This is a genomic window from Streptomyces sp. NBC_00568 (genome assembly GCF_026341855.1).
Classification (GTDB): domain Bacteria; phylum Actinomycetota; class Actinomycetes; order Streptomycetales; family Streptomycetaceae; genus Streptomyces.
Genome location: NZ_JAPENW010000001.1, coordinates 5,234,817 through 5,292,487 on the forward strand (window position 1 = coordinate 5,234,817; position 57,671 = coordinate 5,292,487).

The following is a 57,671-nucleotide window of genomic DNA, read 5'->3' on the forward strand; positions in this document are numbered from 1 at the left end:
ATCGTCGTCATCGCCCGGCTCGCCCGCAAGCTCTACAGCGTGCCGTGGGCCATCGCCCTGGGCCTGCTGCTGGGTGGTGCGCTCGGCAACCTGACCGACCGGATCTTCCGCTCGCCCGGCGTCTTCGAGGGCGCGGTCGTGGACTTCATCGCGCCCAAGCACTTCGCCGTCTTCAACCTCGCCGACTCGGCGATCGTCTGCGGCGGCATCCTGATCGTGCTGCTGTCCTTCCGGGGCCTCGACCCGGACGGCACGGTCCACAAGGACTGACGTACGGGCCGCCCGGCCGGGCGGTCACGGCAGCGCAGGGGGCCGCCGGGCGGCCTCCACGGGCACTGGCGTTCGGGCTGTGGTCCGGCGGTGTCCGAGCCGTCCGGCATACTCGACGGGTGAGTACCGTTCCCGAGATCCGCACCCTGCCCGTGCCCGACGGCCTGGAGGGCGAGCGCGTCGACGCCGCCATCTCCCGCATGTTGGGCTTCTCCCGTACCAAGGCCGCAGAGCTCGCCGCGGCGGGGAAGGTCACGGTCGACGGCTCGGTGGTGGGCAAGTCCGAGCGGGTGCACGGCGGCTCCTGGCTCGAAGTGGAGATGCCGCAGGCCCCCGCGCCCGTGCAGATCGTCGCCGAGCCCGTCGAGGGCATGGAGATCGTGTACGACGACGACGACGTGGTCGTGATCATCAAGCCCGTCGGCGTGGCGGCGCACCCCAGCCCGGGCTGGTCCGGCCAGACCGTCATCGGCGGTCTCGCGGCCGCCGGCTACCGGATCTCGACCTCCGGCGCCGCCGAGCGCCAGGGCATCGTGCACCGCCTCGACGTGGGCACCTCGGGCCTGATGGCCGTCGCCAAGTCGGAGCGCGCGTACACGTCGCTCAAGCGCCAGTTCAAGGAGCGCACGGTCGACAAGCGCTACCACGCGCTCGTTCAGGGCCACCCGGACCCGACCAGCGGCACCATCGACGCGCCCATCGGACGCCACCCGAACCACGACTACAAGTGGGCGGTCACGGCCGAGGGCAAGCCCTCCGTCACGCACTACGACCTCATCGAGGCGTTCCGCGCCGCCTCCCTGCTCGACATCAAGCTGGAGACCGGGCGCACCCACCAGATCCGCGTCCACATGGCGGCCCACCGGCACCCGTGCGTCGGCGACCTGACCTACGGCGCGGACCCCACACTCGCCAAGCGCCTCGGCCTCACCCGCCAGTGGCTGCACGCCGTGCGGCTCGGCTTCGAGCACCCCGCGGACGGACGGTGGGTGGAGCTCGAGAGCGACTACCCCGAGGACCTTCAGGCCGCACTCGACAAGGTCCGTGAGGAGAGCTACGCGTGAGCGGTGGCTCGGACGGGGCGGCGGGCGCCTCCCCAGCGGTGCGGGACGGCGCGTACGAGGTGCGGGTGGCCGAGGACGCCGCCGACCGTGAGGCCTGTTTCTCCGTGCGCAAGGACGTCTTCGTCGGTGAGCAGGGTGTCCCGGAGGACATCGAGTACGACGCGTACGACCCCGGCGCCCTGCACGTGCTGGCGGTCCGCGACGACGGCCTGCCGCTCGGCACCGGGCGCCTCCTCGAGGGGGAGGCGGCCGCGGCGAAGGTCGGCGGGGATCCGGCCGTCGGCTCGCTCGGACGGCTCGCCGTGACGCGCGAGGCACGCGGGCTCGGCGTCGGCGCCGCGCTCGTCGGAGCCATCGAGGACGCGGCACGCGCGCGCGGCCTGGCCGCCGTGGACCTGCACGCGCAGACCCACGCGCTGGGGTTCTACGAGCGGCTCGGGTACGTGGCGTACGGACCGGAGTTCCCGGACGCCGGAATGCCGCACCGCGCGATGCGCAAGGCTCTGTGAACGGGGATTGCCGTAAGGGCGTGGCACGCTTGAGGTCTGGTTCGCCTGTGATCGTCTAGACCCGCCGGAGCGCTGACCGTGGATCAGTTGGCCCTGCTGTTCGTGCTGTTGCTCGGGGCCGTGATCAGTGTCCCGGTGGGAGAGCGGTTCGGGCTTCCCGCGCCGGTCCTGATGACCTTGCTCGGCATAGTGCTGGCCGTGCTGGAGTTCGTCCCGAACGTGGACATCCCGCCGGATCTGATCCTGCCCGCGCTGCTGCCGCCGCTGTTGTACGCGGCGGTGCGGCGCACCTCCTGGAGACAGTTCGCGGCCAACCGGCGCCCGATCTTCCTGCTCGCCGTCGCGCTCGTGTTCGTCACCACGCTCGCCGTGGCGGCCGTCGCCCACGCGATCGTGCCCGGCCTGCCGGTCGCCGCCGCGGTGGCGCTCGGCGCGCTGGTGGCGCCCCCCGACCCCGTCGCGGCCACCGCCGTCGCGGGACAACTCGGGCTGCCGCGCCGGCTGGTGTCGATCCTGGAGGGGGAGGGGCTCTTCAACGACGTGACGGCCATCGTGCTGTACCACGTCGCGATCGCCGCCGCGGTCAGCGGGAGCTTCTCGCCGTGGCGGGCCGGGCTCGACCTCGTGCTCTCCGCCGTCGTCGCCGTCGTCATCGGATTCGCCCTCGGATGGGCGGCGAACAGACTGATGTCCCTGCTCGGCGACGCGACCCTCCAGATCGGGCTGACCTTGCTGGTGCCGTACGCCTCGTACGTGCTGGCCGAGGAGCTGCACGGTTCCGGGGTGCTCGCCGTGCTCACCACCGCCCTGTTCCTCGCGGAGTACGCCACCGACGCCGACGACGTCATGACCCGGCTCGCCGGGTCGACCGTCTGGGACGTGGTGGACACGCTCGTGACCGGCGTCGCCTTCGGGCTCATCGGGCTGGAGCTCCACAACGCGCTCCGTACGGCCTCGGGGCGGTGGGGCGAGATGCTCGGCTGGGCCGCCACCATCGTGGTCGTGGTCGTGCTCGTACGCCTGGCGTGGCTGCTGCCCGCGACCTGGCTGACCAAGCGGCTGCACGCCAAGCGGGACTACGACGAGGAGATCCCGACGTCGTGGCGGGAGACCGTCGTGATGTGGTGGGCGGGGATGCGCGGGGTCGCCTCCGTGGCCCTGGCGCTCGCGATCCCGCTGGAGATGGACGACGGGTCGCCGTTCCCCGACCGGGACGAGATCGTGTTCATCGCCTTCGGAGTGATCATGGCGACCCTGGTGATCCAGGGACTCACCCTGCCGTGGCTGGTCAGAAGGCTCGGGGTCCGGGCCGACGAGGACATCGGGAAGGCCTTCGAGAAGGAGCTCGCGGTGCGGGCCGCGAAGGCCGCGAAGCGGCGGCTGCGGGAGATCGAGGAGGTGGAGGAGCTGCCGGAGGAGGTCTCCGAGCAGCTGCTGCGCCGGGCCTTCGACATCGGGGTGCGGATCAGCCCCGACATGGGGGACGAGGAGCGGCGCGAGGCGCACGAGCAGCGGGTGCGGCGGCTCAAGCGGATGCGACGCATCCAGTCCGAGATGATGAGCGCGGCACGGCACGAGGTGCTGTCCGCGCGGAGCGAGCCCGGGGCCGATCCGGAGATCGTGGACCGGGTCCTGAGACACCTCGACGTACGCAGCCTGCGCTGATCCGCCGCCCGCCCGGCTCCCGGCCCGTCCGCACACGCGGTGGCGCGGACGATCGTGACCGACGGGGCCGGGGACGAAGAAGCCGGGGCGAGAAACCTGCCCTGGAGTCTGGAGTCTGAGGTCTGAGGTCCGAGGTCCGAGGTCCGAGGTCCGAGGTCCGAGGTCTGAGGTCTGAGGCTGGGGCCTGAGGCCGAGAAGGCGGCGCCGGGTTCGCGGGCGACGAGCCGATCCTCGGGTCACTGGGCGCCGGAGCTGGCCATGGGGCCCGGCCCCGGGGGGGTGACCCCGGGGCCGGGGACGAAGGGCGGCCCCGGGCCCGGGGGACGAAGGGCGGACCTGGGGTCTCGGGTGTCGGGGAGTCAGCCCCGTCCGGGGCCCGTCCGGGGTGGCTCGTGGATGTGGCGGCCGTGGTTCGCGCGGGCCGCCACACCGTCCGCGCCGTCCGGCTCCGCGTGCCCCGGGCGCCGCGTCTGGCCCGGGGGCAGCATCGCCTCGGCGGTGTTGACGCGGGGGAGCGCGTACGGGTGCTGTTCGGTCAGCCAGCGGATCAACTGCTCGCGGACCGTGACCCGTACCGTCCAGATGTCGTCCGCGTCCTTCGCGGTGACCAGGGCGCGGACCTGCATGGTGTTGGGCGTCGAGTCGGTGACCGCGAGGGCGTAGTCGCGGCCGTCCCAGGCCGGGCACTCGCGCAGGATGTCGCGCAGCTTCGCGCGCATCGCCTCCACCGGGGCGGAGTGGTCGACGTGCAGGAAGACGATGCCGGTCATCTGGGGGGTGCCGCGCGACCAGTTCTCGAACGGCTTGGACGTGAAGTACGAGACCGGCATGGTGATCCGGCGCTCGTCCCAGGTCCGGACCGTCAGGAAGGTCAGCGTGATCTCCTCGACGGTGCCCCACTCGCCGTCGACCACCACCGTGTCGCCGAGCCGCACCATGTCGCCGAAGGCGATCTGCAGGCCCGCGAAGAGGTTCGCGAGGGTGGACTGGGCGGCGACACCGGCGACGATGCCGAGGATTCCGGCCGAGGCCAGCAGCGAGGCACCGGCCGCGCGCATCGCCGGGAAGGTGAGCAGCATCGCGGCGATCGCGACCACGCCGACGACCGCGGAGACCACCCGCTGGATCAGTGTGACCTGGGTGCGGACCCGCCGGACCCGCGCCGGATCGCGGTGCGCGTTCGCGTAGCGGGTGTACGAGGTCTCGACGATCGCCGTCGCGATGCTCACCACCAGCCAGGCGGCGGCGCCGATGAGGATCAGGGTCAGGGTCCGGCCGATGCCGATCCGATGCTCCACCAGCAGCTTCGCCTGGTCGTACGAGGCTCTGAGCAGAGCCGCGAACAGGACCAGCTGGAAGGGGACACGGCCGCGGCGGAGCAGACCCCACAGGGAGGTCTCGCTGTGCCGGTCGTCCACCCGACGCAACAGGCGGTCCACGGACCACCCGATGAGCAGCGTGAGCACGACCGAGCCACCGACGACGATCACCGGGCGCAGTACGTTCTCCATGCCTGAGAACGTAACCGGCCTCGGGCGGTCATGAACATGTGTTCTCCGGGCGGAACGGGGTATCCCCTTCGCCCGGGACGACGGAGTACCCCCTCCGCCCGGCACGGAGCAGCCGCTCCCTCCGTCGGCGCGGAGCGGCCCCCTTCGCGGGTCCGGGGGAGGGCGCCCGGCGCTGTCGGTCCCGGCTGGCACCATGGGACCCATGAACATCATGCTCTTTCACTCGACCTACGGTCTTCGGCCGGCGGTGCGCGCGGCGGCCGACCGGCTGCGGGCCGCGGGACACGAGGTGTGGACGCCCGACCTCTTCGACGGGCACACCTTCGAGACCGTCGAGGAGGGCATGGCCTTCAGCGACGAGACCGGCAAGGACGAGCTGCTCAAGCGCGCGGTCCTGGCCGCCGCGCCCTATTCCGGGCGCGGCCTGGTCTACGCGGGCTTCTCCCTCGGCGCCTCCGTCGCGCAGACCCTGGCCCTCGGCGACGAGAAGGCCGTCGGCCTGCTCCTGCTGCACGGCACATCGGACATCGCCGAGAACGCGTCGGTGGACGAACTGCCGGTCCAGCTGCATGTCGCCGAGCCCGACCAGTTCGAGACGGACGACTGGCTGAGCGCCTGGTATCTCCAGATGCAGAGAACCGGAGCCGACGTGGAGATCTACCGGTACGCGGGCGCGGGGCACATCTACACCGACCCCGACCTGCCCGACTACGACGCCGAGGCGGCCGAGGCCACCTGGAAGGTGGCACTCGGCTTCCTCGACAGCTTGTAGCCCGGCAGCCGCGTACGTCGGCCGGCGCGTACGTCGGCGGGCCGGTCAGACCGGGTCGTACGTCCGCTCGACCTTCTGCGTGCCGCTGGGCGTGCGGTACGAACGGGCCCAGGACGAGGTCGCGTTCGGGTTCGTGCGGTCGGAGAGCACGTAGTAGTCCATCTGCGCGCGGGTGGCGGTGATGTCCAGGACGCCGTAGCCGTGGCGGTCGGTGTCGACCCAGTGGACATGGCGGTTGGCCGCGCGGATGACCGGGGAGGCGATGGCCGAGACGGCACCCTCGGGAACCTTGACGATGTCGTCCAGGTTGTCGGAGGTGATCGAGGTGACCACGAACTCCGTGGCGGCGGACGCGGACAGCGGGTACGTTCCGGCGTCCACCGGCACGTCGTTGGCCCAGGCCATGTGGATGTCGCCGGTCAGGAAGACCGTGTTGCGGATGGCGTTGGAGCGCAGGTGCGCGAGCAGTTCGCGGCGGTCGTCCGTGTAGCCGTCCCACTGGTCGGTGTTGAGGGCGATGCCCTCCTGCGGGAGGCCGAGCAGTTTGGCGAGCGGCTTGAGCAGGTCGGCGGAGAGGGAGCCCACGGCGAACGGCGAGATCATCACCGAGTTGCCGACCAGTCGCCAGGTGGTGTCCGAGGACTTGAGCCCGGACTTCAGCCAGTCGAGCTGGGCGCGTCCGGTGAGCGTCCGGTCCGGGTCGTCGACCGAGCCGCTTGCCGTGGACGCCTGCTGCGACCTGAAGGAGCGCAGGTCGAGCAGCGAGAGGTCGGCGAGCTTGCCGAAGCGCAGCCTGCGGTAGGTGGTGCCGGCGATCGCCGGACGGACCGGCATCCACTCGAAGTAGGCCTGCTTCGCGGCGGACTGACGGGCCGACCAGGCGCCCTCGGCGCCCTCGGTGTGGTTGACCGCGCCGCCCGACCAGGAGTTGTCGGCGAACTCGTGGTCGTCCCAGATCGCGACGACCGGCGCCTTGTGGTGCAGGGCCTGAAGGTCCGGGTCGGTCTTGTAACGGCCGTGCCGGGTGCGGTAGTCGGCGAGGGTGAGGATCTCGTTGGCGGGGGCGTGCGGCCGTACGACCGTGCCGCGGGTCCCGTACTCGCCGGACTTGTACTCGTAGATGTAGTCGCCGAGGTGCAGCCAGGCGTCCAGGTCGTTCCGGGCCGCGAGGTGGCGGTACGCCGAGAAGTAGCCGGCCTCCCAGTTGGCGCAGGAGACCACGCCGAAGCGCAGGCCCGGCACGGCCGCGTCCGCCGCCGGCGCGGTGCGGGTGCGCGCCGGGGGCGAGTCGGTGCCGCCCGCCGAGAAGCGGAACCAGTAGTCGGTGGCCGGAGCGAGGCCGCGGATGTCGGCCTTGACCGTGTGGTCGGAGGCGGCCGTCGCGAGGGTGGAACCCGTGGCCACGATCGTGGTGAACGCCTTGTCCTTGGCGACGGTCCAGCTGACCTGGGTGTCCGGGCCGAGTCCGGAGCCCGGTATCGCCTGGGAGTCGGGTGTCACCCGGGTCCACAGCAGGATGCCGTCGGGGAGCGGGTCGCCGGAGGCGACCCCGTGCAGGAAGGCCGGCGCCTCGGCGGCGCGGGCGGGCAGGGCGGCCGCGAGCGGGGCGGCGAGGACGGCGGTGGCGGCCGCGGCCTTGACGACCGTACGGCGGCGCGGAGCGCGGGAGTTGAGGCTGCCCGCGGAGTCGGTTGATCTCTGTCGACTGGTCACGGGCGATGAGGTTACCGAGCAGTACAAGCCAAGAGCGGGCGAACTGGAAAAGTTCGCCCGCTCTTTGGCTTTTCGCCGCTCAGGTCACTCGGACCACTGGGGTCACATGGGTGGCCTCGACGCCGGTCAGGCCTTGAGGGCCGCGTCGATCGCCGTGGTGAAGTCGGCGACCGTCATCGGCGCGTTCTTGCCGTCCGAGCCGGTGAGCGTCTTGCCGTCCATCACCAGGCTCGGGGTGCCGCCCACGCCGTCCTTGTTGTCGTCGAAGGTCTTGGACATGGCCATCGCCCAGGCGTCGTAGGTGCCCTTCTTGACCGCGTTCTGGAACTTCGTGTTGTCCTTCAGCGCGGAGACGGTGTTCGCGACCTTGATGAGGTAGGCGTCGTCCTTGAACTTGTCCGTCGACTCCTCCGGGTGCCACTTCGCCGAGTACAGCGCGGTCTTGTACTCGGTGAACGCTTCGGGGCTGACGTTCAGCGCGGCGCCCAGGGCGCTCAGCGCGTTCTTGGAGCCCTCGCCGTTGTCGCTGTTGTCGATGAACGTGGCGCCGATGTACTGGATCTTGAACTTGCCGTCGTCCAGGTCCTTCTCGACCGTCGAGCCGACGGTCTGCTCGAAGCTGGCGCACACGGGGCAGCGCGGGTCCTCGTAGAGCTTGAGGGTCTTCTTGGCGGTGTCCTTGCCGATGACGACCGTGGTGCCCTTGGTGCCCGTGGTGTTGGCCGGGGCGACGACCTTGGCGTCCTTCATGCCCTCCCAGTAGGTGGGCTTGTTGTTCTGCACGACCGCGTAGCCGATGCCGCCCGCTATCGCGAGGACCGCGACGAGGGAACCGGCCACGATCGCCTGGCGCTTGACCTTGTCGCGCTTGGCCTGGCGCTCGCGCTCGATGCGCAGCTTCTCGCGTGCCGCCGTCTTCGACGCCTGGCTGTTCCGCTTGCTCATGGTGGTGATCTCCATCAGGGACGCGCACTGTCGTACGCGGAATACGTATGGGGGACTGCTGGCGCTCAGGGCTGTGCCCGGGAGCGGTCGCTCAGGCGAAAGCGACCGGGCGGGGCGGTCCGCGGCGTCCCAGGGAGTGCACGAACAGGCGGGTGCGGGCGGCGGTTGACCGGCGCGCGGTGCGCGGCAGCGGCCGGGCCGGGGCGAGCCGTACGGTCACCGCGGCGACGGCGAGCAGCAGTGGCCGGAACGTCGTCGCGGCCACGGCACGCAGGAGCTGGTCCAGGGCGCGTTCGCCGCGGCGCAGCCAGCCGGCGGCGAGCAGGCCGACGGCGACATGCGCGCCGAGCAGCAGCCAGGAGGCGGCCGGGTCGGCCTGGGCGAGCAGGGCGGCGGCACGGTCGGGGGCGCCGCCGGTCACCCGGGCGAGCGGGGCGCCCACGCTGCCGCCGCACAGCACGTCGAAGCCGACCGAGCGCAGCGGACCGGCGACCGGGCCGCCCGCTCTGCCGTAACAGACGTGCTGGCCCGTGGTGAACACGGTGTCGGCGGCCAGTTCCAGCGGGATCAGCAGGGCCGCGATCCGGCCGAAGCCCCGCTCACGGCCCGCCAGCGCGAAGGCGAGGGCGAAGACGGCGGCGGCGATCACGGCCACGGTGGACAGTGGCAGCGGCATGTGGGACAGCAGCACGTGCGACGCGGCGGAGAGCGTCACGACGACGGCCGTGAACACTGCCGCGCGAACGGCTCTGAGCTGGGTCCCGGATATGTCCATAGCGGAGGTGAGTCTCCCACGCGCTCCCGTAAGCGTCCCCTAAAGGGTTCCTGTGCGTTACGGGAGCGCTGTGAGGAGTAGCGCCGCGGCGCGTGCCCTACAGGCCCGGGATCCGTCCGTTGCGGAACAGGTCCACGAAGATCTGGTGGTCGCGGCGGGCGCGGGTGCCGTAGTCGTGCGCGAAGTCCACCAGCAGGCCGGCGAAGCCGTCCTCGTCGGCCGCGATGGCCGCGTCGATGGCCCGCTCCGTGGAGAACGGCACCAGCTCCGAGTGACCGCTCTCGTCGTCCGCCGCCGCGTGCATCGTGGCGGTGGCCCGGCCGAGGTCGGCGACGACCGAGGCGATCTCCTCGGGGTCGTCGATGTCACTCCAGTCCAGGTCCACCGCGTACGGCGAGACCTCGGCGACCAGCTGGCCCGCGCCGTCCAGCTCGGTCCAGCCGAGCCACGGGTCGGCGTGCGCCTGCAGGGCGCGCTGGGAGATCACCGTGCGGTGACCCTCGTGCTGGAAGTACTCGCGGATCGAGGAGTCCTTGACGTGCCGGGAGACGGCCGGGGTCTGGGCCTGCTTGATGTAGATCACGACATCGTTCTCCAGGGCGTCGCTGTTGCCCTCCAGAAGGATGTTGTACGACGGCAGTCCGGCCGAGCCGATGCCGATGCCGCGGCGGCCCACGACGTCCTTCACGCGGTACGAGTCCGGGCGGGTCAGCGAGGACTCCGGAAGCGTCTCCAGGTAGCCGTCGAAGGCCGCGAGGACCTTGTAGCGGGTGGCGGCGTCCAGCTCGATGGAGCCGCCGCCCGGCGCGAACCGGCGCTCGAAGTCGCGGATCTCGGTCATCGAGTCGAGCAGCCCGAAGCGGGTCAGCGAGCGGGCGTCGCGCAGCGCGTCCAGGAGCGGGCCCTCGGCGGTCTCCAGCGTGAAGGGCGGCACCTCGTCGCTCTTGGCGCCGGTGGCGAGGGCGCGGATGCGCTCGCGGTAGGCGGCCGCGTAGACCCGCACCAGCTCGGTGATCTGCTCGTCACTGAGCGCCTTCGCGTAGCCGATGAGGGCGACGGAGGCCGCGAAGCGCTTGAGGTCCCAGGTGAAGGGGCCGACGTAGGCCTCGTCGAAGTCGTTCACGTTGAAGATCAGGCGGCCCTGGGCGTCCATGTACGTGCCGAAGTTCTCGGCGTGCAGGTCGCCGTGGATCCACACCCGCGAGGTCCGCTCGTCCAGGTACGGGCCGCCCCGCCGGTCCTGGTCGAGATCGTGGTAGAAGAGCCCCGCGGTGCCGCGGTAGAAGGCGAACGCGGAGGCCGCCATCTTGCGGAACTTCACACGGAACGCGGCCGGGTCGGCGGCCAGGAGCTCGCCGAAGGCGGTGTCGAAGACGGCGAGGATCTGCTCGCCGCGTTGCTCGGCGCTGAGCTGCGGGACCGACATCGCTGGGTGCCTCCTGGTGCAGGTGGTGCGTGGCTGACAGGGCGGGCGCGCCGCCCCGGGGACAAGGGGTCCGTCCACTTCCAACGGACGAAGATACGCGGGAGTGCCCGGGTTCCGGCGGCGGACGTACGCCCGGGATCCCGGCCCCCGCATGAAGGTACGGGTGATCCTCCGCCGAGTGTCAGTCGCGCGTCATAGACTTCGACGCTGACCCCCCAGACTGTCCGCAGCCTGTCACCAATGGTTCTTCCTGGAGGCCGAAACCGTGTCGAAGCCGCCGTTCACGCACCTGCACGTCCACACCCAGTACTCGCTGCTGGACGGTGCCGCGCGGCTCAAGGACATGTTCGACGCGTGCAACGAGATGGGCATGTCCCACATCGCGATGAGCGACCACGGCAACCTCCACGGGGCCTATGACTTCTTCCACACGGCGAAGAAGGCGGGCGTCACGCCGATCATCGGCATCGAGGCGTACGTCGCCCCGGAGTCCCGGCGCAACAAGCGCAAGATCCAGTGGGGCCAGCCGCACCAGAAGCGCGACGACGTGTCCGGTTCGGGTGGTTATACGCACAAGACGATCTGGGCGGCGAACCGGACGGGCCTGCACAACCTCTTCAAGCTCTCCTCGGACGCGTACGCCGAGGGCTGGCTCCAGAAGTGGCCCCGGATGGACAAGGAGACGATCTCCCAGTGGTCGGAGGGGCTCATCGCCTCCACCGGCTGCCCCTCCGGCGAGCTCCAGACCCGGCTGCGCCTCGGCCAGTTCGACGAGGCGCTGAAGGCGGCCGCCGAGTACCAGGACATCTTCGGCAAGGACCGCTACTTCCTGGAGCTGATGGACCACGGCATCGAGATCGAGCGCCGGGTCCGCGACGGACTCCTGGAGATCGGCAAGAAGCTCGGCATCCCGCCCCTGGTGACGAACGACTCGCACTACACGTACGCGCACGAGGCGACCGCCCACGACGCCCTGCTGTGCATCCAGACCGGCAAGAACCTCTCCGACCCGGACCGCTTCCGCTTCGACGGCACCGGCTACTACCTGAAGTCGACGGACGAGATGTACGCGGTCGACTCCTCGGACGCCTGGCAGGAGGGCTGCGCGAACACCCTCCTGGTGGCCGAGCAGATCGACACGACCGGCATGTTCGAGGCGAAGAACCTCATGCCGAAGTTCGACATCCCCGACGGCTTCACCGAGGTCACCTGGTTCAAGGAGGAAGTCCGGCTCGGCATGGAGCGCCGCTTCCCCGGCGGCGTCCCCGACGACCGCCAGAAGCAGGTCGAGTACGAGATGGACGTCATCATCCAGATGGGGTTCCCGGGATACTTCCTTGTGGTCGCCGACTTCATCATGTGGGCCAAGAACCAGGGCATCGCGGTCGGCCCCGGCCGTGGTTCCGCGGCCGGCTCGATCGTGGCGTACGCCATGGGCATCACCGACCTCGACCCGATCCCGCACGGTCTGATCTTCGAGCGGTTCCTCAACCCCGAGCGCGTCTCCATGCCCGACGTCGACATCGACTTCGACGAGCGCAGGCGCGTCGAGGTGATCAGGTACGTGACCGAGAAGTACGGCGCCGACAAGGTCGCCATGATCGGCACGTACGGCAAGATCAAGGCGAAGAACGCCATCAAGGACTCCGCGCGCGTGCTGGGCTACCCGTACGCGATGGGCGACCGGCTCACCAAGGCGATGCCCGCCGACGTCCTCGGCAAGGGCATCGACCTGAACGGCATCACCGACCCCTCGCACCCCCGCTACGGCGAGGCCGGCGAGATCCGCGCGATGTACGAGAACGAGCCGGACGTGAAGAAGGTCATCGACACCGCCAAGGGCGTCGAGGGCCTGGTCCGGCAGATGGGCGTCCACGCCGCCGGCGTGATCATGTCCAGCGAGCCCATCGTCGACCACGCCCCCATCTGGGTGCGGCACACCGACGGCGTGACGATCACCCAGTGGGACTACCCCCAGTGCGAGTCGCTGGGCCTGCTCAAGATGGACTTCCTGGGCCTGCGCAACCTCACGATCATGGACGACGCCATCAAGATGGTGAAGGCCAACAAGGGCGTCGACCTGGAGATGCTCGCCCTCCCGCTGGACGACCCCAAGACCTTCGAACTGCTCTGCCGCGGCGACACCCTCGGCGTCTTCCAGTTCGACGGCGGCCCGATGCGCTCGCTGCTCCGCCAGATGCAGCCCGACAACTTCGAGGACATCTCCGCCGTCTCGGCCCTCTACCGGCCGGGCCCGATGGGCATGAACTCGCACATCAACTACGCGGAGCGCAAGAACAAGCGCCAGGAGATCACCCCGATCCACCCGGAGCTGGAGAAGCCGCTCGAAGAGGTCCTGGCCGTCACCTACGGCCTGATCGTCTACCAGGAGCAGGTCCAGAAGGCCGCCCAGATCATCGCCGGGTACTCGCTCGGCGAGGCCGACATCCTGCGCCGCGTGATGGGCAAGAAGAAGCCCGACGAGCTGGCGAAGAACTTCGTCCTCTTCCAGGAGGGCGCCCGCAAGAACAACTACAGCGACGAGGCGATCCAGGGCCTGTGGGACGTGCTGGTCCCGTTCGCCGGCTACGCCTTCAACAAGGCCCACTCCGCCGCGTACGGACTCGTCTCGTACTGGACCGGCTACCTGAAGGCGAACTACCCGGCCGAGTACATGGCCGCGCTGCTCACCTCGGTCAAGGACGACAAGGACAAGTCGGCCGTCTACCTGAACGAGTGCCGGCGCATGGGCATCAAGGTGCTGCCGCCCAACGTGAACGAGTCCGAGCAGAACTTCGCCGCCCAGGGCGACGACGTGATCCTCTTCGGCCTCTCGGCCGTCCGCAACGTCGGCACGAACGTCGTGGAGTCGATCATCCGCAGCCGCAAGGCCAAGGGGAAGTACGCCTCCTTCCCCGACTACCTCGACAAGGTCGAGGCGGTCGCCTGCAACAAGCGCACCACGGAATCGCTGATCAAGGCCGGCGCGTTCGACACGATGGGGCACACCCGCAAGGGCCTTACCGCGCAGTTCGAGCCGATGATCGACAACGTGGTGGCGGTCAAGCGCAAGGAGGCCGAGGGGCAGTTCGACCTCTTCGGCGGCATGGGGGACGAGGACACCAGCGAGCCCGGCTTCGGACTCGACGTGGAGTTCACGACCGACGAGTGGGACAAGGCCTATCTGCTCGCCCAGGAGCGGGAGATGCTCGGGCTGTACGTCTCCGACCACCCGCTCTTCGGCCTCGAGCACGTGCTGTCCGACAAGGCGGACGCGGGTATCTCCCAGCTGACCGGAGGCGAGCACGGGGACGGCGCGGTCGTGACGATCGGCGGCATCATCTCGGGTCTGCAGCGCAAGATGACCAAGCAGGGCAACGCCTGGGCGATCGCCACCGTGGAGGACCTCGCGGGCTCCATGGAGTGCATGTTCTTCCCGGCGACGTACCAGCTGGTGTCGACCCAACTCGTCGAGGACGCGGTCGTCTTCGTCAAGGGACGCCTCGACAAGCGTGAGGACGTGCCGCGCCTGGTCGCGATGGAGCTCCAGGTCCCGGACCTGTCGAACGCGGGCACCAACGCGCCCGTGATCCTCACCATCCCGGCGCTGAAGGTCACTCCGCCCATGGTCAGCCGCCTCGGCGAGATCCTCAGCCACCACAAGGGCGAGAGCGAGGTCCGCATCAGGCTCCAGGGCCCGCGCAAGACCACCGTGCTGCGGCTCGACCGGCACCGGGTGAAGCCGGACCCGGCGCTCTTCGGCGACCTGAAGGTGCTGCTCGGCCCGTCCTGCCTGGCCGGCTGACGTGACGAGCACCGAGGGGCGCATCCGGTACCGGATGCGCCCCTCGGTGCGTGCCTGGGCCTCAATGGCCCGCGCGGCGGCCTCAGTTGTGGCCGAAGCGCTTCTGATGCTTACGGGCAACATCAGCGGGGCTGCCCTGAGCCTGCGACATCGGCGACTGCTGTGCCTCCGCCGACGACCGCTGTGCCTGCTCCTGCGCACGCTCAGCCTGCGAGGAGCGGTCGGCGTGGCCGCCCTGCTTGCGGTTCTTGTTCTTGGCCATGGTGATCTGCCTCCTGAAGGGGATCTAGGGGCCAGGGCCGCGACCAGACTCACATAGGCTGAGAAGTGGCGCATTTCGTAGAATTACCGTGCGTAATAAGACCTGTCGGTAGGTGTTCTCGCGATCCGCCACGCCGAAGATCGAGTTCCGGCCGTTAACCTCCGCACGGTCGGGCAGACTCCAAGGAAGCCCGAAGCAAACCTCCCGGAAAGAGGGTGGATCGCGTGGACCGCTGCATCGTCCTGGTGGATGCCGGGTATCTGCTCGGGGCTGCTGCCAGTCTCCTCGCCGGGGAGCCTTCGCGATCCCGGATCACCGTCGACCACACCGCCCTCATCCAGGGCCTGCGCGAGCGCGCCGAGTCCGACACGGAGCGGCCCCTGCTGCGCATCTACTGGTTCGACGGCGCCCCCGACCGGGTGCCGCAGCCCGAGCACCGCAGGCTGCGCGTGATGCCCCGGGTGACGGTGCGCCTGGGGGCGCTGACCCGCAGCGACGGGCGGTGGGCGCAGAAGGGCGTGGACGCCGCCATGCACGCCGAGCTGACCGAGCTGGCGCGCAACCGCGCCTGCTCCGACGTGGTCCTCGTGACCGGCGACGGGGACCTGCTGCCGGGCATGATGGCCGCCAAGGAGCACGGCGTCGCCGTACACCTGTGGGCCGTGCAGGCCGCGGACGGCGACTACAACCAGTCCGAGGACCTGGTGGCCGAGGCCGACGAGCGGCGGGTGCTCGACCGGGCCTGGATCACCAAGGCGGTCCGTGCCAAGGACCTCGGCGGGATCTGCGCGCCGCCGCCGGTGCCGCGCCCGGAGATCGCCGCCATCCTCTCCGCGCCGCTGCCCGAGTCGGCGCTCGCGGCGGCGGCCGAGCGCTCCGCCCAGGAGGCCGAGCACCACCAGGCGGCCGAATCGCAGAACGGCACCCAGGAGCGGGCGTCCGCCCCCAAGGGTGTCCCCACACCGAAGGACCTGGCCGCGCTGCGCGGACCGGGCACCCAGGCCGCCCAGCACCCCACGAACGCGACGCTGCGCTGGTCCTCGGACAAGGGCTGGGTCGACCGGCCCGGCGGCGCCACGGAGTCCCCGGAGGCCGCCGCGCTGCCCACGCTCGCCCAGCTCACCTCCGCGGAGCAGCGGTGGGCGGACCGCGAGGAGGACATCACCACGGTGGGCGGTGATCCCTTCGAGGTCGGGCAGGTCTTCGCACGCCGCTGGATGGGGCGCCTCACCGACCCGAGTCATCTGCAGAAGCTGTCGGCGATGTACCCGCGGGTGCCGCACCGGGTGGACGGCGAACTGCTGCGCTACGCGGCCCGTTTCGGCCTGCTCGCGCACAAGGACGACCAGATCGACGAGCACGACCGCTATGCGATCCGGGCCGGATTCTGGCGGGAGATCGATGTGCGCACCGCGGCGGAACACGCCCCCGTCGGGGAGTGATCCGAAGCCGTCGGCGAGGGGGCGCGGAGGCCTTCGCCGAGGGCCCGCCACGGCCCCGAGCGCATAACGGGGCATCGGACCACGTACTCTCGTCCTTCGTGAGTACGCGCACGGCACAGGCAGTCCGGAACGGACACAGGGGCGATGTCGTGTGCGCCGTGCGAGGTCTCACCAAGACCTATCCGGCGGTCCGCGGCCGCCGCGGCACCCCGGCGACACCCGAGGTCAGGGCCACCGACGGGGTGCGTCTGGACATCCACCGGGGCGAGATCTTCGGGCTCCTCGGGCCGAACGGTGCCGGCAAGTCCACCCTCGTACGCCAGCTGACCGGGCTGATGCGGCCCGACAGCGGCAGTGTCGAGATCCTCGGACACGACATCGTGCGTCACCCCGAGCGGGCCGCACGCATCCTCGCCTACCTGGGGCAGGAGTCCACCGCCCTCGACGAGCTGACCGTGTCCCTCGCCGCCGAGACGACCGGGCGCCTGCGCGGACTCGACCTGCGCGCGGCGCGGGCCGAGCGTGACGCGGTCCTCGACGAACTGGGTCTGACCGCGCTCGCCTCCCGCCCCCTGAAGAAGCTGTCGGGCGGTCAGCGCAGGCTCGCCTGCCTCGCCGCCGCGCTCGTCGGGCGGCGCCCGCTGCTGGTCCTCGACGAGCCCACCACCGGCATGGACCCGGTCGCCCGGCGCGCGGTCTGGGCCGCCGTCGACCGGCGCCGGGTGGAACAGGGCGCCACGGTCCTGCTGGTCACCCACAACGTCATCGAGGCCGAGACCGTCCTCGACCGGGTCGCGGTCATGGACGAGGGGCGGGTCATCGCCTGCGACACCCCGGCCGGGCTCAAGGAACGGGTCGCGGGCGAGGTCCGGGTCGAACTCGTCTGGCGTACCAGCGCCCCGCTCCATGTCCCCGAGGTCGCCGCGCTGCGCGACCGCGCCGTGGAGTCGGGCCGCCGCTGGACGCTGCGGCTCGCGCCCGAGGAGGCCCGCGCGGCCGTGGCCACGGTCACCGGTGGAGCCGCCTTCGCCGCGCTCGACGACTTCACGCTGGCCACGCCCAGCCTGGAGGACGTCTACCTGGCGCTGGGCGGCCACGCGACACAGGGACTGGTGAAGGCGTGAGTGTCCGGGGCGTGGAATCCGTACGGGAGAGGGGCGTCGTACGTGTGCGGAACAGGACGGCTGCCGGAGCGAAGGGGAGCAGTTCGACGTGAGTGTCGTACCCGCTGAAGTGCTGCCGGGCAGCGTGCTGCCCGTGGCCGAGGACGCCGACGGCGCCGCGGAGCTGGGGCCGCGTGCGCGGCTGTGGCCTTCGCTGGCCGCCGTGTACCGGGCGCAGCTCTCACGGGCCCGTGTCGCGCGGATCCCGCTGCTGTTCGTGGCCACCTTCCAGTCCATCGGCATCATGATCATGATGCGTGGGGTGGTGGACGGCGGCGACGAGGCGCGCGCCGTGGTGGCCGGGTCGACCGTCCTGGTCGTGGCCTTCGTCGCGCTCAACCTGCTCGCGCAGTACTTCGGGCAGCTGCGGGCGAGCGGCGGGCTCGACCACTACGCGACGCTGCCGGTGCCGCCGGCGGCCGTGGTGCTCGGCGCCGCGGCCGCGTACGCGTCCTTCACCGTGCCCGGCACCGTCGTCACCGCCGTCTTCGGGTGTCTGCTCTTCGGGCTGCCGCTGGCCCATCTGTGGGTGCTCGCCGCGGTCGTCCCGCTCGCGGGCGCCGCGCTCGCCGGGCTCGGGGCCGCCTTCGGGCTGCTCGCGCCGCGGCCCGAGCTCGCCACGCTGCTCGGCCAGCTGGGCATGTCCGCGGCCCTGCTGCTGGGCGTTCTCCCGGCGGACCGGATGCCGACCGTGGTGCAGTACGCCCGGGACCTGCTGCCCTCGACGTACGGTGTCGAAGCCTTCGCACGCACCTTCGGGGCGCACCCCGACTGGGCCGTCGTCCTCGGCGATCTGGCCGTCTGCGCCGGAGTCGGGGTGGCCTCGCTGGCCCTCGCCGCCTGGGCCTATCGCCGGGCAGCCGTCCGGTGACGCGGCCGACGGCGGGGCCTGGCACGATGTCAGGGTGACCGCTCCGCTGACTCCACCTCCGCCGCCGCATGAACAGTCCCCCGAGGGCCGGCAGCAACCGCATCCTGCCTGGCAGGCTCCGCCCGCTTCCGGCCCCGCGGGCTACCCCGTGTATCCGGCCGCGTACGAGGTCTCCTACGGACAGGACGGACCCGGGATGAAGACCGAACTGCGGGAGGCCGCCGTGATCACGGTCGCGGTCGCGCTCGCGGGGGCGCTGCTCGGGGTGCTCTGGTGGTGGCTGGCCCCGCACGTGCCGCTGATCGCGGACGACACCGCGGTGTACCTCAAGGACACCGAGGGGGAGCAGGCCATCGGCGTCGATGGAACGTTCACCCTGCTCGCGCTGGGCTTCGGAGCACTGAGCGCCCTCGTCGTGTTCCTCGTCCGGCGGCGCGGCGGTGTGCCCCTGGTGATCGGGCTCGCCGTCGGTGGCCTGCTCGGATCGCTCCTCGCCTGGCGGATCGGGATCTGGCTCGGGCCCACACAGAACGTGGTCGCGCACGCCAAGGCCGTCGGCAAGGGCGTCACGTTCTCCGCGCCGCTGAAGCTCGGGGCCAAGGGCGCGCTGCTCGCGTGGTCCCTGAGCGCCCTGGTGGTCCACCTCGGCCTCATGGCCCTGTTCGGCCCCCGGGACCCCGACCCGTACCAGCAGAGCCCCTACCCGGCCACGCCGCCGGGGCCTCCCACCGCGTAGGCCCGGTCCGGTCGAAGGACCGGCGGGCGGACCGGGTGGACCGGGCAGGACCGGCCGGGCGCCGGAAGAGGTGCCGCCCGGCCGGCCCCGGGTGCGGAGCGTGGGTCACGCCGGACGGCGGCCGTGGTTCGAGCGGCCCTTCCTGATGCGCCACTTGCGTTTTCGCGTCTTCTTCGACATGTCCCTCGTGCTTAACCGAGGACGGGACATCCGTCGAGGGGTCACGCACGCCCGACGGGCGCGGACACCGCTTCCGTGAGCGTCGCCAGATCCGCGGGGGAGAGCTCGACCTCCAGACCGCGGCGGCCCGCCGAGACGCAGATCGTGGTGTGGCCGGCCGCCGAGGAGTCCAGCACGGTGCGGAGCTTCCTGCGCTGGCCGAGCGGCGAGATGCCGCCGCGGACGTACCCCGTCGTGCGCTCGGCCGCCGCCGGGTCGGCCATCGCCGCCCGCTTGCCGCCCACCGCCGTGGCGAGCGCCTTGAGGTCCAGGGAACCCGCCACCGGCACGACCGCGACCACGAGCGCGCCGTCCACGTCCGCCACCAGGGTCTTGAAGACCCGGTCCGGCGAGACGCCCATCGCCTCGGCCGCCTCCTCGCCGTAGGACGGGTGCGAGGGGTCGTGCTCGTAGGCGTGGACGGTGTACGCGACGCCCGCCTCCGTCAGCGCCACCGTCGCCGGGGTGCCGCCGGACTGCTGCTTCTTGGACTTCTTGGCCATCGACCTTCTCGCATGCGTCAGTTCAGGCTCGTCGGGCCGCGCGTCAGGTCCGACGCCGGCAACGACGGCAGATTACGGATGATCGCGGTCTCCGCGCGCAGCAGTTTCAGCTCCTCGCGCAGCCGGGACGCCGTGTCGGAGGCCTGCAGCAGCCGCTGCCTGGCCGGGACGTCCAGCATCACGGCGGCGGCGACGAGATAGGAGACCACCGCCGGTTCGTCCGGCAGGTCCGCGCCGGTCGACAGCGAGCGCTCCCGCGCTCCGGCCAGCCGCTTCTGGTACTGGCGGAAGGCGCGCAGGACGCCCTCGGCGAGCGCGCCGGCCTCGTCGCCCGGGTCCTCGGGCAGTTCCTCCAGTTCGGCCGTCAGGAACGCGCCGGAGGCGTCCACGGACAGCAGACGGACCCGTGTCGTGCCCGTCGCCAGCACCTCGAAGCTGCCGTCGGCGCGCTCGCGGACGGTCGCCGCGTCAGCGATGCAGCCCACCTCGTGGAAGGCCTTGAGCGGATCGTCACCGAAGCCGGCGGCGGGCCCGCGCTCGGGCACGGCGGTCTGGTCCGGCATGCCGGGCGCGGTGGGCGACACCTCGTGGCCGTCGCGGATGGCGACGACGGCGAAGCGGCGCGGTTCGTCCTCGGGGGTCTTGAGCAGATCGCGCATCATCGCGCGATAGCGCTCCTCGAACACGTTCAGAGGAAGCACGAGCCCGGGGAACAACACCGAGTTCAGGGGGAAGAGCGGGAGCCGGACGGTGGTCACGACGCGAAAGCCTAATGGTCGCCGGAGCGTGCGCGTCCGCCGTGCCCGCTCCCGAGCTGCGGATCGGGGTCCGGATCCCGCAGCGGAAGCCCCGAGGCGACCTCCAGACGGACACCGTCGCGCAGCTCCAGGAACTGCCCGAGCGGGTCGTCGGAGACCCGGTCCCAGGGGAACGAGGTCGCGTACGGGCCGATGAGACGCAGCTGCTCCAGGGCGTCCTGCCAGCGCTCCAGCCGGACCAGGACGTACGTCAGCAGATTGCGCACCTCGGCGGGCCACGGGTCGGCGGCGGCGTAGGACGCGGAGACCGCGATCGCGAGGTCGGCCGCGGCGTCCAGGCGTTCGCGGGGGACCTCGGGGCCGCCGCCCTCGGTCAGATAGGCGAAGGCCGCGCGCACCGGCAGCGCCTGGACCAGGGAGCCCGGCAGCGCGTCCTGCGCGGCCGGCTCGGCGAAGTCGAAGCACTCCCGGTGCGAGCCGTACCAGGCGGCCGAGAGGTACTGGAGAGCGGCGACGTGACAGCCGTAGTGGTGCGGGGAGCGCCGGACGGCCTGGGCCCACAGCTGCTCGAACTCGGTGTGCCCGGTGTTGGTGCCGCGGGCGTGGTCGAGCGCTATCCGCCACGGAACCGGGTCGTGCGGGTCGCCCTCGGCGGCGGACATGATCAGCGGGCCGACCTCGCGCAGCAGTTCGACCCGCGCCGGCGACTCCCAGCCGCGGCGGACCGCCAGCTCGGCCCGGACGAGCAGGACGTCCGGATCGTGCGGGTCGGCGGCCTGCCACTCCGTGAGCCACGTGTCGCGGGAGCGCGCGAAGGTGGCGAGGCGCATGGCGTACCGGTCGCGGTTCTCCCACTCGGCGGACTCGCGGGTGGTGGCCAGCAGCTTGGCCGCGGGGGCGTACTCGCCCCGGGCCGCCGCGACGAGTGCGGGGCCCAGACGTTCGTCGGGCGCGTCGAGCAGTACCTCGTCGTCGGCGGGCAGTCCGGAGGCGAGGCGTGAGGTGTTCCGTGCCATCCGGGCCGTACGGAGGAGAGCGCGCAGCAGTGCCATGGTGTCGACCATTGAAAGCCGCAGGTCGGAGCTGTACCAGAGGTGTGCGGTGACGCTTTCGTAACCACCGTTTGGTTGTGCGACACATGGTCAAGGGCAGCTAAAAGGTTGATGGAGATCCGGTGTGCGGCGCCGGCCTTCCGCAAGCCGAGCGGGTCCGGTCCGCCGCGCGGCCCGGCGCCCCTCGCGCCGGCGCCCCCGTGTCAGCCCCGGCGCAGTAGCCGCGTGGCACCCGCGGCCACCGTCGTCGCCAGGATCCAGCCGAAGAGGATCACCACCGCCGCCAGCCACTGCCAGCCGCCGCGCAGCTGCCAGACGCCGGCCTGGCCCAGGTCGATGACCGGCAGCAGCAGGTCCAGGGCGAAGAGCGAGGCGTTCCACGGAGGATGCCCGTCACCGTTGGCCGGGGTGTGGCCGGCGTGCGAGAACGCGACCGACGTCGCCGCCCACAGCACCGCCATCCACAGGGCGGCCCGGCCGGGCCGGTACCCGTAGGCGACCGTCCAGTCCTGCGCGTACCCCCAGAGCTTCGCGGCCAGCGGCAGGGTCTCGCGGCGGCGCCGCTGCTTGGCGAGCAGCACCTCGCGGGCGTCCTCGTCCTCACCGGAGTTGCGCAGCACGGTGGCCAGACGCTCGTACGGCTCCGGGTTGTACTCGGCGGTCGCCGCCGCCACCCACTCCAGGCGCCGGGTCAGCGGGAAGGCGCCCTGCGGGACCAGGCTCTCGTACGTGAAACCGCCCATGTGGAGGTTGCCCGGCGTCGGCCAGCTGGACGCCCGGTCGACCAGGTTGACGATCCGCGCCCCGGACAGCACGACCTTGCCGCGCTCGGGCCGCTCGCCGAGGAAGCGCAGCTCGGGCGTCTGGACCCGGAGCAGTGACAGCTCCTGGTCGTCGTCGAAGGTGAAGCGGGCCCGCTCGAGGTCGAGCGCGTCACCGAACCGCCCGTCGTCCAGCCGGACCCCGCCCTGGCACTCGAACCGCTGCACCAGCGTGCCGCGCGCGGGTGTGGTGCCGCTGGTCATCACCGGATTGCCGAGGCCCGCGGGGGTCATGTACAGCGTGCGGTTGACGGTCAGCTGGGGGGCGTTGAGGGCGAGCCGCGTGTACGGGTTGCTCAGTCTGCTGCCACGCAGGCTCAGCGACACGCCGACGGTGGCGCCGCGCAGGCTCAGCTCGCCGTGCGACTCCAGCATCTCGGCCTGGAGATCCTGCCCGATGGTCATGCCGTCGCCGGTGATGGAACGCCCGCGCCGGTCCCGGTAGACCACGGCCTGGTTGAGCAGCAGGTCCGTGCCGATGTGCGCGTCCGTCAGCCGTACCCCGTTGTGGAAGCGGCAGCGCGGCAGATGAAGATCGCCCTCGGTGTGCAGCCGGGCCGCCTCCAGGCGCGGCACCGCGCAGTCCACCAGCCGTACGGTCGTGAACCGGGCCTCCGGCAGCAGGACCTCCTTCTCGAACCGGCACCCCTTCAGCTCCACGTACGGCACCACCGTGCCGCCCGCGAGATCGAGCACATCGGTGATCCGCACGCCGGTCAGCTTCAGGGACGCGACCCGGCCCTGGAGGGCGGGCGGCCCGTCGAGCAGCAGCCAGGCGACTATCCGGGCCCGGACACTGCGCTCGGGCCCCCACGGATGGCCGCCGTGCGGATCGTCGACGACGGTGTCGCCGGCGCGCAGGTCGTACACGCTGCCGTTGCGGAAGGCCTGCCACATCCCGGCTTCGGCGGCGGTCAGTTCGTCCGGCAGGTCCCCGGTGCGGATGCCGGCACCCTCGGTCACGGCACGTCCCTTCCTCCCCAGCTACTCGCGGGTTTCGTACATTCGTGCAATGCCCGCTCAGTGACGGCCCGAACGCTACTGGTGACGGGGATCTTCCGCGGAACCGAAGGTGGCTTGTATCAGCCATTGATACAGGCGTCCGGCGCCTCGGTGCTGTCTGAGAGAATTGTCCCCGTGATCACTCGAATCGATCTGCGCGGTGACGCCCTCCCCGAGGGTTCCGCCCTGCGCGACCTGCTGCCCCGAGCCGACTTCGACGTCTCGGCCGCCCTGGAGAAGGTGCGACCGATCTGCGAGGCCGTGCATCATCGGGGCGACGCGGCGCTGATCGACTACGCGGAGAAGTTCGACGGAGTACGGCTGGAGTCCGTGCGCGTCCCGGCCGAGGCCCTCGCCGACGCCCTGGACCGGCTCGACCCCGCCGTGCGCGCGGCCCTGGAGGAGTCCATCCGCCGCGCCCGCCTCGTCCACCGCGAACAGCGCCGGACGACGCACACCACCCAGGTCGTGCCCGGAGGCTCGGTCACCGAGAAGTGGGTTCCCGTCGACCGGGTGGGGCTGTACGTGCCCGGCGGCCGGTCGGTGTACCCGTCGTCCGTGATCATGAACGCCGTCCCGGCACAGGAGGCCGGCGTCCCGTCCATGGCGCTGGCGTCCCCGCCGCAGAAGGAGTTCGGCGGCCTCCCGCACCCCACGATCCTCGCCGCCTGCGCACTGCTCGGCATCGACGAGGTGTACGCGGTCGGAGGCGCCCAGGCCGTCGCGATGTTCGCGTACGGCACCGAGTCCTGCGCCTCGGCCCCCATGGTCACGGGCCCCGGCAACATCTGGGTCGCCGCCGCCAAGCGCTACTTCACCGGCCGCATCGGCATCGACGCCGAGGCCGGCCCGACCGAGATCGCGGTCCTCGCGGACGACACCGCCGACCCGGTGCACGTCGCCGCCGACCTGATCAGCCAGGCCGAGCACGACCCGCTCGCCGCCGCCGTCCTGGTCACCGACTCGGCGGCTCTCGCGGACGCCGTGGAGAAGGAGCTGGAGCCGCAGGTCGCGGCCACCAAGCACATCGAGGACCGGATCGTCCCGGCCCTGGGCGGCAGGCAGTCCGCGATCGTCCTCGTCGACGGCGTCGACGAGGGCCTGCGGGTCGTCGACGCGTACGGCGCCGAGCACCTGGAGATCCAGACGGCGGACGCGGCCGCGGTCGCCGACCGGGTCAGGAACGCCGGAGCGATCTTCGTCGGCCCCTGGGCCCCGGTCTCGCTCGGGGACTACGCGGCGGGTTCCAACCACGTCCTGCCGACCGGCGGTTGCGCCTGCCACTCCTCGGGCCTGTCCGTCCAGTCCTTCCTGCGCGGTATCCACATCGTCGACTACACGAAGGACGCGCTCGCCGAGGTAGCGCGTCACGTGGTGACGCTGGCGGAGGCGGAGGACCTGCCCGCGCACGGCGCGGCGATCAAGGCAAGGTTCGGTTGGAAGGTACCCGAGGGCAAGTGACTGGCATCGACGATCTCCCCGTACGGGACGAGTTGCGCGGCAAGACCCCCTACGGCGCCCCCCAACTCGACGTCCCCGTACGCCTGAACACCAACGAGAACCCCTACCCGCTGCCCGCGGCGCTCGTCGAGCGGATCGCCGAGCGGGTCCGCGAGGCCGCCCGCGGACTCAACCGCTACCCCGACCGGGACGCGGTGGAGCTGCGCACCGAGCTGGCCGCCTATCTGACGAAGACCGGCAAGTACCCGGTCGGCACCGAGAACGTCTGGGCGGCCAACGGCTCCAACGAGGTCATCCAGCAACTGCTGCAGACCTTCGGTGGACCCGGCCGCACCGCGATCGGCTTCGAGCCCTCGTACTCGATGCACGCGCTCATCGCGCGCGGCACGGGCACGGCCTGGATCTCGGGGCCCCGCAACGACGACTTCACCATCGGCCTCGCCGCCGCCGAGCGCGCGATCGCCGAGAACCGGCCGGACGTCGTCTTCATCACCACCCCCAACAACCCCACGGGCAACGCGGTTCCGCCCGAGACGGTCCTCGCGCTCTACGAGGCCGCGCAGGCGGCGAAGCCGTCGATGGTCGTGATCGACGAGGCGTACATCGAGTTCAGCCACGGCGACTCGCTGCTGCCGCTGCTGGAAGGTCGGCCGAATCTCGTCGTCTCCCGGACGATGTCGAAGGCCTTCGGCGCCGCCGGACTGCGCCTCGGGTATCTCGCCGCGCACCCGGCGGTGGTGGACGCCGTCCAGCTCGTACGACTGCCGTACCACCTCTCGGCCGTCACCCAGGCGACCGCGCTGGCCGCCCTGGAACACACCGACACCCTGCTCGGATACGTCGAGCAGCTGAAGGCCGAGCGGGACCGGCTGGTCGTCGAACTGCGCGCGGCCGGCTACGAGGTGACCGAGTCGGACGCGAACTTCGTGCAGTTCGGGCGGTTCGCCGACGCCCACGCCGCCTGGCGGAAGATCCTCGACCGGGGCGTCCTGGTCCGGGACAACGGCGTACCGGGGTGGCTGCGGGTCTCCGCCGGAACCCCGGAGGAAAACGACGCGTTCCTCGACGCGGTACGTGAAATGAAGAAGGAGCAGAGCGCATGAACCGCGTAGGACGCGTGGAGCGGGTGACGAAGGAGACGTCGGTCCTCGTCGAGATCGATCTCGACGGCTCCGGCAAGGTCGACGTGGCCACCGGCGTCGGCTTCTACGACCACATGCTCGACCAGCTCGGCCGGCACGGCCTGTTCGACCTGACGGTGAAGACCGAGGGCGACCTGCACATCGACTCCCACCACACCATCGAGGACACCGCCCTCGCGCTGGGTGCCGCCTTCAAGCAGGCACTCGGCGACAAGGTGGGGATCTACCGCTTCGGCAACTGCACGGTCCCGCTGGACGAGTCGCTCGCCCAGGTGACCGTCGACCTGTCCGGCCGCCCCTACCTCGTGCACACCGAGCCCGAGAAGATGGCGCCGATGATCGGCGAGTACGACACGACGATGACCCGGCACATCCTGGAGTCCTTCGTCGCCCAGGCCCAGATCGCGCTGCACGTGCACGTGCCCTACGGGCGCAACGCGCACCACATCGTGGAGTGCCAGTTCAAGGCGCTGGCCCGTGCGCTGCGTTACGCCTCCGAGCGCGACCCGCGCGCCGCCGGCATCCTCCCCTCCACGAAGGGCGCGCTGTGACAGGCCTTTCCAGCATCCTGATCGTCGTCGGCCTCTTCCTCCTCGGCGGGATCTACTCCTTCGTCAAGCAGGACATGCCCCGGAGCCTGATCGTGCTGCTCTCCATCGGCGCCGCGATGTGTCTCGTCGCCGGTGTCATGAGGCTGGAGGTGTGGAGTTGAGCGCACCCAAGAAGGTCGTCGTCTTCGACTACGGCTTCGGAAACGTACGGTCCGCCGAGCGGGCCCTCGCGCGCGCCGGCGCCGAGGTCGAGATAACGCGTGACTTCGACACCGCGATGAACGCCGACGGTCTGCTGGTGCCCGGCGTCGGCGCCTTCGCGGCCTGCATGCAGGGCCTCAAGGAGGCGCGCGGCGACTGGATCATCGGCCGCCGGCTGTCCGGCGGCCGTCCCGTCATGGGCATCTGCGTCGGCATGCAGATCCTCTTCTCGCGCGGCATCGAGCACGGCGTGGAGACCGAGGGCCTGGACGAGTGGCCGGGCACGGTCGGGCCGCTGGAGGCCGACGTCGTGCCCCACATGGGCTGGAACACCGTCGACACCCCGGCCGGCTCGCAGGCCTTCGCCGGCCTCGACGCCGACGCGCGGTTCTACTTCGTCCACTCCTACGCCGTCCACGACTGGTCGCTGGAAGTCGGCAACCCGCTGCTGCGCGCACCCCTGGTGACCTGGTCCACGCACGGCAAGCCCTTCGTGGCGGCCGTCGAGAACGGCGCCCTGTGGGCCACCCAGTTCCACCCCGAGAAGTCCGGCGACGCCGGAGCCCAGCTCCTCACCAACTGGATCGGAACACTGTGAGCAAGCTCGAACTCCTCCCCGCCGTCGACGTCCGCGACGGCCAGGCCGTCCGTCTCGTGCACGGCGAGTCCGGGACCGAGACCTCGTACGGCTCCCCCCTGGAGGCCGCCCTGGCCTGGCAGAGCGCCGGCGCCGAGTGGCTGCACCTCGTCGACCTGGACGCCGCGTTCGGCACCGGCGACAACCGGGACCTGATCTCCGAGGTCACCAAGGCGATGGACATCAAGGTCGAGCTCTCCGGAGGCATCCGGGACGACGCCTCCCTGGCGGCCGCCCTCGCGACCGGCTGCACCCGGGTGAACCTCGGCACCGCCGCCCTGGAGACCCCCGAGTGGGTCGCCAAGATCATCGCCGAGCACGGCGACAAGATCGCGGTCGGCCTCGACGTCCGCGGCACGACCCTGCGCGGCCGCGGCTGGACCCGCGACGGCGGAGACCTCTACGAGACGCTGGAGCGCCTCAACTCCGAGGGCTGCGCGCGCTATGTGGTGACGGACATCGCCAAGGACGGCACGCTCCAGGGCCCGAACCTGGAGCTGCTGCGCACCGTGTGCGCCGCGACCGACCGCCCGGTGGTCGCCTCCGGCGGGGTGTCGTCGCTGGACGACCTGCGCGCCATCGCCGAGCTCGTGCCGCTCGGCGTCGAGGGCTCCATCGTCGGCAAGGCCCTGTACGCCAAGGCGTTCACCCTCGAAGAGGCCCTGGCGGCGGTAGCCCGGTGAGCGCCGTACGCCGCGTCTCGACCGGCGCGCCCTGGGAGGACACCTTCGGGTACTCCCGCGCGGTGGAACTGCCGAACGGCCTGGTGCTGGTGTCCGGCTGCACCTCCGTGATCGACGGCCAGATCGCCGAAGGCGACCCGTACGAGCAGGCGCTCAACTCCTTCCGCGTCGCGTTCGAGGCGCTGGAGCAGCTCGGTCTCGGCCGCGACGACGTCGTCCGTACGCGGATGTACATCACCCATGCCCGGGACGTGGAGGCCGTCGGCCGCGCCCACAAGCTGCTTTTCGACGTCGTCCGCCCCGCCGCGTCCATGATCATCGTCGCGGGTCTGGTGGACTCGCGCCTGGTGGTCGAGGTCGAGGTGGAGGCGTTCCGTGCCGCCGAGGACCCCGCGAAACGGTCCGGCGAAGACCCCACAGAACAGGGAGAAGAGCGGTCATGACCCTGGCGGTCCGAGTGATTCCCTGCCTGGACGTGGACAACGGCCGGGTCGTCAAGGGCGTCAACTTCCAGAACCTGCGCGACGCGGGCGACCCCGTCGAGATGGCCAAGGTGTACGACGCCGAGGGCGCCGACGAGCTCACGTTCCTGGACATCACCGCGTCCTCGGGCAACCGTGAGACCACGTACGACGTGGTGCGGCGTACGGCCGAGCAGGTCTTCATCCCGCTGACGGTCGGCGGCGGTGTCCGCACCGCCGAGGACGTCGACAAGCTGCTGCGGGCCGGCGCCGACAAGGTCGGCGTCAACACGGCCGCCATCGCCCGGCCCGACCTCATCCGGGAGATCGCAGAGCGGTTCGGGCGGCAGGTGCTCGTGCTGTCGGTGGACGCGCGCAGGACCGAGGGCGGTTCCTTCGAGGTGACCACCCACGGCGGCCGTCAGGGCACCGGCATCGACGCCGTCGAGTGGGCCCACCGGGCCGCCGACCTGGGCGCGGGCGAGATCCTGCTCAACTCGATGGACGCGGACGGCACGAAGGACGGCTACGACATCGAGATGATCGAGGCCGTACGCAAGCACGTCACCGTTCCGCTGATCGCCAGCGGCGGTGCCGGCCGGCTCGGCCACTTCGCGCCGGCCATCGAGGCGGGCGCCGACGCGGTGCTGGCCGCGTCCGTCTTCCACTTCGGGGACCTGCGGATCGGCGAGGTCAAGGAGACCCTGCGCGAGGCGGGACATCCGGTCCGCTGACGATCCCGCGCCACCGCACCACCGTTCACGGCCCGCACCCGGGCAGCCTCCGCTGCCGGGTGCGGGCCGTGTTCCTTGTCGCTCCTTGCCCGCGTGCCCGCGTGCCCGCGTGCCCGCGTGCCGTGTGCCGTGTGCCCGTGTGCCCGTGTGCCCGCGTGCCCGCGTGCCGTGGCGATGGGGACGCGCGCCGTGGACCTTGATGCGCGGGTTCCGCGGTGTGTCGGATGCGGGGGGGCGACGGGCCAAGACCGGTGATTCTGCCGATGTACGGGCCGCGTTCGGGGCGGACAGTTGCCACCGCAACCACCGAGACGGACCCCCGCCGTCATCGCAGCGTGCGCCTTCCGACCCATGCCAGGGCGGCGCTCCGGCCGCGGCGCGGGTCCGTCCTCCCTCACCGAGAGGATGCACCCACCGTGCAGCAGCCGAACCGCCCCTTCCCCGCCGCACCCGTCGGCCCCGATCCGTCCCCCAGCCGCCCGCACCGGCTCACGAGCCGCCTGGCGCGGGCCGGCCTCGCGGTGCTCCTGGCCGCGGGCGGCCTCGTCGCCGCCCAGGCCACCGGAGCGCAGGCCGTCGGAGCACCGGTCGTCTCGGCGCAGGCCGCCGCGAACCCGTACGAGCGTGGCCCCGCCCCCTCGAACGCCAGTATCGAAGCGGCCCGTGGGTCGTACGCCGTCTCCCAGACCAGCGTCTCCTCGCTGTCCGTGAGCGGCTTCGGCGGCGGCACCGTCTACTACCCGACCTCGACCAGCGACGGCACCTTCGGCGCGGTCGTCATCTCGCCCGGGTACACGGCCTACCAGTCGTCCATCTCCTGGCTCGGGCCCCGGCTCGCCTCCCAGGGCTTCGTGGTGTTCACCATCGACACCAACACCACCCTCGACCAGCCCGACAGCCGCGGCCGGCAGCTGCTGGCCGCGCTCGACTACCTGACCCAGAGCAGTTCCGTGCGGACCAGGATCGACAGCAGCCGGCTCGGAGTCATGGGCCACTCGATGGGCGGCGGCGGCACCCTGGAAGCCGCGAAGAGCCGTCCCTCGCTCCAGGCGGCGATCCCGCTCACCGGCTGGAACCTGGACACCACCTGGCCGGAGATCAAGACGCCGACCCTGATCGTGGGCGCCGACGGCGACACGATCGCACCGGTGGCCACGCACTCCCAGCCCTTCTACACCAGTCTGCCGAGCACGCTCGACAAGGCGTATCTGGAACTCAGGGGCGCCACCCACTTCACGCCCAACAGCTCGAACACGACGATCGCGAAGTACAGCATCTCGTGGCTGAAGCGGTTCATCGACAATGACACCCGCTACGAGCAGTTCCTCTGCCCGCTGCCGCAGGCCTCGCTGACGATCGCCGAGTACCGGGGCAACTGCCCGCACACCTCCTGACCGCCCGGCACGGTCCGACCCGTGCACAGGTGACGGCCGCCGTTCCGGTGGCCGTCACCCGCGTACGGGGGTGGCCCCGAGCCGGACCGCGGTCCTTGTGCGGGCGCACAAGGCTTGCGTGCCGAGCCTGGGAGCACGCCCAGCCGACGCCCTACGAAGGCCCTGTCCGCCCAGGTCAGGTGGGCTGTCCCCGCCCGCGGGGACAAGTGAACGCGGGACTTCCGCCTTCGTTTACGCGGAAGTAACGTGGCGGTCGTGACGGGAAACGCGACTGCGCGAAGTCCACTCCGGACGGCGGGCCGGAGACCATTACCGCCGCCCGCTCGGGGTGCGTCGGACGAGCCGGGACCGGGCTGCGACCCCGGTCGGCCCACCGCTCCCGGGCGGGAGCCGGAATCCCTCCCGGCGCCGGGTTTCACGGCGCCGGGGCCCACCGAACCCGGCCCGGCGGCACTCCTCCGTCCAGCCGGTCCCGGCGACGGCAGCACGGGCCGGCGGCCGGAGCCCCGGCCCGGCGGCGCCGGCACGTGCGCCGGTCCCGGCGACGCACCCGCGGTATACGACCCGCCTCCGACCGACACCCCGTCACCGGGTTCCGGAGAAGAGGCCGGTCCCGGTACATCGCTCGCCACCCGGCGCGGTGCGTCGGCGGGTACATCGCCTGGCGTCCGGTCCGGTGCGTCGGCGGGCACGCCGCCTGCCGCCCGCCCCGTGGCATCGCCCGGCACCCGGCCCGGCGCCTCGCCCGGAACGGAGCGGGGGTCGGCCCGTGAGTCGTCGGGGCTTCAATCCTCCGGTTCCGCCGGGCTGTTCGCCGTCGAGGCCGTCGAGCTCGTCGGCCCCGCCGCATCCGCCGCCCTGGACGGCGTCGAGTGCCCGGACGCCCTGCGCGAGGCCTTGGCGGGCCTGCTGCTGGTGGTGGAGGCCGAGCGGGCGTGGGACATGAGGGCCGCCGGGGTGGACGCCGCGGTGGTTCTCGGGGCGGCCGGGGCGGGCGCCGCGGAGGCCCTCGACGCCGCCGAGGCCGCGGGAGTCCTCCGGCTCACCGGAGGCCGCGTCCGGGTCCTCGATCCGGGCCCGGCCCACACCGTCTACGCGACCGTCCCGCCCGCCCGCCGGCGCGCGGCCCACCGTCTGCTGGCCGCAGCCCACACCGGGGGCCCGCAAGCCCTGCCCGTCCTCTTCCACCGGGCCTCGGCGGCCACCGCTCCCGCACCCCGCCTCGGCGACGCGCTCGCCGCGGCGGCGGCGCTGCCGGGCGGCGGACCGACGCACGCGGAGCGTTCGGCGGCCTGGGCGCGGTCGGCCGAGCTGGCCGTCGACGAGGGCCTGCGCGCCGTCCGCCTGATCCACGCCGCCGATCAGGCCCGGCTGGCGGGACTGCCGCACCGCGCGCGGGAGTTGCTTGCGCAGGCCGGGTGCGAGGGGCCGCACGACGCCGTGCGCGGCTCGGCCCAACTGGTGAGCGGACAGCTCGCCCTGCAGGACGGCCCGGTCGCCGACGCCCGTGAAGCCCTGCTGCTGGCCGCCGAGTCACTGGCTTCCACCGACCCGCACCGCGCCCTGGCCGCCCGGCTCGCCGCCGTGGAGGCGTCCTGGGCCATGGGTGACGCGGCGGCCTGCCGGGAAGCCCTGGACCTCACCCCGGCGCGGCCGGAACCCGACCGGCGGCTCGCGGCGTACCGGGCGGGCATGTCCGCCGTGATGCACGGCCGTCTGGACACCGGACGGCAGCCGTTGCGGGAGGTGGTGGCCGGAGCGGGAGCGGCCGGAATCCTCGACAGCCCGGAGGTCCTTCTGCGGGCCGGGGGCGCCGCCCTCGTCGTCGGTGACCTCCCCGCCGCCTGCCGCGCCAACTCCCGTGCGCTGGCCGTCGCCAGGGCCCGGGGCCCGAACATCCTGATCGCCCAGGCGCTGGAACGCCTGGCCTACGGAGAGTTGCGCGCCGGCCGGCACGCCCGTGCCCGCGCCCACGCCGAGGACGGCCTGCGCACGGCCCTCGGGGCCGGTCAGGACAACCTCGCGGCGCATCACCACGCGATCCTCGCGCTGGTGGCGTCGGTCGAGGGGTCCTCGGAGGCCGTGGCGGAGCATGCCGCCGCCGCCGAACGCGTGGCCGCGCCCCACGGTCTCGCGCAGGCGGCCACACTGGCGCAATGGGCGCGGGCCCGCGCCGATCTGGCGGGCGGCCGGCTCGCCGAGGCCGCCGCGCGGCTCGGCCCCCTGGTCGGCGCCGGCCCGCGCCGCGGTCACTTCGCGGTACGGATGCTCGCGGTCCCCTGCTTCGTGGAGGCCGCGACCGGCACCGGCCAGGCGGAAGCCGCCCGGTCCGCGACGGCCGAGTTCGCCCACTGGGCCGCGCAGGGCGCCGATCCCCAGGCCCCGGCCCAGCTGGCCCGCTGCCGTGCGCTGCTGAGCGGCCCCGAGGAACGCGAGGCACTGTTCACCACCGCGCTCGCCCGTCACGACGAGGTGACGGGGGACTTCGAGCGCGGCCGCACCCAGCTCCTGTACGGCGCCTGGCTGCGGCGCCGGCGCAGACCGGGTGAGGCCCGCGGCCGGCTGCGGGACGCGCTGGTGTCCTTCGAGCGGGGCGGGGCGCTCGGCTGGGCCGCGCAGGCGAGGGCCGAACTGCGGGCCACCGGGGACGCCGGACCGTGCGAGCCGGACGGTCCGCTCGCCGTCCTGACCCCCCAGCAGCTGCGGATCGCCCGCTGCGTGGCCGAGGGGGCCACCAACCGAGAGGTGGCGCTGCGGCTGTCCGTGAGCCCCCGCACCGTGGACCATCACCTGCGCAATGTCTTCGCCGCCCTGGGGGTCCGCTCCCGTGTCGAGCTGTCCCGATGGGTGGACCGGGCAGAGAAGACCACCGCACACCCCTAGGTACCGACCGGGCGGTATGTCATCCTGCGGGATCAGGAGGTCCGGAGCACCCGTGTGCCGCGCGTCGGCCGACCGGGCGTCCCGGACCGAGCCGACTCCGGTGGAGGACAGCGATGCAGCACCTCGTACCCGCCCACGTGCGGACCCTGCCCGGACCGCGGCCCCGGGTAGCCGCCCCCCGCCCGGCCGCCGACGCGGAGGCCCTCTCGGTGCTGCACCGCGCCGCCCGGGCGCTGATGGCCGGGCTGCCCGAACTCACCGAACGTCTGATGGACCTCCTCAGGGAGCGCGAACCCGCGTACCGCGCGGCTCTGGAGGCCGACGCGGAGAGCGTGCGCGACGAGGTGGAGCGCTCGCTGCGGCTCAACGTCGGATCGCTGATCCGGCCCGGTGAACTGCGCGAGGACGCCCGCCGCTGCTCCTGGGCCATCGGCAGGGCGCGCGCCGAACGCGGCCTGCCGCTGGACGCCCTGCTCCGCGCCTTCCGGCTGGGCGGCGGCATGGTCTGGCAGGAGCTCGTCGACGAGACGACCCGCCGCCACCCCTCCGACGCGCGTCTGCTGGTGCATGTGGCCGCCGATGTGTGGAACTTCGTCGACGACCACTGCGCCGTGGTCGCGGACGCCTACCGCCAGACGGAACGCGAGCTGATGTGGCGCCGGGAGAACCGGCTGCGGCTGATGACGGCCGCGCTGCTCGACGGCACCGCGCGGATCGCCGATCTGCCGGCCACCGCGGCCGCCCTCGGGCTTCCCGAACAGGGCCGGTACGCGGTCGTGCTGGCCCGCCTGCCCGTCGGCCGGGCGCTGGCGGACGTACGGGGCCAGGTGCACCTCTCGGGTCTGCGGGTCCTCTGGTACCGCGACCGCGACCGGGACAGCGGCGGGAGCTACGGCATCGTCCTGCTCGGCGACCACCCCTACGACGGGGACGAACCCGGGCACGGCCACGAGAGCGGGCTCCTCGACGCCGGTCCCGAGCCGAAGCCCGCCCCGGCGGCCGAGGGCGGTCCGGGCGGCGGCGACGGCCGCGGCGGGGAGCGCCCCCGGACGCACGGGCTCGACGTGGACGCGGGGGAGATCGCCCGCAGACTGACCGCCCCGCCGGTGGCCAGGATCGGCGTGAGCCCGGTGGTGGAAGGCCTCGCGGCGATCGGTGACGCCCGCAGGCTGGCCGACACGGCGCTGCGCGCCTGCCCGCGATCCGGCGGAACCGTCGTGCTGGAGGAGCACCTGCCCGCCGCGCTCGTCGTCTCCGCGCCGGTGCTCGGCGCGGCGCTCTCCGAGCGGGTTCTCGGGCCGCTGCTGCGGCTGGACCTGTCCGACCGGGACATCATGCTCGACACCCTGACGGCCTGGCTCGCCTGCGACGGTTCCGCCCAGCGGGCCGCCGGCCGCCTCTACTGCCACCGCAACACGGTCCTGAACCGGCTGCGCCGCTGCGAACAGCTCACCGGCCGCTCCCTGACCCGGCCCGCGGACGTCGTGGAACTGTCGCTGGCCCTGGCCGCCCACACGCTGCTCGACCCGTGAGCGGCCGCCCGGTCGCCGAGCGGACACGGCGTTCCGTGAGCTGACCGTGCCCGTGGCCCCCGTGGCCTGAACCCCGGTCACCGGGTGGCCGGGGTTTCGTTCCGGCAGATGTGAAAGAAAAGTTGCGCAATTTTAGTTGCGCAACTTTTCTTTCGTATCTAGGGTCGGGTCATGGCCAGCAAGGAGAACCGCCGGATCACGGACGTGGGCACGCTCAAGGCTCTCGGACACCCACTGCGGATGCAGCTGTACCGTGCTCTGCTCGTCGCGGGCGCGGCCACCGCGTCCCAGTTGGGTGAGCAGGTCGATGAGGCGCCGTCGCTCGTCAGCTACCACCTGCGCAAGCTCGCCGAGTACGGGCTGATCGAGGAGGCCGAGCCGCGCAGCGGGGACGGCCGTGAGCGGTGGTGGCAGGCGGCGTCGGACGGCGTCAGTGTCCGGGGCGCCGACTTCCGGGACGCGCCGGAGAAGAAGGCCGCCCATCTCGCCTTCACCCGGCTCTACCACGACCAGCGCAGTGAGCTCTACCGGCGCTACCTCGACGAACGAGCCACCTGGCCGACGGATTGGAAAGACGCCGCGGCCGACGCGGAGGCGACTCTGCGGCTGACGGCGGTCCAACTGAGCGAGCTGAAGGACGAGTTGCTCGCCGTCATCAGGAAGTTCGACGAGAGGGGCCGCGCGGACGAAGCGGCCGGTGAGACCGAAGGGCGCGAGAACGTCGCGCTGCACCTGTACGGATTCCCGTTCCGCTTCTGACCCCGAGAGGACCCGGCCCCATGACCACGACCGTCATACCGCCCGCCACCCAGGCCCCCCGCACACCTGCTCACCGCGACGGTAACGTCCTGCGCTGGCTCGGCGCCTACGCCTCGTCGATGATCGGCGACAACGTCTGCTACATCGCGTTGTCCTGGGCGGCCGTGCAGTCCGGAACGCCCGCGCAGGCAGGGCTGGTGATGACCGTGAGCGCGGTTCCCCGGGCCCTGTTAATGCTCGGCGGTGGCGTGGTCGCCGACCGGTTCGGGCCGCGGAAAGTCGTCATCGGCAGCGACGCCGTGCGCTGCGTCGCCGTGCTCGCCCTGGCCGCGCTGCTGTTCGCGACCAGCCCGAGCCTGTGGCTGCTGGCCCTGCTCGCCGTCGTCTTCGGCGCTGTCGACGCCGTCTTCATGCCCGCCGTGGGTGCCCTGCCGGCCCGCATCACGAGCCGGGACCAACTCGCCCGCGTCCAGGGCATGCGGGGCCTGGCGATCCGCTTCGCCAACGTGGTCGGCGCACCGCTCGGCGGTCTCGGTGTGGCGCTCGGGGGAGCGGCGGCGGCCTTCGGGCTCGCGGGGATGCTGATCGCCGTGTCGGTGCCGCTGCTGATCTCCGTACGGATGCGGGAGCTGCCCGCGGGCGACGAGGACGTGTCCTCCGGGACACGCGCCGCGGAGGACACGGGGCACGCGCGCGTGGCCGTCGGCGCGGCGGGCGCGGAGGGCGCGAAGGGCGCGGACAGTGAGGGTGCCGGGCCGGGGCGGCCCGCACGGGCCACCGCCTGGCGGGACCTCCGCGAAGGGCTGCGTTACATCCGGCGCCACCGCGTCCTCGCCCCGCTCATCGCCGTCATCGCGCTCGGTGACCTCGGATTCGTCGGGCCGCTGAACGTGGGCCTGGCCCTGCTGGCCGACCAGCGGGGCTGGGGCGCGGCCGGGATGGGCTGGGTGCTCGCCGGGTTCGGGACCGGCGCGGGGACCGCCGCGCTGCTGCTGACCGTGCGGGGGCGGCTGCCGCACGCGGGACGTCTGGCCGCCGTGGCGATCCTCGCGGGCTCGGTCGCGATCGGCGCGCTCGCCTTCGTACCGAACGTCGCGGCGGCCGTCGGGGTCGCCCTGCTCGTCGGCTTGCTCGCCGGACTCAGCGGCGCCCTGTGCGGCGCGCTGCTGCAGACCCAGACGGACCCCGCCTACCTGGGCCGGGTCAGTGCCGTCTCCGGCATCGTCAGCCTCGGCCTCGCGCCGCTCAGCATGCCGCTGACCGCCGCCGCGATCGGCTGGTGGGGCACCGGCCCCGTCTTCGTCACCAGCGCCGCGGTGTGCGGCCTCGGCGGCGTCCTCGCCCTGGGCGTGCGGGGTCTCCGCAAGGCGGAACTGCCTGGCTGACCGTTGGCTGCCGAGGGGGTCTGGCGGCCGATGGCCACCGAAGGGGGGCCCGGTGGCCCGGCGACGGGCCTCGGCGGCGTCGTCGCCCTGGGCGTGCGGGACCTGCGGAACGCCGAACTGCCCGGCTGACCATCGGCCGCCGATTGGGCCCGGCCACCGTCGGCCGCCGAATGGGCTCGACGATCGCCGGCTGCCGAACGAGTCTGCGACCGTTGGCCGCCGAATCAGTCTGGCGAGCGTTGGCCGCCGAAGGGCTCTGGCAAATGTTGGCTGCCGAAGGGTCCGGCGGCGGTCCGGGGGCCGCCGGAGGGTCCGGGCGGCACGGCGGCCGTTGCCGGCCGAGGCGCCGGGCGACCCGGCGTCGTCAGATCCCCAGCTGCTTCGCCTCGTGCAGCTTGGCGATCGCGTCCTTGTCGCCGTCCAGCTCGACGTCCGCCACACCTTGTCGGCCGAACGCGAACATCAGCAGTTCCGAGGGCTCGCCGGTCACCGTCACGACCGGCGTGCCCTTGTTCAGCACCGCCGTCTGGCCGTTCGGACGGCGCAGGACCACACCCGTCGGGGCGCCGCGGCCCATCAGCCGGGCCGTGCGGTCCAGGCGCGACCACAGGGCCTCCTGGAACACCGCGTCCAGCTCGCGCGGCGTCCAGTCCGGCTGCGCGCGCCGCACGTCCTCGGTGTGGACGTAGAACTCGACCACGTTCGACGCCTCGTCGATCTGCTTCAGGGAGAACGGCGAGAAGCGGGGCGGGCCGGTACGGACCAGCTGGACCAGCTCCTCGTACGGCTTCTCGGCGAACTCCGTCATCACCCGCTCCAGGCGGGGCCCGAGCTGCTTGACGAGGAGGCCGCCGGCGGCGTCGGGGCGGCGCTCACGCACCACCACGTGCGCGGCGAGGTCCCGGCTGGACCAGCCCTCGCACAGGGTGGGCGCGTCCGGGCCCACCGCCTCCAACAGATCGGCGAGGAGAAGTCGTTCACGCTTCGCATGGGTCGACATGTCAGCAAGCCTACGACCGGGTAGCCGCCGCGCCCAGTGGAGAGCGCGCCGGATCCGGCGGGATCCGCCCGGGGCCGGCCTCGGGGGTCCGGCCTGTGGACAACGGCCGGGTGCGACGGTCCGGCGCGGCACAATGGCACCCATGACCAGCACGCCTTCGCCCAGCAGCCTGGACCCCGAGATCGCCGCCCGCCTCAAGCGCAGCGCCGACGGACTCGTCCCCGCCATCGCCCAGCAGTACGACACCGGTGAGGTGCTGATGCTCGGCTGGATGGACGACGAGGCGCTGCATCGCACGCTCACCACGGGCCGCTGCACCTATTGGTCGCGCAGCCGCCAGGAGTACTGGGTCAAGGGCGACACCTCCGGCCACTTCCAGCACGTCAAGTCCGTGGCCCTGGACTGCGACGCCGACACCGTCCTCGTGCGCGTCGACCAGGTGGGCGCCGCCTGCCACACCGGGGCCCGCACCTGTTTCGACGCCGACGTGCTGCTGAAGGACCCCGGCCACCGCCCCGAGGACGCCGATTCCGGCGTACCCGCCCGGAATCAGTAAGGTCAGCCGCCATGGACCTCGAGACGTTCCGCAAGCTGGCCACCGACCGCCGTGTCATCCCCGTCAGCCGCAAACTGCTCGCGGACGGCGACACGCCGGTCGCGCTCTACCGCAAGCTGGCCGCCGAGCGCCCCGGCACGTTCCTGCTCGAATCCGCGGAGAACGGCCGCACCTCCCTGTCCTGGTCCCGCTACTCCTTCGTGGGCGTCCGCTCCGCCGCGACCCTCACCGAGCGGGACGGACAGGCGCACTGGCTCGGCACACCGCCCGTCGGCGTCCCCGTGGACGGCGATCCGCTCGCGGCCCTGCGCGCCACCATCGAGGCCCTGCACACCCCGCACGGCGAGGGACTGCCCCCCTTCACCGGCGGCATGGTCGGCTATCTGGGCTACGACATCGTGCGCCGCCTGGAGAAGATCGGCCCCGGCGAGCGGGACGACCTGAAGCTGCCCGAGCTGACCATGCTGCTCACCAGCGACCTCGCAGTCCTGGACCACTGGGACGGCTCGGTCCAGTTGATCGCCAACGCGATCAACCACAACGACCTCGACACCGGCGTCGACGAGGCCTACGCGGACGCCGTCGCCCGTCTCGACGCCATGGAGGCCGACCTCTCGCGCGCGGTGTCCCAGCCGCCCGCCGCGCTCCCGCCCTCCGAGCTCCCCGAGTACACCGCGCTCTGGGGCGGCCCCGACTTCCAGGACGCCGTCGAGGACATCAAGGAGCGCATCAGGGCCGGAGAGGCCTTCCAGGTCGTCCCCTCCCAGCGCTTCGAAACGCCGTGCACCGCCAGCGCGTTGGACGTCTACCGGGTACTGCGGGCGACCAACCCGTCGCCGTACATGTACCTGTTCCGCTTCGACGGCTTCGACGTCGTCGGCTCCTCCCCGGAGGCCCTGGTCAAGGTCGAGGACGGGCAGGCGATGGTGCACCCCATCGCGGGCACCCGGCCGCGTGGCGCGACCGTCCAGGACGACCAGGCCCTCGCCGACGAGCTGCTCGCCGACCCCAAGGAGCGCGCCGAGCACCTCATGCTCGTCGACCTGGGACGCAACGACCTCGGACGGGTCTGCGAGCCCGGCTCCGTCGAGGTCGTCGACTTCATGTCCATCGAGCGGTACTCGCACGTCATGCACATCGTCTCCACGGTGACCGGCCGGGTCGCCGCGGGCCGTACGGCCTTCGACGTGCTCACCGCCTGCTTCCCCGCCGGCACCCTCTCCGGCGCGCCCAAGCCACGCGCGATGCAGATCATCGACGAACTGGAGCCCTCCCGGCGCGGGTTGTACGGCGGCTGCGTCGGCTACCTGGACTTCGCCGGCGACTCCGACACCGCCATCGCCATCCGTACGGCCCTGCTGCGCGACGGCACGGCGTACGTCCAGGCCGGCGCAGGCATCGTCGCCGACTCGGTGCCGGCCGCGGAGGACGACGAGTGCCGCAACAAGGCGGCGGCGGTCCTGCGCGCGGTGCACACCGCGAACCGGCTCGGGCGGTAGCACGTAACCGGCTCCGGCCCCGGCTCCGGCTCGGGTGTGCCGGTGCCGGGCCGCCCGGCTCGTGCGGTCGGGCGACGGGCCGCCTCCGGCGGGCGGTTGGCGTACCGCACGACCGTGCTCCGGGCCGTGCGATCGAGGGCGATAGGACGAGGCTCACGCGGCCCCGGGTGACGGTTCGCCCGGGGTTCAGGCGATAGTGGGGTACGTGACTGCTGTACCTCACCCCCGATCCGAAGCCGCGGGACCCGACAGGTCCGGCCGGCGCAGCCTCGCCGTGACCCTGCTGAGCGGCGCGCTCGGCGCGGCCGTGGCCCTGCTGTCCACCCGGCAGAGCTGGGCGGAGGGGACCGCGACCGTGGCGGGCGGAGCCTTCCCGCTGACCGCCAAGGGCAGCGACGTCACGGGTGTGCCCGCGGCGCTCGCGATAGTGGGCCTCGCCGCGCTCGTCGCCGTCTTCGCCGTACGCCGCTCCGGCCGCCTCCTGGTCTCCGCGCTGCTCGCGCTCTCCGGCGCCGGCACGGTCGTCGCCGCCGTCCTCGGCGCGGGCGACAGCTCCGCCCTCGACGAGCGGGCCGCCGCCGCCTCGGGCAACACCGCCGCCACCGCGAGCGGGCTCAGCCACACCGTCTGGCCGTACGTGGCCGCGGCGGGCGGAGCGCTCATCCTGCTCGCCGGGCTGCTCGCCGTGCGCTACGGACGGCTGTGGCCCGCCATGTCAGGCCGCTACGAGCGGGACGGCAGGCCCCGGCCCCGCAAGGTCAAGCCCGTCGACCCGGACCGCCCCGAGGACCTCTGGAAGGCCCTCGACCGAGGCGAGGACCCGACCGGTCCCGACCCCGCGGGGACCTAGGTCCCGCGACCCGCGGGGTCGTTCGCCCCGGGTCCTTGGTCGTGACTCGGCCGGACGGACGCGCGAGCAACGACCCCCCGCTCACCGCGGCCCCGTACGTACGGGACAATGGACGGCGAGCGTCCGACTCACACACGCATACAGCAACGAGGAGCAAGTCATGGCGGGCAGCAGCCACGGTCACACCCCGGCCGCCTGGACCGGTGTCATCATCGCCTTCATCGGTTTCTGCATCGCGGGTGCCTACATGGTGATGGCCGAACCGCTGGGCTTCTGGGGCGGCATGGTCGTCGTGGTCCTCGGCGGTGTCGTCGGCATGGTCATGCGGAGCATGGGCCTGGGCCAGCCGAAGACCTCTTCCGCGCAGCCCGCGCACACGGCGCGCGAGACCGTGGGCGCCGACGCCTGACCCACCGAGGCTTCGCCGAAGGCGGTCCCGGCACACGCCGGGGCCGCCTTTCGCGTACGCGGGCGAGCGCCCGCCGCGCGCGAGAGGCAGAATGCGTCGGGTGAACGCCGAAACCCAGAGGGTGACACAGGCAGGGTCCGGTGCCGGTGCCGGTGCCGGTGCCGTGGTGCGGCGGCTCGGCGTTCCCGGCGGAGTGCTCGCGGCCGTCGCCGGGGCCTTCGCGTACGTCGGGGCCGTCGACCCCAATCAGCCCGGTCACTACCCGGTCTGCCCGCTGCTGCGCCTCACGGGCCTGTACTGCCCCGGCTGCGGCGGTCTGCGCAGCGCCCACGCCTTCGTGCACGGAGACCTCGCCACGGCGCTCACGGACAACGCGCTCGCCGTCGGCGGCTACCTGGCCTTCGCGGTGGTGTGGGCCGTCTGGGTGATCCGTGCGGTGCGAGGACGGCCCGTGCGGCTCGATCTCGGACCGCTCCACCTGTGGAGCGTGGGCGCGTTGGTGCTGGTCTTCACGGTTGTCCGGAACCTGCCGTCCGGCGGCTGGCTACATCCTTGATCAAATGACAAATGTCCAGGTAATGGGACCGGCGTCAACCGGATGCGAGGGCTACGCCTTCCTCCGGATACCATCGCAGTGACCCGACTTTTCCGTCAGGGACGGTGCACCCGGGTCGACTGCTCCACCGCTTCAACCGTCCACCGCAGGGAAGGGGGCCGCTCGCGTGAGTGTGCTCGACGAGATCATCGACGGAGTCCGTGCCGACCTCGCGGAGCGGCAGGCGCGCGTCAGCCTCGACGAGCTCAAGGAACGCGCGGCGAAGGCTCCTGCGGCCAAGGACGGCGTGGCCGCCCTGCGCGGTGACGGCGTCAAGGTCATCTGCGAGGTCAAGCGGTCCAGCCCGTCCAAGGGCGCGCTCGCCGCGATCGCCGACCCCGCCGCCCTGGCCGCCGACTACGAGGCGGGCGGCGCGGCCGTCATCTCCGTCCTCACCGAGCAGCGCCGCTTCGGCGGTTCGCTCGCGGACCTGGAGGCCGTCCGCGCCCGCGTGGACATCCCGGTGCTGCGCAAGGACTTCATCGTCACGTCGTACCAGCTCTGGGAGGCCCGCGCCTACGGCGCCGACCTGGCGCTGCTCATCGTCGCGGCCCTCGACCAGCCCGCCCTGGAGTCCCTCATCGAGCGAGCCGAGTCCATCGGGCTCACGCCGCTGGTCGAGGTGCACGACGAGGACGAGGTCGAGCGCGCGGTGGACGCCGGCGCGAAGATCATCGGTGTCAACGCGCGCAACCTCAAGACGCTCAAGGTCGACCGTACGACCTTCGAGCGGCTCGCCCCCGAGATCCCGGACAACCTCGTCAAGATCGCCGAGTCCGGTGTCCGCGGCCCGCACGACCTCATCGCGTACGCCAACGCGGGCGCCGACGCGGTCCTGGTCGGCGAGTCCCTCGTCACCGGCCGCGACCCGAAGACCGCCGTCTCCGACCTGGTCGCCGCGGGCGCCCACCCGGCCCTGCGGCACGGACGGGACTGACCCGCCGGTGACCATCCCGACCCTCGCCCCCGCCGTACCCCGTCCGGGCCTGTGCCCCGACGGCGTACCGGCGCGCGCGGGGTCGGTCCTGCCGCGTCCGGCCGGAGAGGTCCCGCCGGCCCGGGCCGGGTCACCCGCGCCGGGGCCGGACGGCGGGGACCCGCTCCCGACCGTCGCGCCGGGCACGCACTCCTCCCTTCCCGGGGACACGTACGCCGGGCGCCCCCGTGTGCCGTCCGCCGCCGTGCTCCCGGTCCCTTCGGCGGCCCGTGACCCCTACGCCCGGCTCGCCCGCGGCTGTCGGCCGCGTGGCTGCCGGGCGCCCGCACGCCGGGTGCACGGGCGCCGGGTCCGTTACGTCATCGGCGACGAGCCGGGTCAGGTCAACGGCATGCGATGGCCCGAGCGCGTGCGCGCGCTCGCGCCCTTCCCGGCCTAGTCCGCCTCGCGGGTGGACCGGGCCGAGTCCACCTCACGCGTGGACCGAGCCGAGTCCGGCACCCCCAGTCATCGAGGCGGCACATCCGTCTCCTGCGCGGGCGGGTCGGCGGCGGGGCGGGCGGTGTCACCGACGGAACCGTCGGTGACCGCTGAGCGCGGGTGCGTCCGGCTTCCGTGACCCCTGTCCGATCCCGTAACCGGGGCTGTCGCCCCTGCGAGGTATCCGCATGCCCAGCGAGTTCTTCATTCCCGACCCCGAGGGTCAGATCCCCAGCGCCGAGGGCTACTTCGGCGCGTACGGCGGCAAGTTCATCCCGGAGGCGCTGGTCGCCGCCGTGGACGAGGTCGCCGTCGAGTACGACAAGGCGAAGGCGGACCCCGAGTTCGCCCGCGAGCTCGACGACCTGCTCGTCCACTACACCGGCCGCCCGAGCGCCCTCACCGAGGTGCCGCGCTTCGCCGAACACGCCGGTGGCGCGCGGATCTTCCTCAAGCGCGAGGACCTCAACCACACCGGCTCGCACAAGATCAACAACGTGCTCGGCCAGGCCCTGCTCACCCGGCGCATGGGCAAGACCCGCGTCATCGCGGAGACCGGCGCCGGCCAGCACGGTGTCGCCACGGCCACCGCCTGCGCGCTCTTCGGCCTCGAATGCACCATCTACATGGGCGAGATCGACACCCAGCGCCAGGCGCTCAACGTGGCCCGGATGCGGATGCTCGGCGCCGAGGTCATCGCCGTGAAGTCCGGCTCCCGCACCCTCAAGGACGCCATCAACGAGGCGTTCCGCGACTGGGTCGCCAACGTCGACCGCACCCACTACCTCTTCGGGACCGTCGCCGGCCCGCACCCCTTCCCCGCCATGGTCCGCGACTTCCACCGGGTCATCGGCGTCGAGGCCCGGCGGCAGATCCTGGAGCGCGCCGGCCGGCTGCCCGACGCGGCCGTCGCCTGTGTCGGCGGCGGCTCCAACGCCATCGGTCTCTTCCACGCCTTCATCCCCGACAGCGGCGTACGCCTGATCGGCTGCGAGCCCGCCGGGCACGGCGTGGAGACCGGCGAGCACGCGGCGACCCTGACCGCCGGCGAGCCCGGCATCCTGCACGGGTCGCGGTCGTACGTCCTCCAGGACGACGAGGGCCAGATCACCGAGCCCTACTCGATCTCGGCCGGACTCGACTACCCCGGCATCGGCCCCGAGCACTCCTACCTCAAGGACAGCGGCCGCGGCGAGTACCGCGCGGTCACCGACGACGCGGCGATGCAGGCCCTGCGGCTGCTCTCCCGCACCGAGGGCATCATCCCGGCGATCGAGAGCGCCCACGCGCTCGCCGGGGCCCTGGAGGTCGGCAAGGAGCTGGGCAAGGACGGGCTGATCGTCGTCAACCTGTCCGGGCGCGGCGACAAGGACATGGACACGGCCGCCCGTTACTTCGGCCTGTACGAACAGGGCGCCGACGCGGTCGTCCCGGCGGACGCCGACAGCGAGAACGCCGAGATCGAGGGGGACGCCAAGTGAGCGGCAACATCCAGCTGTTGAGCGACACCCTGGCCGCGGCGAAGGCGGAGGGGCGGTCCGCCCTCATCGCGTACCTGCCGGCCGGGTTCCCGACCGTCGACGGCGGTATCGCCGCCGTCAAGGCCGTCTTCGACGGCGGCGCCGACGTCGTCGAGGTCGGGTTGCCGCACAGCGACCCGGTCCTCGACGGCCCCGTCATCCAGACCGCCGACGACATCGCCCTGCGCGGCGGCGTCAGGATCGCGGACGTGATGCGGACCGTCCGGGAGTCCTTCCGGGCCACCGGCAAGCCCGTGCTCGTGATGACGTACTGGAACCCGATCGACCGCTACGGCGTCGAGCGCTTCACCGCCGAGCTCGCCGAGGCGGGCGGCGCGGGCTGCATCCTGCCCGACCTGCCCGTCCAGGAGTCGGCGCTGTGGAGGGAGCACGCCGAGAAGCACGGCCTCGCGACCGTCTTCGTCGTCGCGCCCAGCAGCAAGGACGCCCGGCTCGCCGAGATCACCGCGGCGGGCAGCGGCTTCGTGTACGCGGCCTCGCTGATGGGGGTCACCGGCACCCGGGAGTCGGTCGGGGCCCAGGCCCAGGACCTGGTGGCGCGCACCAAGGCCACCACCGAGCTGCCCGTCTGCGTCGGCCTCGGTGTCTCCAGCGCCGCGCAGGCCGCCGAGGTGGCCGGCTTCGCCGACGGCGTGATCGTCGGTTCGGCGTTCGTGAAGCGGATGCTGGACGCGCCGGACGAGGCGGCCGGGCTCGAGGCCGTACGGGCGCTGGCGGGCGACCTCGCGAAGGGTGTGCGCAAGACGGCGTAACGCCACCGCGCGGATCCGCGCGTACGCCACCGCACGCATCCGTACGTAACGGACAATCCGCTCACTCGAACGAGTGGACCTTGGACCGGGGAGGCGCGCTGCGCCTCCCCGGTTCGTTCTGCCGGATGTGAGCGAGAAGAACCGTGACGGTAAGCGCAACGCCCGCGAGCGGCTGGCGGTCGAGCGAGAGAAGCAGAAGGCCGCGGACAAGCGCCGCCGCGCGCTGATCGTGGGGGCGTCGGTGGTCTGCGTCCTCGGTCTGGCCGCCGTGATCGGCGTGGTGGCCGCCAACGCAGGCAAGGACAAGAAGAGCGACACGTCGGGCCCGGTCGTGTCGCCCTCGGGCGCCACCGGCAAGGACAGTCTCGCGATCCCCGTCGGCAAGGAGGGCGCCAAGTCCACCCTCACGGTGTGGGAGGACTTCCGCTGTCCGGCCTGCCAGGCCTTCGAGGCGACCTACCGCCCGACGATCCATGAGCTGGTCGACTCCGGCCAGCTGAAGGTCGAGTACCACCTCGTCACGCTGATCGACGGGAACATGGGGGGCAGCGGCTCCCGCAAGGCCGCCAACGCCGCGGCGTGCGCCCAGGACGCCGGGAAGTTCAGCGCGTACCACGACGTGCTGTACGAGAACCAGCCCAAGGAGACCGACGACGCCTTCGCCGACAACGCCAAGCTCATCGAGCTCGCCGGGAAGGTCGAGGGCCTGGACACCCCGGCCTTCCGCGCCTGCGTCAACGACGGCACCCACGACACCTGGGTCGAGAAGTCGAACGCGGCGTTCCAGAGCAGCGGCTTCTCGGGCACGCCGACCGTACTCCTGGGCGGCAAGAACATCTACGCGGACCAGTCGATGACACCCGCCAAGCTCAAGCAGATGGTGGAGGCGGCCAACAAGGGCTGAGCCGTCCCGCACGCCCCGGCGCCCCCCGCCTGTCCACAGGCCGGGGGCGCCGCACGTTATGGACCCGTTGCGGGGCTGCCCACCGTCGGTGGCGTCCGGCACGGTAGCGTCGACCTTGCCATGGAACTTGCCTACATTCCCAGCCCGTCGCACGGTGTGCTGCACCTCGGCCCCATTCCGCTGCGCGGCTACGCGTTCTGCATCATCATCGGCGTCTTCGTAGCCGTCTGGCTCGGCAACAAGCGCTGGATCGCCCGGGGAGGGCGGACCGGCACAGTGGCCGACATCGCGGTCTGGGCCGTGCCCTTCGGCCTCGTCGGCGGCCGGCTCTACCACGTGATCACGGACTACCAGCTGTACTTCAGCGAGGGCCGTGACTGGGTGGACGCCTTCAAGATCTGGGAGGGCGGGCTCGGCATCTGGGGCGCGATCGCCCTCGGCGCGCTGGGCGCGTGGATCGGGTGCCGCCGCCGGGGCATCCCGCTGCCCGCGTGGGCCGACGCCCTCGCGCCCGGTATCGCGTTCGCCCAGGCGATCGGGCGCTGGGGCAACTGGTTCAACCAGGAGCTCTACGGCAAGGCCACGGACGTTCCGTGGGCGCTGCACATCACGTCCTCCACGGACGGGCGCGTCCCCGGCTACTACCACCCGACGTTCCTGTACGAGTCCCTGTGGTGCGTCGGCGTCGGATTCCTGGTCATCTGGGCCGACCGCCGCTTCAAGCTCGGCCACGGGCGGGCGTTCGCGCTGTACGTCGCCGCGTACTGCGTCGGCCGGGGCTGGATCGAGTACATGCGCGTCGACGACGCCCACCACATCCTGGGCCTGCGTCTCAACGACTGGACCGCGATGGTGGTCTTCCTCCTGGCGGTGCTGTATTTCGTGCTCTCGGCCCGGCTGCGTCCGGGGCGCGAGGAGATCGTGGAGCCCAGAGCCGGCGCGGACGCTCCCGCCGAGGACGGCGAGACGGCTTCCGACGACGCCGAAGGCAAGACCGAAGGCAAGACCGAAGGCAAGGACAAGGCCAAGGACGGCGACAAGAGCACCGGCGAGGACGAGGCCGACGGCGACTCCGTCGGCCTCGACAAGCCGGCCGTCACCGAATCCGTGACGTCCAGCGACTCCGCCGAGCCCGCCGGCTCAGCGTCCGGGACGGATGCCGAGACGGAGCCCGACACGGAACCGGACGCGGAGCCGGTCTCGCGGGACGAGGCCGGGTCGGCCAAGAAGGCCTGAGTTCTCCCCGTACGCCGAAGGGGGCGCCGCGTTCCAGGACGCGGCGCCCCCTTCGCTCTGCCCGAGGCCGGGTGCTCTGCTCCGCCTCAGGCCAGGCGCTGCGCGAGGGCGAGGGTGCGGCGGGCGCCCGTGACCACCGCCGCGTCGATGAAACGGCCGTCCGGCAGGGCCTGGGCGCCCGGATCGGTGGCGGCCGCTTTGATGACGGCCTCGGCCGAGTCCACCTCGGCCGGGGTGGGGAGGTAGGCCCGCTCGATGATGGGCAGCTGGCGGGGGTGGATGGCCGTGCGTCCGAGGAAGCCGAGGGCGCGGCCGTGCGCGCAGGACGCGGCCAGACCCTCCACGTCGCGGATGTCGGGGTAGACCGACTGGACCGGCGGGGGCAGCCCCGCCGCCCGGGCGGCCACGATCAACCGCGCCCGGGACCAGTCGAGCCCGGCTTCGTCCCGGACACCGAGATCGGCCCGCAGGTCCGTCTCGCCGAGCGCGATACCGCGCAGGGCGCCATGGGCCGACGCGATGGCGAAGGCCTGCTCCACGCCCAGAGCCGACTCCAGCAGGGCGTAGAGCGGGATCGCGCCGCCCTCCGCGGGGGTCGCGCTCTCCGCCACCCGTACGACGTCGGAGCGCGAGGTCACCTTCGGCAGCCGCAGGCCGGACAGGCCGGGGAGCGGCGAGAGCGTCTTCAGATCGGCGTCGGCGAAGGGGCCGTCGAGGGCGTTGACCCGGACGTGCACCGGGACGGGCGGCGGTTCGGCGAGGAGCTCTGCGGTGGCGGCGAGGGCGTAGTCCTTGCGGTCCGGGGCGACCGCGTCCTCCAGGTCGACGAGGACCACGTCCGCACCGGAGGCGAGGGCCTTGGCCACCACCTCGGGACGGTCGCCGGGCACGTACAGCCAGGTGAGGGGCAGGAGTTCCCCGGTCACAGCGCGCCCTCCGCTCTCAGTGCCTCGATCTCGGGCCCCGTCAGGCCGAGTTCGGTGAGCACGGCGTCGGTGTCCGCGCCGTGCGGGCGGCCCGCCCAGTGGATCGCACCGGGCGTGGCGGAGAGCCGGAAGAGGACGTTCTGCATGCGCAGCGGGCCCAGTTCGGGGTCGTCGACGGTGGTGACCGTGTCCAGGGCCTGGTACTGCGGGTCGGTCATGACGTCCCGGACGTCCTGGATGGGGGCGATCGCCGCCTCCGCCTCCTCGAAGGCGGCGAGGACCTCGTCCTGCTTGCGGCAGGCGATCCACGCGCCGACCGCTCCGTCCAGGACGTCGGCGTGGCGTGCCCGGTCCGCGCCGGTCGCGAACCACGGCTCGTCGATCACGTCCGGGCGGCCCACCAGCCGCATCACCCGCTCGGCGATCGACTGCGCCGATGTGGAGACGGCGACCCAGGAACCGTCCGCCGTGCGGTAGGTGTTGCGGGGCGCGTTGTTCGCCGAGCGGTTGCCGGTGCGGGGCTGGACGTGGCCCAGCTGGTCGTACCAGATCGGCTGCGGGCCGAGCACGGTCAGGATCGGCTCGATGATCGCCATGTCGATCACCTGGCCCTCGCCGGTGCGGTCGCGCGCGGTCAGCGCGGTCAGCACGGCGTACGCCGTCGCCAGTCCGGCGATCGAGTCGGCCAGGCCGAACGGGGGGAGGGTCGGCGGTGCGTCCGGTTCGCCGGTGATCGCCGCGAAGCCGCTCATCGCCTCCGCGAGCGTGCCGAAGCCGGGGCGGTGCGCGTAGGGGCCGAACTGGCCGAAGCCGGTGACCCGGGCGAGGACCAGACGGGGGTTCGCCGCGGACAGTTCCTCCCAGCCCAGGTCCCACTTCTCCAGGGTGCCCGGCCGGAAGTTCTCGATGATCACGTCGGCGTCGGCGGCGAGCCGGAGCAGTGTCTCGCGTCCGCCGCGCTTCGACAGGTCGAGCGTGATCGTGCGCTTGTTGCGCCCGAGGAGCTTCCACCACAGGCCGACGCCGTCCTTCGAGGGACCGTGTCCGCGGGACGGGTCCGGTTGAGCGGGGTGCTCGATCTTGACGACCTCCGCGCCGAAGTCGCCGAGCATGGTGGCGGCGAGCGGCCCCGCGAACAGGGTCGCGAGGTCGAGGACGCGCAGGCCGCTGAGGGGGCCGCCCTCCGGGTGCCCGTTCATGAGCCGGCCTGGGCGTCGAGCTCGGAGCGGTACGGCATCGAGGACGTCGCCCCGGGCCGCTGCACCGACATCGCGGCCGCCGCCGACGCCCACGCCAGCGCCTCCGTCATCTCCCGGCCTTCGGCGAGCGCCACCGCGAGGGTGCCGACGAAGGTGTCGCCCGCCCCGGTGGAGTCGACGGCGGTCACCTTGGGCGCGGGCACGGCGACGGGTTCGGCGCCCCGGGCCGCGTACAGGCTGCCCTCGGCGCCCAGGGTGACGACGACCTCCGGGACCTGTTCGAGCAGCGCGGCGGCCGCTCCGCGCGGGTCGGTGAAGCCGGTGAGTGCGGCGGCCTCGTGCTGGTTGGGCACCAACAGGTCGGTGGCGGCCAGTAGTTGAGGTGGCAGGAACTGTGCGGGCGCCGGGGTGAGGATCGTCCGGACGCCGTGCCGGCGCGCGGCCTCCGCTCCGGCGAGCACGGCTTCCAGCGGGATCTCGAGCTGGAGGAGCAGCGCGTCGGCGCTGGCGATGAGGCCCTCGTCGCCGGGGGCGAGGGAGGTGACGGTGCCGTTGGCGCCGGGGATGACGACGATCGCGTTGCCGCCCTCGTCGTCCACCACGATGTGCGCGGTGCCGGACGGGCCCTCGGTGGTGCGCAGATGGTCGGTGTTCACGCCGAAGTGCTCCAGTGTGGAGCGGAGTTGGCTGCCGAAGGAGTCGGCGCCCACCGCGCCGACCAGGGAGACGTCGGCGCCCGCGTGCGCCGCGGCCACCGCCTGGTTGGCGCCCTTGCCGCCGGGGATCGTACGGAACTCCCGGCCCGTCACGGTCTCTCCGCGCTGCGGGGCTTTGGCGACATACGCGACGAGGTCCATGTTCGTGCTGCCGAGCACGGCGATATGGGTCATGGGCGAACGGTCTCCCGGTGTGTGAGGTGGGCGAGGGCGTCGAAGCCGATGCCGTCGAAGTCGGTGACGGAGGTGGCGAGCCGGTTCTTGAGAGGGCTCGTCCAGTGGTCGGGCAGGGCGGCGGGGTCGCCCGCGAGCAGGCCCGCGACGCTCCCGGCCGTCGCGCCGTTCGAGTCGGTGTCCAGACCGCCGGACACCGCGCGGCAGACCGAGCCGCCGAAGTCGCCGTCCGCGTGGGTGAGGGCGGCGGCGATCAGCGCGGTGTTGGGGACGGCGTGGACCCAGTGGCAGTCGCGGTGGGTGGCGTGCAGTTCGTCGACGACGGTGTCGAAGTCCGCTGTCGTACGGGCGAGCTGGACGGCGTGGCGGACCGCTCGGGCGAGCCGGGAGCCGGGCGGGACGACGGTCAGCCCGGTCCGCAGACAGGCGTGGACGTCACTCGCCCCGGTGGCCGCCTCGGCGATGACGGCGGCCGCGAACATCGCCGCGTAGACGCCGTTGGCCGTGTGGGTCAGGGCGGCGTCGCGGTACGCCTGTTCGGCGGCCCCGGCCGGGTCACCGGGGTTGGTCCAGCCGTGCACGTCCGCGCGGATCAGGGCGCCGATCCATTCGCGGAACGGGTTGTGACGGCGGGCGGTCTCCGGGGGTTCGACACCGCTGAGGAGATTGCGGTAGGCGACGCGCTCCGCGGTGAAGGTGCGGCCGGCGGGGAGTTCGTCCAGCCAGAGGCGGGCCACGTCCGCGGTGGTGAAGTCCCTGCCGTGGCGCTGGAGCAACAGGAGGTTCAGGAGAGGGTAGTTGAGGTCGTCGTCCTCCGGCATGCCGTCGATGTTCTCGGCCAGGGAGGTGGGGGCGGAGCGCCGGTTCCAGGGATGGGCGTCCAGGAGGTCCTGGGGTACGCCCCGCGCGGTGAACCAGGTGCGGAGGGGCCAGTTGCCCGAGGCCCGGGCGAGTGCCCGGATGCCGTGGAGGGGGAGCTTCTCCACGGGTTTGCCCAGCAGGCAGCCGACGGCCCGGCCGAGCCAGGCCGCTTCCAGGCGGGCCCGGTCGGGAGCGGGCACGGGCGCGTACCGCGGGGGCGGCCAGCTGGGGCAGGCGGCCTTGATCAGGGCCAGATCCGTCGGCTCGTCGTCCGCCAACCGGCGTGGCAGGGCGGCGAGTTCGTCGAGGAGGTCGGCCGCGAGGCGGCGCAGGGACGGCGAGGCCGGGGTCGTCGACGCGCCCGCGCGGAGCGGGGCCTGCCGACCGCCCGCCGCGCGCCAGCGGGCGGCGACGGGGGCCGGCTCGCGGCCGTCCTGGACGGCCTGGTGGAGTTCGTGGCCGAGGAGGTCCTCGGGCTGGACCCAGGTCAGTCGGAGCACGGTGTTCCCGCCAGCGCGGCGTACGCCGCCTCGTGGGTCCGGCGGCGGTGGACGTCGCGGTCGAAGATCTCCCGGGTCACCTCGGCGAGCGTACGCGCCGGGGCGTCCAGGTCGAGGCGGCTCGACTCCGCCACCGTCTTCGCCCAGTCGTGCGGGACCTCGGAGCCCAGCGCGCCGGCGAGGGCGCCGGCCATGGTGGCGATGGAGTCGCAGTCGCGGCCGTAGTTGACCGAGCCGAGGACCGCGTGCCGAAAGTCGCCGCCGGACACCAGCAACATGCCGAGGGCGACGGGGAGTTCCTCGATGGAGTGCAGACGGGAGGGTCGGCGGGCGCCGAGGGAGGGGGAACGGTAGTCCGGGCCGACCGTGTCGTACGGGGCCACCGCCCGGCGCAGCGGGACGAGCGCCGACTCGAAGTCCGTGTGGTGGGAGGCGACTTCGCAGACCGCCTCGACGGCCGCGCGGGTGCCGTCCTCGGCCAGCGACAGGCACGCGGCGACGACCGAGTCGGGGGTGGCGCCGGGGGAGCAGGCCGCCGCCACCGCCGCGGCGAAGACGCCCGCGGCCTCGCGGCCGTACGAGGACTGGTGGGCTCCCGCGATGTCGAGGGCCTCGGCGTACGCGCCCGCCGGGTTCGCCGCGTTGACGAGTCCGACCGGGGCCATGTACATCGCGGCACCGCAGTTCACGATGTTGCCGACACCGGCCTCGCGGGGGTCCACATGGCCGTAGTGGAGGCGGGCGACCAGCCACTTCTCGGCGAGGAAGATCCGCTGGAGGGGGAGGGCCTCGGCCTCCAGCTCCGGGATCCAGCGGGGGGTCGTCATCAGGTCCGGGACCAGGTGCTCCGCGACGGCGTAGGCGTCGAGGTGGTCGCGGACGGTGGCGTACACCCGTACCAGCGCATGGGTCATCAGGGTGTCGTCGGTGACGTGTCCGTCGCCCTTGTGGTACGGGGCGATGGGGCGGGCGGTGGGCCAGGCGTCGCCGTTCCAGGGGCCGACGACACCGCGTACGCGGCCGCCGTGGCGTTCGGTGATCTGTTCGGGGGAGTACCCCTCGACGGGGCCGCCGAGCGCGTCGCCGACGGCGGCTCCGACGAGGGCTCCGGTGATCCGTTCGTCGAGGGTTCCCGTTCCTTCTCCTTTGGGCGTCATGCCCGAATCATCCCTCTGGGGTGGTCAGGTCCGGGGAATCCGGTCGGCGAGTCCTGTCGCTTCGAGGAGTTCGGCGAGTCCGATGAGATCCGTTCCCGTCAGGCGGGGCAGCGCGCAGCCGGACAGGGTGCGGCAGGCGTCGCGCCAGGAGGCGGGGATCGCGGCGGCGCCGCCGAGCGCCCCGGTGAGCGCGCCGGCCAGGGCGGGGGCCGAGTCGGCGACCCGCGACAGGCACGCGGCGGCGGGCACCGCCTCGGCGATCCGGCCGTGCGAGGCCAGGGTCAGGGCCAGGGCGACGGGGACGGTCTCGGCCGCCGCGATGCCGTAGCTGTAGACGTGGTCGACGATCTGGTGCTCCAGCAGGGGGACCAGGGCGAAGGTGCTCTCGCTGCCCTGGGCCAGCGTGAGGGCGTGGCGGGCGTTGCGGCCGATCTCCGTGGTGGCGGGCAGTTCGGCGAGGGCGGCGTCCACGCAGAGGTCGGCGGAGTGCCCGGTGAGGGCGAGCGACACGGCGGCGGCCATGGCGCGGGCGCCGTGCACACCGTCGCCGTCCTGGGTGTAGCGGGCGTCGAACTCGGCGAGTTCCGCGGCGAGTCGGGGGTCTCCCGGGTGTGCCACGGCGAGCACGCAGGCCCGTACGCAGGCCGCGTCGTCGAAGTAGTGGGGGTTGTCGTGGCCGGTGGCCGGCGGGCGCAGACCGGTGGCGAGGTTGCCGAGTCCGGCGCGCACGGAGATCCGGGCGCGCAGCGGGAGCAGGGCGGACTCGACCTCGGGGGCGCGGTCCGCCGCGGCGGCGACCTCGCTGGCGACGGCGTTCCAGGACAGGTCGATGGACGCGCGCATCCTGCGGTCGAGGCTCAGGTCGCCGAGTGCCGCGGTCTCCCCGGCCCGGAGCACGGCCTCCGCCGCGAACGCCGCCCACTCGGCGTCGTCCGACGGGCCGAGCCGCAGCGGCTCCGGCGGCTGGTTCAGCGCGATCGGCACGGGCAGGGTCGTCGTCGCGTTCTGCTCCGCGAAGGTGTCCAGCTCGCGGGTCAGCCGCCGGGTCCACTCGGGCATCCGCGCGGCCCGGTGCCGTGCGGCGGGCCAGCCCGCGGCGTCGCCCGCGGCCAGCCCGAGGAGCAGCCCCTCGATGCGACGCGCCCCCGCCTCCGCTGGAGACCCCGCTTCCGCTGGCGCCGCCCGCTCGCGCGTCTCCGCCGGGGAGCTTCCCCGCTCCCGGGCCGTCCGGCCGCCCGCCATGAAACCGGCCCCCTCGGCGACCCGCACCGGCTCGACGGCCGGGTCGACCGTCACCGGGTCCGCGCGTCCGGCGAGGGCCACCGGCCGAGTGCCCTCGGTGAGTGCCACGGGCCCTGCTCCCTCGGCGAGCGGTGCGCAGGCAGTCGCCGCGCCGCGGGCCATGGACTCCGTCTCTCCGGTGAGCGCGGCCCGCTGTGCTTCCGCGGTGGGCCGCGTCCGTTCCGCCCCCGCGGTGAGACCCGCCGGCTCGGCACGTCCGGCGACCGCCACCGGGTCTCCGCCTCCGGCGAGCACCGCCTGCAGCGTGCCCGCGGCGAGCTCCGCCGGGTCCGCTCCCGCGTCGTGGTGCGCCGACCCGGCCTCCGCGGTGCATGCGCCCGGCCCGGTCCCTGCCGAGCGTGCCACCGGGTCGGGCTCCCATGCGGGCGCCGCCGGTTCCGCCGCTGTCACGGGGGTCGCCGGCCCGGGCCGCCCGGAGGTCTCGGCAAGTGCCGCCGGGGTGACCGGTGCCGGTGTGCGGGCCGCGAGGGTGCTCCGGGGCGGTCCGTCCGTCTCCGCCGGGGCGGGCGGTGGAGGTTCGGGGGGCGGCGCCGACGCGGCGCCCTCGCCGGCCGCCGGGCCGGACTCGTCCCCGGCCAGCCCGGGGCTCATGAGCGCACCTCGTCGTCACCGTCGACCGGCTCCCAGACGTCCGCGTCCGACAGGACGTAGGCATCCGAGGCGGTGACGAAGTAGGCGTTCGGGGCGGTGACGGCGTACGGATCCGGGGCGGTGACCACACACGCGTCGGGGGCGGTGACGGCACCCGTGTCCGGGGTGGTGAGGGCGTAGGCGCCGGGGGCGGTGACGGCGTACGGGTCCGGGGCGGTGACCACGCACGCGTCGGGGGCGGTGACGGCACCCGCGTCCGGGGTGGTGACGGCGTAGGCGTCGGGGGCGGTGACGGCACCCGCGTCCGGGGTGGTGACGGCGTAGGCGCCGGGGGCCGTGACGACGTACGCGTCCGGGGCGGTGACGACGTACGCGTCCGAGGCGGTGGCCAGACACGTGTCCAGAGCCGTGACGGCGTATGTGTCCGGGACGGGTGGTACGCGGACTCCCGCGCCCCACTTCTCCTCGTCCTCCGGCGTCAGCAGGTCCGCCACGTCCAGGATGTGGTGGCCCTCCATGGAGGGGAGGCAGCTGCCGCGGGCCGGTCCGATGGCCGCCGCCCAGGCGGCCGGGATCGAGGACGCGCCCCGGGTCGCGCCCGCCAGCGCTCCGGCCACCGCGGCCGTCGTGTCGGCGTCGCGGCCCATGTTCACCGCGGTGAGGACCGACTCGGTGAACTCCCCGTCCGCCGCCGCGTACGCGCCGAAGGCGAGGGCCACGGCCTCGGGGGCCAGATCGGTCCACGGGTAGCCGCCGATGACCACCGCGGAGCGCACCGCCCGTTCGCCGCGGTGCGCCACCGCGACCGCGCGGCGCAGCGAGCGGGCCGTCCAGGAGTCGTCCGGGATGACTGCCAGGGCGGACGCGACGACCGCGATGGTGGGAGCGCCCGCCATCGCGGCGGCGACCCCCGCCGCGACCGCCTGGCCGCCGTAGATGCCCTCGCCCTCGTGGCTCACCGAGCCGTCGATCGCCACGAGCCGGGCCGCCTCGGCGGGCCGGCCGGCCGCGAAGACGCCGAAGGGGGCCGCGCGCATGGCGAGGCCGTCGCTCCAGGCGTGCCGGTGCTGGGCGGAGATGGGCGCCGCGAGACCCCGCCGGAGATTCTCCAGCGTGCCGCGCTCGCTGAAACCGGCGCCGCGGAACGGCCCCTCGTCGCGGTCCGCGATCCACTGGTGCCAGGCCGACTCGACGTGCGCCACGGTCAGCGCCGAGCCGTGCCGGGCCAGCAGCAGTCCCGAGAAGATCGCGTACTCGGTGTCGTCCGTCCCGGCCGGATGCTCGGCGACGTAACCGGTGATCCGGCCCCACTTGGCGCGGATCTCCGACGGCTTCATGTTCTCGGCGGGTGCGCCCAGCGCGTCCCCGACGGCGAGCCCGAGCAGTGCGCCGCGCGCCCGGTCGCGGAGACCGGCGGCGTTCCCGGGTGCCGGGGCCGAGGGAATGCAGGCGATGGAAGCCATACGTGCCTCTCCTCTCAGGGCCCCTGCCGGCGCGCGGAATGCGGCGCGCGGAACCCTTTGCGGATCTGTCCCACCTTGGCGGTTGACAGGAGCCTCGCGGGCCGCACTGTCACCCGGTCGACATGTGTGCATGACATGCCACGGATGAGCGTCGGCAGGTAAAAGCGCAGGTTAGCGCAGCCTTTCCTTGCTGGCGGGAAGGAAATTCGAGGCGTACTTTCTTAGTTGTCAAAAAGTGGAAACAGTCCAATCAAGCACCCTGGGGGACCGGTATGGCGATCATCGAGACCGAGGCGACGCTGCACGAGGCGCACCGCGACAACCACACCCACCGGGATGTGAACGGCGGATGGCTGCGCCCCGCCGTGTTCGGCGCGATGGACGGCCTGGTCTCCAACCTCGCCCTGATGACCGGTGTGGCCGGCGGTTCCGTCTCCCAGCAGACGATCGTCATCACCGGGCTCGCGGGCCTGGCCGCCGGTGCCTTCTCGATGGCCGCCGGTGAGTACACCTCCGTCGCCTCGCAGCGCGAGCTCGTCGAGGCGGAGCTCGATGTCGAGCGACGGGAGCTGCGTAGGCACCCCAAGGACGAGGAGCGGGAGCTGGCCGCGCTCTACGAGTCCCGCGGCGTCGAGCCCGAGCTGGCCCGGGAGGTCGCCCGGCAGCTCTCCCGCGATCCCGAGCAGGCCCTCGAGATCCACGCCCGCGAGGAGCTCGGCATAGACCCCGGCGACCTGCCCTCCCCGGCCGTCGCCGCCGTGTCCAGCTTCGGCTCGTTCGCGCTGGGCGCCCTGCTCCCCGTACTGCCGTATCTGCTGGGCGCGACCGTGCTGTGGCCGGCGCTGCTGCTCGCGATGCTCGGCCTCTTCGCGTGCGGTGCCGTCGTGGCCAAGGTGACCGCGCGGTCGTGGTGGTT

General features: G+C 72.7%; 52 protein-coding genes and 1 pseudogene (2 of these 53 cut by a window edge). 35 read left to right on the plus strand and 18 right to left on the minus strand.

Features of this window, described 5'->3' with window-relative positions:
- The 4 genes from lspA to OOK38_RS22695 all read left to right on the plus strand — a co-directional run.
- Positions 1–270, plus strand: the final stretch of a protein-coding gene (gene lspA, locus OOK38_RS22680; RefSeq protein ID WP_266757757.1) for a signal peptidase II. Its footprint begins 357 nt before the window's first position; only the last 270 of its 627 coding nucleotides appear in the window; the start codon falls outside the window, past its left edge; the stop codon is at positions 268–270.
- 119 nt (positions 271–389) lie between these two features.
- Entirely contained in the window at positions 390–1,334 is a 945-nt protein-coding gene (locus OOK38_RS22685; protein ID WP_266757755.1) for an RluA family pseudouridine synthase, read from the plus strand.
- A gap of 38 nt (positions 1,335–1,372) precedes the next feature.
- Positions 1,373–1,843: a GNAT family N-acetyltransferase gene (locus tag OOK38_RS22690; protein WP_266765638.1), complete on the plus strand. Its 471-nt coding sequence runs from the start codon at positions 1,373–1,375 to the stop codon at positions 1,841–1,843.
- A 78-nt stretch (positions 1,844–1,921) separates the two neighbouring features.
- Positions 1,922–3,508: a Na+/H+ antiporter gene (locus tag OOK38_RS22695; RefSeq protein ID WP_266757753.1), complete on the plus strand. Its 1,587-nt coding sequence runs from the start codon at positions 1,922–1,924 to the stop codon at positions 3,506–3,508.
- A 359-nt stretch (positions 3,509–3,867) separates the two neighbouring features.
- On the opposite strand, the gene OOK38_RS22700 is transcribed toward OOK38_RS22695, so the two are convergent.
- Positions 3,868–5,019, minus strand: a complete 1,152-nt coding sequence (locus OOK38_RS22700; RefSeq protein WP_266848754.1) for a mechanosensitive ion channel family protein — start codon at positions 5,017–5,019, stop codon at positions 3,868–3,870.
- 202 nt (positions 5,020–5,221) lie between these two features.
- On the opposite strand from OOK38_RS22700, the gene OOK38_RS22705 reads away from it, so the two are divergent.
- Entirely contained in the window at positions 5,222–5,791 is a 570-nt protein-coding gene (locus tag OOK38_RS22705; RefSeq protein WP_266848756.1) for a dienelactone hydrolase family protein, read from the plus strand.
- Positions 5,792–5,836: 45 nt separating this feature from the next.
- On the opposite strand, the gene OOK38_RS22710 is transcribed toward OOK38_RS22705, so the two are convergent.
- The 4 genes from OOK38_RS22710 to OOK38_RS22725 form a co-directional block, all read right to left on the minus strand.
- Positions 5,837–7,504, minus strand: a complete 1,668-nt coding sequence (locus OOK38_RS22710; RefSeq protein WP_266757747.1) for an alkaline phosphatase — start codon at positions 7,502–7,504, stop codon at positions 5,837–5,839.
- Between the two features lie 126 nt (positions 7,505–7,630).
- Positions 7,631–8,449, minus strand: coding sequence for a thioredoxin domain-containing protein (locus OOK38_RS22715; RefSeq protein ID WP_266757745.1), 819 nt, complete (start codon positions 8,447–8,449; stop codon positions 7,631–7,633).
- Between the two features lie 91 nt (positions 8,450–8,540).
- Positions 8,541–9,224, minus strand: coding sequence for a hypothetical protein (locus tag OOK38_RS22720; protein ID WP_266848758.1), 684 nt, complete (start codon positions 9,222–9,224; stop codon positions 8,541–8,543).
- A gap of 97 nt (positions 9,225–9,321) precedes the next feature.
- Entirely contained in the window at positions 9,322–10,650 is a 1,329-nt protein-coding gene (locus OOK38_RS22725) for a DUF2252 domain-containing protein (protein WP_266848760.1), read from the minus strand.
- A 265-nt stretch (positions 10,651–10,915) separates the two neighbouring features.
- On the opposite strand from OOK38_RS22725, the gene dnaE reads away from it, so the two are divergent.
- Positions 10,916–14,455 carry a DNA polymerase III subunit alpha gene (gene dnaE, locus OOK38_RS22730; RefSeq protein ID WP_266848762.1) on the plus strand — a complete coding sequence of 1,180 codons (3,540 nt, stop codon included), beginning with the start codon at positions 10,916–10,918 and terminating at the stop codon, positions 14,453–14,455.
- Between the two features lie 82 nt (positions 14,456–14,537).
- Here the strand turns inward: dnaE and OOK38_RS22735 are convergent, their stop codons facing one another.
- A complete protein-coding gene (locus OOK38_RS22735) occupies positions 14,538–14,717 on the minus strand; it encodes a hypothetical protein (RefSeq protein ID WP_266757739.1) in 180 nt (59 codons plus the stop codon).
- 224 nt (positions 14,718–14,941) lie between these two features.
- Here OOK38_RS22735 and OOK38_RS22740 point away from each other — a divergent pair, with 224 nt between their 5' ends.
- From OOK38_RS22740 to OOK38_RS22755, 4 genes are all read left to right on the plus strand, one after another.
- On the plus strand, positions 14,942–16,159 hold the full coding sequence (locus OOK38_RS22740; protein WP_266757738.1) for an NYN domain-containing protein: 1,218 nt from the start codon (positions 14,942–14,944) through the stop codon (positions 16,157–16,159).
- Between the two features lie 149 nt (positions 16,160–16,308).
- Entirely contained in the window at positions 16,309–17,283 is a 975-nt protein-coding gene (locus OOK38_RS22745; RefSeq protein ID WP_266757736.1) for an ABC transporter ATP-binding protein, read from the plus strand.
- 88 nt (positions 17,284–17,371) lie between these two features.
- A complete protein-coding gene (locus OOK38_RS22750) occupies positions 17,372–18,193 on the plus strand; it encodes an ABC transporter permease (RefSeq protein ID WP_266757735.1) in 822 nt (273 codons plus the stop codon).
- Between the two features lie 34 nt (positions 18,194–18,227).
- Positions 18,228–18,929, plus strand: a complete 702-nt coding sequence (locus tag OOK38_RS22755) for an AAA family ATPase (RefSeq protein ID WP_266757733.1) — start codon at positions 18,228–18,230, stop codon at positions 18,927–18,929.
- Between the two features lie 221 nt (positions 18,930–19,150).
- Here OOK38_RS22755 and ybaK read toward each other — a convergent pair whose 3' ends face one another.
- The 4 genes from ybaK to OOK38_RS22775 all read right to left on the minus strand — a co-directional run bounded on the left by ybaK (position 19,151) and on the right by OOK38_RS22775 (position 23,245).
- The gene (ybaK, locus tag OOK38_RS22760; RefSeq protein WP_266757731.1) at positions 19,151–19,651 is read right to left on the minus strand and encodes a Cys-tRNA(Pro) deacylase; all 501 of its coding nucleotides are present in this window, start codon (positions 19,649–19,651) and stop codon (positions 19,151–19,153) included.
- Positions 19,652–19,668: 17 nt separating this feature from the next.
- On the minus strand, positions 19,669–20,409 hold the full coding sequence (locus OOK38_RS22765) for an LON peptidase substrate-binding domain-containing protein (RefSeq protein WP_266757729.1): 741 nt from the start codon (positions 20,407–20,409) through the stop codon (positions 19,669–19,671).
- An 11-nt stretch (positions 20,410–20,420) separates the two neighbouring features.
- Positions 20,421–21,461 carry a hypothetical protein gene (locus tag OOK38_RS22770; RefSeq protein WP_266757728.1) on the minus strand — a complete coding sequence of 347 codons (1,041 nt, stop codon included), beginning with the start codon at positions 21,459–21,461 and terminating at the stop codon, positions 20,421–20,423.
- A gap of 203 nt (positions 21,462–21,664) precedes the next feature.
- Positions 21,665–23,245: an oxidoreductase gene (locus OOK38_RS22775; protein WP_266757726.1), complete on the minus strand. Its 1,581-nt coding sequence runs from the start codon at positions 23,243–23,245 to the stop codon at positions 21,665–21,667.
- 174 nt (positions 23,246–23,419) lie between these two features.
- Here OOK38_RS22775 and hisD point away from each other — a divergent pair, with 174 nt between their 5' ends.
- The 13 genes from hisD to OOK38_RS22840 all read left to right on the plus strand — a co-directional run bounded on the left by hisD (position 23,420) and on the right by OOK38_RS22840 (position 37,107).
- Positions 23,420–24,745 (plus strand): histidinol dehydrogenase, encoded by a 1,326-nt coding sequence (gene hisD, locus OOK38_RS22780; RefSeq protein ID WP_266757724.1) that lies wholly within the window; start codon positions 23,420–23,422, stop codon positions 24,743–24,745.
- Complete coding sequence (locus tag OOK38_RS22785) at positions 24,742–25,848, plus strand: histidinol-phosphate transaminase (protein ID WP_266757722.1); 1,107 nt, start codon at positions 24,742–24,744, stop codon at positions 25,846–25,848. Before hisD ends, OOK38_RS22785 begins: the two co-directional genes overlap by 4 nt.
- Entirely contained in the window at positions 25,845–26,438 is a 594-nt protein-coding gene (gene hisB, locus OOK38_RS22790; RefSeq protein ID WP_266757720.1) for an imidazoleglycerol-phosphate dehydratase HisB, read from the plus strand. The genes OOK38_RS22785 and hisB overlap by 4 nt, the downstream gene beginning before the upstream one ends.
- Positions 26,435–26,599: a hypothetical protein gene (locus OOK38_RS22795; protein WP_266757718.1), complete on the plus strand. Its 165-nt coding sequence runs from the start codon at positions 26,435–26,437 to the stop codon at positions 26,597–26,599. Before hisB ends, OOK38_RS22795 begins: the two co-directional genes overlap by 4 nt.
- Positions 26,590–27,237, plus strand: coding sequence for an imidazole glycerol phosphate synthase subunit HisH (hisH, locus tag OOK38_RS22800; RefSeq protein ID WP_266757716.1), 648 nt, complete (start codon positions 26,590–26,592; stop codon positions 27,235–27,237). Before OOK38_RS22795 ends, hisH begins: the two co-directional genes overlap by 10 nt.
- The gene (priA, locus tag OOK38_RS22805; RefSeq protein WP_266757714.1) at positions 27,234–27,959 is read left to right on the plus strand and encodes a bifunctional 1-(5-phosphoribosyl)-5-((5-phosphoribosylamino)methylideneamino)imidazole-4-carboxamide isomerase/phosphoribosylanthranilate isomerase PriA; all 726 of its coding nucleotides are present in this window, start codon (positions 27,234–27,236) and stop codon (positions 27,957–27,959) included. The genes hisH and priA overlap by 4 nt, the downstream gene beginning before the upstream one ends.
- Positions 27,956–28,402 (plus strand): RidA family protein, encoded by a 447-nt coding sequence (locus tag OOK38_RS22810; RefSeq protein ID WP_266757712.1) that lies wholly within the window; start codon positions 27,956–27,958, stop codon positions 28,400–28,402. Before priA ends, OOK38_RS22810 begins: the two co-directional genes overlap by 4 nt.
- Entirely contained in the window at positions 28,399–29,154 is a 756-nt protein-coding gene (gene hisF / locus OOK38_RS22815; RefSeq protein WP_266757710.1) for an imidazole glycerol phosphate synthase subunit HisF, read from the plus strand. Before OOK38_RS22810 ends, hisF begins: the two co-directional genes overlap by 4 nt.
- Positions 29,155–29,675: 521 nt before the next feature.
- Positions 29,676–30,548 (plus strand): dienelactone hydrolase family protein, encoded by an 873-nt coding sequence (locus OOK38_RS22820; protein ID WP_266765637.1) that lies wholly within the window; start codon positions 29,676–29,678, stop codon positions 30,546–30,548.
- A 711-nt stretch (positions 30,549–31,259) separates the two neighbouring features.
- Complete coding sequence (locus OOK38_RS22825; RefSeq protein ID WP_266757708.1) at positions 31,260–33,431, plus strand: LuxR family transcriptional regulator; 2,172 nt, start codon at positions 31,260–31,262, stop codon at positions 33,429–33,431.
- Between the two features lie 113 nt (positions 33,432–33,544).
- Complete coding sequence (locus OOK38_RS22830; protein WP_266757706.1) at positions 33,545–34,963, plus strand: CdaR family transcriptional regulator; 1,419 nt, start codon at positions 33,545–33,547, stop codon at positions 34,961–34,963.
- A 171-nt stretch (positions 34,964–35,134) separates the two neighbouring features.
- Positions 35,135–35,722 (plus strand): transcriptional regulator, encoded by a 588-nt coding sequence (locus OOK38_RS22835; RefSeq protein ID WP_266757704.1) that lies wholly within the window; start codon positions 35,135–35,137, stop codon positions 35,720–35,722.
- Positions 35,723–35,742: 20 nt separating this feature from the next.
- A complete protein-coding gene (locus OOK38_RS22840) occupies positions 35,743–37,107 on the plus strand; it encodes an MFS transporter (RefSeq protein WP_266757702.1) in 1,365 nt (454 codons plus the stop codon).
- A 364-nt stretch (positions 37,108–37,471) separates the two neighbouring features.
- Here the strand turns inward: OOK38_RS22840 and OOK38_RS22845 are convergent, their stop codons facing one another.
- Positions 37,472–38,107 (minus strand): TIGR03085 family metal-binding protein, encoded by a 636-nt coding sequence (locus tag OOK38_RS22845; RefSeq protein WP_266757700.1) that lies wholly within the window; start codon positions 38,105–38,107, stop codon positions 37,472–37,474.
- Positions 38,108–38,249: 142 nt separating this feature from the next.
- Between OOK38_RS22845 and hisI the strand changes: the two genes are divergently transcribed.
- The 11 genes from hisI to lgt all read left to right on the plus strand — a co-directional run bounded on the left by hisI (position 38,250) and on the right by lgt (position 47,866).
- Complete coding sequence (gene hisI / locus OOK38_RS22850) at positions 38,250–38,663, plus strand: phosphoribosyl-AMP cyclohydrolase (protein ID WP_266757698.1); 414 nt, start codon at positions 38,250–38,252, stop codon at positions 38,661–38,663.
- Between the two features lie 11 nt (positions 38,664–38,674).
- Positions 38,675–40,162, plus strand: coding sequence for an anthranilate synthase component I (locus OOK38_RS22855; RefSeq protein ID WP_266757696.1), 1,488 nt, complete (start codon positions 38,675–38,677; stop codon positions 40,160–40,162).
- A gap of 196 nt (positions 40,163–40,358) precedes the next feature.
- Positions 40,359–41,012, plus strand: coding sequence for a TIGR02234 family membrane protein (locus OOK38_RS22860; protein WP_266757694.1), 654 nt, complete (start codon positions 40,359–40,361; stop codon positions 41,010–41,012).
- A gap of 160 nt (positions 41,013–41,172) precedes the next feature.
- Positions 41,173–41,421, plus strand: a complete 249-nt coding sequence (locus OOK38_RS22865) for an HGxxPAAW family protein (protein WP_266757692.1) — start codon at positions 41,173–41,175, stop codon at positions 41,419–41,421.
- A 91-nt stretch (positions 41,422–41,512) separates the two neighbouring features.
- Positions 41,513–41,977: a DUF2752 domain-containing protein gene (locus OOK38_RS22870; protein WP_266757690.1), complete on the plus strand. Its 465-nt coding sequence runs from the start codon at positions 41,513–41,515 to the stop codon at positions 41,975–41,977.
- Positions 41,978–42,143: 166 nt separating this feature from the next.
- The gene (gene trpC / locus OOK38_RS22875; RefSeq protein ID WP_266757688.1) at positions 42,144–42,953 is read left to right on the plus strand and encodes an indole-3-glycerol phosphate synthase TrpC; all 810 of its coding nucleotides are present in this window, start codon (positions 42,144–42,146) and stop codon (positions 42,951–42,953) included.
- A gap of 229 nt (positions 42,954–43,182) precedes the next feature.
- On the plus strand, positions 43,183–43,392 hold the full coding sequence (trpM, locus tag OOK38_RS34555) for a tryptophan biosynthesis modulator TrpM (RefSeq protein WP_323178848.1): 210 nt from the start codon (positions 43,183–43,185) through the stop codon (positions 43,390–43,392).
- Between the two features lie 229 nt (positions 43,393–43,621).
- Positions 43,622–44,914: a tryptophan synthase subunit beta gene (gene trpB / locus OOK38_RS22885; protein ID WP_266757684.1), complete on the plus strand. Its 1,293-nt coding sequence runs from the start codon at positions 43,622–43,624 to the stop codon at positions 44,912–44,914.
- Positions 44,911–45,726, plus strand: coding sequence for a tryptophan synthase subunit alpha (gene trpA / locus OOK38_RS22890; RefSeq protein ID WP_266757682.1), 816 nt, complete (start codon positions 44,911–44,913; stop codon positions 45,724–45,726). Before trpB ends, trpA begins: the two co-directional genes overlap by 4 nt.
- 127 nt (positions 45,727–45,853) lie before the next feature.
- Positions 45,854–46,630 (plus strand): thioredoxin domain-containing protein, encoded by a 777-nt coding sequence (locus OOK38_RS22895; RefSeq protein ID WP_266848764.1) that lies wholly within the window; start codon positions 45,854–45,856, stop codon positions 46,628–46,630.
- Between the two features lie 120 nt (positions 46,631–46,750).
- A complete protein-coding gene (lgt, locus tag OOK38_RS22900) occupies positions 46,751–47,866 on the plus strand; it encodes a prolipoprotein diacylglyceryl transferase (RefSeq protein ID WP_266848765.1) in 1,116 nt (371 codons plus the stop codon).
- An 86-nt stretch (positions 47,867–47,952) separates the two neighbouring features.
- Here the strand turns inward: lgt and OOK38_RS22905 are convergent, their stop codons facing one another.
- The 7 genes and pseudogenes from OOK38_RS22905 to OOK38_RS22935 all read right to left on the minus strand — a co-directional run.
- Complete coding sequence (locus tag OOK38_RS22905) at positions 47,953–48,792, minus strand: CoA ester lyase (RefSeq protein ID WP_266757676.1); 840 nt, start codon at positions 48,790–48,792, stop codon at positions 47,953–47,955.
- The gene (locus OOK38_RS22910; RefSeq protein ID WP_266848767.1) at positions 48,789–49,991 is read right to left on the minus strand and encodes a CaiB/BaiF CoA-transferase family protein; all 1,203 of its coding nucleotides are present in this window, start codon (positions 49,989–49,991) and stop codon (positions 48,789–48,791) included. Before OOK38_RS22910 ends, OOK38_RS22905 begins: the two co-directional genes overlap by 4 nt.
- The gene (rbsK, locus tag OOK38_RS22915; RefSeq protein ID WP_266848768.1) at positions 49,988–50,881 is read right to left on the minus strand and encodes a ribokinase; all 894 of its coding nucleotides are present in this window, start codon (positions 50,879–50,881) and stop codon (positions 49,988–49,990) included. The genes OOK38_RS22910 and rbsK overlap by 4 nt, the downstream gene beginning before the upstream one ends.
- Positions 50,878–52,242 (minus strand): ADP-ribosylglycohydrolase family protein, encoded by a 1,365-nt coding sequence (locus tag OOK38_RS22920; RefSeq protein WP_266848769.1) that lies wholly within the window; start codon positions 52,240–52,242, stop codon positions 50,878–50,880. Before OOK38_RS22920 ends, rbsK begins: the two co-directional genes overlap by 4 nt.
- A complete protein-coding gene (locus OOK38_RS22925) occupies positions 52,230–53,399 on the minus strand; it encodes an ADP-ribosylglycohydrolase family protein (protein WP_266848771.1) in 1,170 nt (389 codons plus the stop codon). Before OOK38_RS22925 ends, OOK38_RS22920 begins: the two co-directional genes overlap by 13 nt.
- A 24-nt stretch (positions 53,400–53,423) precedes the next feature.
- The gene (locus OOK38_RS22930; protein ID WP_266765636.1) at positions 53,424–54,641 is read right to left on the minus strand and encodes an ADP-ribosylglycohydrolase family protein; all 1,218 of its coding nucleotides are present in this window, start codon (positions 54,639–54,641) and stop codon (positions 53,424–53,426) included.
- A 1,100-nt stretch (positions 54,642–55,741) separates the two neighbouring features.
- A pseudogene (locus OOK38_RS22935) lies at positions 55,742–56,755 on the minus strand (ADP-ribosylglycohydrolase family protein); the annotation flags it as partial.
- A gap of 272 nt (positions 56,756–57,027) precedes the next feature.
- Between OOK38_RS22935 and OOK38_RS22940 the strand changes: the two are divergent.
- Positions 57,028–57,671 carry the 5' portion of a VIT1/CCC1 transporter family protein gene (locus OOK38_RS22940; protein ID WP_266757666.1) on the plus strand. Its footprint extends 88 nt past the window's final position, so the window shows 644 of its 732 coding nt (coding positions 1–644); the start codon lies at positions 57,028–57,030; the stop codon falls past the right edge of the window.

What these genes read in the sequence shown, in the direction of transcription:
- OOK38_RS22700 (WP_266848754.1), bottom strand. Translation starts at nt 5,019, where the DNA reads ATGGAGAACGTACTGCGCCCGGTGATCGTCGTCGGTGGCTCGGTCGTG.
- OOK38_RS22705 (WP_266848756.1), top strand. Translation starts at nt 5,222, where the DNA reads ATGAACATCATGCTCTTTCACTCGACCTACGGTCTTCGGCCGGCGGTG.
- OOK38_RS22715 (WP_266757745.1), bottom strand. Translation starts at nt 8,449, where the DNA reads ATGAGCAAGCGGAACAGCCAGGCGTCGAAGACGGCGGCACGCGAGAAG.
- OOK38_RS22720 (WP_266848758.1), bottom strand. Translation starts at nt 9,224, where the DNA reads ATGGACATATCCGGGACCCAGCTCAGAGCCGTTCGCGCGGCAGTGTTC.
- OOK38_RS22725 (WP_266848760.1), bottom strand. Translation starts at nt 10,650, where the DNA reads ATGTCGGTCCCGCAGCTCAGCGCCGAGCAACGCGGCGAGCAGATCCTC.
- OOK38_RS22735 (WP_266757739.1), bottom strand. Translation starts at nt 14,717, where the DNA reads ATGGCCAAGAACAAGAACCGCAAGCAGGGCGGCCACGCCGACCGCTCC.
- ybaK (WP_266757731.1), bottom strand. Translation starts at nt 19,651, where the DNA reads ATGGCCAAGAAGTCCAAGAAGCAGCAGTCCGGCGGCACCCCGGCGACG.
- OOK38_RS22770 (WP_266757728.1), bottom strand. Translation starts at nt 21,461, where the DNA reads ATGGCACTGCTGCGCGCTCTCCTCCGTACGGCCCGGATGGCACGGAAC.
- hisB (WP_266757720.1), top strand. Translation starts at nt 25,845, where the DNA reads ATGAACCGCGTAGGACGCGTGGAGCGGGTGACGAAGGAGACGTCGGTC.
- hisF (WP_266757710.1), top strand. Translation starts at nt 28,399, where the DNA reads ATGACCCTGGCGGTCCGAGTGATTCCCTGCCTGGACGTGGACAACGGC.
- OOK38_RS22830 (WP_266757706.1), top strand. Translation starts at nt 33,545, where the DNA reads ATGCAGCACCTCGTACCCGCCCACGTGCGGACCCTGCCCGGACCGCGG.
- OOK38_RS22835 (WP_266757704.1), top strand. Translation starts at nt 35,135, where the DNA reads ATGGCCAGCAAGGAGAACCGCCGGATCACGGACGTGGGCACGCTCAAG.
- OOK38_RS22840 (WP_266757702.1), top strand. Translation starts at nt 35,743, where the DNA reads ATGACCACGACCGTCATACCGCCCGCCACCCAGGCCCCCCGCACACCT.
- OOK38_RS22845 (WP_266757700.1), bottom strand. Translation starts at nt 38,107, where the DNA reads ATGTCGACCCATGCGAAGCGTGAACGACTTCTCCTCGCCGATCTGTTG.
- hisI (WP_266757698.1), top strand. Translation starts at nt 38,250, where the DNA reads ATGACCAGCACGCCTTCGCCCAGCAGCCTGGACCCCGAGATCGCCGCC.
- OOK38_RS22855 (WP_266757696.1), top strand. Translation starts at nt 38,675, where the DNA reads ATGGACCTCGAGACGTTCCGCAAGCTGGCCACCGACCGCCGTGTCATC.
- OOK38_RS22865 (WP_266757692.1), top strand. Translation starts at nt 41,173, where the DNA reads ATGGCGGGCAGCAGCCACGGTCACACCCCGGCCGCCTGGACCGGTGTC.
- OOK38_RS22870 (WP_266757690.1), top strand. Translation starts at nt 41,513, where the DNA reads ATGCGTCGGGTGAACGCCGAAACCCAGAGGGTGACACAGGCAGGGTCC.
- trpB (WP_266757684.1), top strand. Translation starts at nt 43,622, where the DNA reads ATGCCCAGCGAGTTCTTCATTCCCGACCCCGAGGGTCAGATCCCCAGC.
- lgt (WP_266848765.1), top strand. Translation starts at nt 46,751, where the DNA reads ATGGAACTTGCCTACATTCCCAGCCCGTCGCACGGTGTGCTGCACCTC.
- OOK38_RS22910 (WP_266848767.1), bottom strand. Translation starts at nt 49,991, where the DNA reads ATGAACGGGCACCCGGAGGGCGGCCCCCTCAGCGGCCTGCGCGTCCTC.
- rbsK (WP_266848768.1), bottom strand. Translation starts at nt 50,881, where the DNA reads ATGACCCATATCGCCGTGCTCGGCAGCACGAACATGGACCTCGTCGCG.
- OOK38_RS22925 (WP_266848771.1), bottom strand. Translation starts at nt 53,399, where the DNA reads ATGACGCCCAAAGGAGAAGGAACGGGAACCCTCGACGAACGGATCACC.
- OOK38_RS22930 (WP_266765636.1), bottom strand. Translation starts at nt 54,641, where the DNA reads ATGGCGGGCGGCCGGACGGCCCGGGAGCGGGGAAGCTCCCCGGCGGAG.